This is a genomic window from Actinomadura keratinilytica, from assembly GCF_039539665.1.
GTDB lineage: Bacteria > Actinomycetota > Actinomycetes > Streptosporangiales > Streptosporangiaceae > Spirillospora > Spirillospora keratinilytica.
Genome location: NZ_BAABDO010000009.1, coordinates 57063 through 111703, shown reverse-complemented (window position 1 = coordinate 111703; position 54641 = coordinate 57063). Strand labels below are relative to the sequence as shown.

58 protein-coding genes (2 of these 58 cut by a window edge) are annotated in these 54641 nt (G+C 73.2%); 19 read left to right on the top strand and 39 right to left on the bottom strand.

Going from position 1 to position 54641, the window contains the following annotated elements; genetic code table 11:
• The 7 genes from murI to clpS all read right to left on the bottom strand — a co-directional run.
• Positions 1–581, bottom strand: the 5' portion of a protein-coding gene (gene murI / locus ABD879_RS05460) for a glutamate racemase (protein ID WP_345018020.1). It extends 232 nt beyond the left edge of the window; the window shows 581 of its 813 coding nt (coding positions 1–581); it begins with the start codon at positions 579–581; its stop codon lies off the left edge, out of view.
• Positions 582–729: 148 nt separating this feature from the next.
• Positions 730–1545, bottom strand: coding sequence for a thioesterase family protein (locus ABD879_RS05455; protein ID WP_345018018.1), 816 nt, complete (start codon positions 1543–1545; stop codon positions 730–732).
• A gap of 193 nt (positions 1546–1738) precedes the next feature.
• A complete protein-coding gene (locus tag ABD879_RS05450) occupies positions 1739–2686 on the bottom strand; it encodes a PLP-dependent cysteine synthase family protein (RefSeq protein WP_345018016.1) in 948 nt (315 codons plus the stop codon).
• A gap of 18 nt (positions 2687–2704) precedes the next feature.
• Positions 2705–2977 (bottom strand): MoaD family protein, encoded by a 273-nt coding sequence (locus ABD879_RS05445; RefSeq protein WP_345018014.1) that lies wholly within the window; start codon positions 2975–2977, stop codon positions 2705–2707.
• Between the two features lie 400 nt (positions 2978–3377).
• Positions 3378–3794, bottom strand: coding sequence for a M67 family metallopeptidase (locus ABD879_RS05440; RefSeq protein ID WP_345018012.1), 417 nt, complete (start codon positions 3792–3794; stop codon positions 3378–3380).
• A gap of 108 nt (positions 3795–3902) precedes the next feature.
• Positions 3903–4433, bottom strand: coding sequence for a DUF2017 domain-containing protein (locus tag ABD879_RS05435; RefSeq protein WP_345018010.1), 531 nt, complete (start codon positions 4431–4433; stop codon positions 3903–3905).
• A gap of 12 nt (positions 4434–4445) precedes the next feature.
• A complete protein-coding gene (gene clpS / locus ABD879_RS05430) occupies positions 4446–4742 on the bottom strand; it encodes an ATP-dependent Clp protease adapter ClpS (RefSeq protein WP_345018008.1) in 297 nt (98 codons plus the stop codon).
• Between the two features lie 121 nt (positions 4743–4863).
• Between clpS and ABD879_RS05425 the strand changes: the two genes are divergently transcribed.
• Positions 4864–6222: a nicotinate phosphoribosyltransferase gene (locus ABD879_RS05425; protein WP_345018006.1), complete on the top strand. Its 1359-nt coding sequence runs from the start codon at positions 4864–4866 to the stop codon at positions 6220–6222.
• A 50-nt stretch (positions 6223–6272) separates the two neighbouring features.
• Complete coding sequence (locus ABD879_RS05420; protein ID WP_345018004.1) at positions 6273–6851, top strand: isochorismatase family protein; 579 nt, start codon at positions 6273–6275, stop codon at positions 6849–6851.
• Between the two features lie 81 nt (positions 6852–6932).
• On the opposite strand, the gene ABD879_RS05415 is transcribed toward ABD879_RS05420, so the two are convergent.
• The 6 genes from ABD879_RS05415 to ABD879_RS05390 all read right to left on the bottom strand — a co-directional run bounded on the left by ABD879_RS05415 (position 6933) and on the right by ABD879_RS05390 (position 11386).
• A complete protein-coding gene (locus ABD879_RS05415) occupies positions 6933–8687 on the bottom strand; it encodes a DEAD/DEAH box helicase (RefSeq protein ID WP_345018039.1) in 1755 nt (584 codons plus the stop codon).
• Between the two features lie 36 nt (positions 8688–8723).
• Entirely contained in the window at positions 8724–9524 is an 801-nt protein-coding gene (locus ABD879_RS05410; RefSeq protein ID WP_345018002.1) for a zinc metalloprotease, read from the bottom strand.
• 358 nt (positions 9525–9882) lie between these two features.
• Positions 9883–10131, bottom strand: a complete 249-nt coding sequence (locus tag ABD879_RS05405) for a DUF3039 domain-containing protein (RefSeq protein WP_345018000.1) — start codon at positions 10129–10131, stop codon at positions 9883–9885.
• Positions 10128–10262, bottom strand: coding sequence for a hypothetical protein (locus ABD879_RS05400; RefSeq protein ID WP_345017999.1), 135 nt, complete (start codon positions 10260–10262; stop codon positions 10128–10130). The genes ABD879_RS05405 and ABD879_RS05400 overlap by 4 nt, the downstream gene beginning before the upstream one ends.
• Before the next feature lie 9 nt (positions 10263–10271).
• Complete coding sequence (locus ABD879_RS05395) at positions 10272–10847, bottom strand: YqgE/AlgH family protein (protein ID WP_345017998.1); 576 nt, start codon at positions 10845–10847, stop codon at positions 10272–10274.
• Between the two features lie 104 nt (positions 10848–10951).
• Positions 10952–11386, bottom strand: a complete 435-nt coding sequence (locus tag ABD879_RS05390) for a hypothetical protein (protein WP_345017997.1) — start codon at positions 11384–11386, stop codon at positions 10952–10954.
• Between ABD879_RS05390 and ABD879_RS05385 the strand changes: the two genes are divergently transcribed.
• Positions 11367–11774, top strand: coding sequence for a hypothetical protein (locus ABD879_RS05385; protein WP_345017996.1), 408 nt, complete (start codon positions 11367–11369; stop codon positions 11772–11774). The genes ABD879_RS05390 and ABD879_RS05385 overlap by 20 nt on opposite strands.
• A 69-nt stretch (positions 11775–11843) precedes the next feature.
• Here the strand turns inward: ABD879_RS05385 and ABD879_RS05380 are convergent, their stop codons facing one another.
• Together ABD879_RS05380 and ABD879_RS05375 are read right to left on the bottom strand one after the other, a co-directional pair.
• Complete coding sequence (locus tag ABD879_RS05380) at positions 11844–13247, bottom strand: NAD-dependent malic enzyme (protein ID WP_345017995.1); 1404 nt, start codon at positions 13245–13247, stop codon at positions 11844–11846.
• A gap of 560 nt (positions 13248–13807) precedes the next feature.
• Complete coding sequence (locus ABD879_RS05375; protein ID WP_345017993.1) at positions 13808–14704, bottom strand: tetratricopeptide repeat protein; 897 nt, start codon at positions 14702–14704, stop codon at positions 13808–13810.
• A 636-nt stretch (positions 14705–15340) separates the two neighbouring features.
• Here ABD879_RS05375 and ABD879_RS05370 point away from each other — a divergent pair.
• On the top strand, positions 15341–16210 hold the full coding sequence (locus ABD879_RS05370) for an ATP-binding cassette domain-containing protein (protein ID WP_345017991.1): 870 nt from the start codon (positions 15341–15343) through the stop codon (positions 16208–16210).
• Positions 16203–17639, top strand: coding sequence for a hypothetical protein (locus ABD879_RS05365; protein ID WP_345017989.1), 1437 nt, complete (start codon positions 16203–16205; stop codon positions 17637–17639). Before ABD879_RS05370 ends, ABD879_RS05365 begins: the two co-directional genes overlap by 8 nt.
• Before the next feature lie 8 nt (positions 17640–17647).
• Here ABD879_RS05365 and ABD879_RS05360 read toward each other — a convergent pair whose 3' ends face one another.
• The gene (locus ABD879_RS05360) at positions 17648–17962 is read right to left on the bottom strand and encodes a DUF3817 domain-containing protein (protein WP_345017987.1); all 315 of its coding nucleotides are present in this window, start codon (positions 17960–17962) and stop codon (positions 17648–17650) included.
• Between the two features lie 136 nt (positions 17963–18098).
• Between ABD879_RS05360 and ABD879_RS05355 the strand changes: the two genes are divergently transcribed.
• Entirely contained in the window at positions 18099–18812 is a 714-nt protein-coding gene (locus ABD879_RS05355) for a DUF4230 domain-containing protein (protein ID WP_345017985.1), read from the top strand.
• A 77-nt stretch (positions 18813–18889) separates the two neighbouring features.
• On the opposite strand, the gene ABD879_RS05350 is transcribed toward ABD879_RS05355, so the two are convergent.
• A complete protein-coding gene (locus ABD879_RS05350; RefSeq protein WP_345017983.1) occupies positions 18890–20080 on the bottom strand; it encodes an acetyl-CoA C-acetyltransferase in 1191 nt (396 codons plus the stop codon).
• Between the two features lie 131 nt (positions 20081–20211).
• On the opposite strand from ABD879_RS05350, the gene mce reads away from it, so the two are divergent.
• The 3 genes from mce to ABD879_RS05335 all read left to right on the top strand — a co-directional run bounded on the left by mce (position 20212) and on the right by ABD879_RS05335 (position 24130).
• The gene (gene mce, locus ABD879_RS05345; RefSeq protein WP_345017981.1) at positions 20212–20637 is read left to right on the top strand and encodes a methylmalonyl-CoA epimerase; all 426 of its coding nucleotides are present in this window, start codon (positions 20212–20214) and stop codon (positions 20635–20637) included.
• A 478-nt stretch (positions 20638–21115) separates the two neighbouring features.
• Positions 21116–22441 carry a DivIVA domain-containing protein gene (locus tag ABD879_RS05340; RefSeq protein ID WP_345017979.1) on the top strand — a complete coding sequence of 442 codons (1326 nt, stop codon included), beginning with the start codon at positions 21116–21118 and terminating at the stop codon, positions 22439–22441.
• A gap of 189 nt (positions 22442–22630) precedes the next feature.
• Complete coding sequence (locus ABD879_RS05335) at positions 22631–24130, top strand: AI-2E family transporter (protein ID WP_345017977.1); 1500 nt, start codon at positions 22631–22633, stop codon at positions 24128–24130.
• A gap of 27 nt (positions 24131–24157) precedes the next feature.
• Here ABD879_RS05335 and ABD879_RS05330 read toward each other — a convergent pair whose 3' ends face one another.
• The 3 genes from ABD879_RS05330 to ABD879_RS05320 all read right to left on the bottom strand — a co-directional run bounded on the left by ABD879_RS05330 (position 24158) and on the right by ABD879_RS05320 (position 27123).
• Positions 24158–24949, bottom strand: coding sequence for an alpha/beta fold hydrolase (locus ABD879_RS05330; protein ID WP_345017975.1), 792 nt, complete (start codon positions 24947–24949; stop codon positions 24158–24160).
• Between the two features lie 163 nt (positions 24950–25112).
• Positions 25113–25442, bottom strand: coding sequence for an ATP/GTP-binding protein (locus ABD879_RS05325; RefSeq protein ID WP_345017974.1), 330 nt, complete (start codon positions 25440–25442; stop codon positions 25113–25115).
• 40 nt (positions 25443–25482) lie between these two features.
• Complete coding sequence (locus ABD879_RS05320) at positions 25483–27123, bottom strand: 3-hydroxyacyl-CoA dehydrogenase family protein (protein ID WP_345017973.1); 1641 nt, start codon at positions 27121–27123, stop codon at positions 25483–25485.
• Here ABD879_RS05320 and ABD879_RS05315 point away from each other — a divergent pair.
• Positions 27122–28168 (top strand): LLM class flavin-dependent oxidoreductase, encoded by a 1047-nt coding sequence (locus ABD879_RS05315; protein ID WP_451916736.1) that lies wholly within the window; start codon positions 27122–27124, stop codon positions 28166–28168. The two genes, ABD879_RS05320 and ABD879_RS05315, sit on opposite strands and share 2 nt — an antisense overlap.
• Before the next feature lie 72 nt (positions 28169–28240).
• Here ABD879_RS05315 and ABD879_RS05310 read toward each other — a convergent pair whose 3' ends face one another.
• Together ABD879_RS05310 and ABD879_RS05305 are read right to left on the bottom strand one after the other, a co-directional pair.
• Positions 28241–28627 carry an SCO5389 family protein gene (locus tag ABD879_RS05310; protein WP_345017971.1) on the bottom strand — a complete coding sequence of 129 codons (387 nt, stop codon included), beginning with the start codon at positions 28625–28627 and terminating at the stop codon, positions 28241–28243.
• A 209-nt stretch (positions 28628–28836) separates the two neighbouring features.
• On the bottom strand, positions 28837–29328 hold the full coding sequence (locus ABD879_RS05305) for a GNAT family N-acetyltransferase (protein WP_345017969.1): 492 nt from the start codon (positions 29326–29328) through the stop codon (positions 28837–28839).
• 41 nt (positions 29329–29369) lie between these two features.
• On the opposite strand from ABD879_RS05305, the gene nucS reads away from it, so the two are divergent.
• The 7 genes from nucS to ABD879_RS05270 all read left to right on the top strand — a co-directional run bounded on the left by nucS (position 29370) and on the right by ABD879_RS05270 (position 36447).
• The gene (nucS, locus tag ABD879_RS05300) at positions 29370–30050 is read left to right on the top strand and encodes an endonuclease NucS (RefSeq protein ID WP_345017967.1); all 681 of its coding nucleotides are present in this window, start codon (positions 29370–29372) and stop codon (positions 30048–30050) included.
• Between the two features lie 102 nt (positions 30051–30152).
• Positions 30153–30560: a DUF3224 domain-containing protein gene (locus ABD879_RS05295; RefSeq protein ID WP_345017965.1), complete on the top strand. Its 408-nt coding sequence runs from the start codon at positions 30153–30155 to the stop codon at positions 30558–30560.
• A gap of 79 nt (positions 30561–30639) precedes the next feature.
• Entirely contained in the window at positions 30640–31224 is a 585-nt protein-coding gene (locus ABD879_RS05290) for a TetR/AcrR family transcriptional regulator (protein WP_345017963.1), read from the top strand.
• 74 nt (positions 31225–31298) lie between these two features.
• A complete protein-coding gene (locus ABD879_RS05285) occupies positions 31299–32114 on the top strand; it encodes a site-2 protease family protein (protein WP_345017961.1) in 816 nt (271 codons plus the stop codon).
• Between the two features lie 73 nt (positions 32115–32187).
• On the top strand, positions 32188–33498 hold the full coding sequence (locus ABD879_RS05280) for a sensor histidine kinase (protein WP_345017959.1): 1311 nt from the start codon (positions 32188–32190) through the stop codon (positions 33496–33498).
• A gap of 423 nt (positions 33499–33921) precedes the next feature.
• Positions 33922–35424: an aldehyde dehydrogenase family protein gene (locus ABD879_RS05275; RefSeq protein ID WP_345017957.1), complete on the top strand. Its 1503-nt coding sequence runs from the start codon at positions 33922–33924 to the stop codon at positions 35422–35424.
• A gap of 123 nt (positions 35425–35547) precedes the next feature.
• Entirely contained in the window at positions 35548–36447 is a 900-nt protein-coding gene (locus ABD879_RS05270; RefSeq protein ID WP_345017955.1) for an N-acetylmuramoyl-L-alanine amidase, read from the top strand.
• A gap of 376 nt (positions 36448–36823) precedes the next feature.
• On the opposite strand, the gene ABD879_RS05265 is transcribed toward ABD879_RS05270, so the two are convergent.
• The gene (locus tag ABD879_RS05265) at positions 36824–38410 is read right to left on the bottom strand and encodes a GMC family oxidoreductase (RefSeq protein ID WP_345017953.1); all 1587 of its coding nucleotides are present in this window, start codon (positions 38408–38410) and stop codon (positions 36824–36826) included.
• A 116-nt stretch (positions 38411–38526) separates the two neighbouring features.
• On the opposite strand from ABD879_RS05265, the gene ABD879_RS05260 reads away from it, so the two are divergent.
• Entirely contained in the window at positions 38527–39186 is a 660-nt protein-coding gene (locus ABD879_RS05260; protein WP_345017951.1) for a cob(I)yrinic acid a,c-diamide adenosyltransferase, read from the top strand.
• A 135-nt stretch (positions 39187–39321) separates the two neighbouring features.
• Complete coding sequence (locus ABD879_RS05255) at positions 39322–40260, top strand: DUF4097 family beta strand repeat-containing protein (RefSeq protein ID WP_345017949.1); 939 nt, start codon at positions 39322–39324, stop codon at positions 40258–40260.
• On the opposite strand, the gene ABD879_RS05250 is transcribed toward ABD879_RS05255, so the two are convergent.
• The 16 genes from ABD879_RS05250 to prfA all read right to left on the bottom strand — a co-directional run.
• Positions 40247–40462, bottom strand: coding sequence for a hypothetical protein (locus tag ABD879_RS05250; protein WP_345017947.1), 216 nt, complete (start codon positions 40460–40462; stop codon positions 40247–40249). The genes ABD879_RS05255 and ABD879_RS05250 overlap by 14 nt on opposite strands.
• Positions 40459–40890 (bottom strand): DUF2550 domain-containing protein, encoded by a 432-nt coding sequence (locus tag ABD879_RS05245; RefSeq protein ID WP_345017945.1) that lies wholly within the window; start codon positions 40888–40890, stop codon positions 40459–40461. Before ABD879_RS05245 ends, ABD879_RS05250 begins: the two co-directional genes overlap by 4 nt.
• A gap of 93 nt (positions 40891–40983) precedes the next feature.
• The gene (locus ABD879_RS05240) at positions 40984–41364 is read right to left on the bottom strand and encodes a F0F1 ATP synthase subunit epsilon (protein ID WP_345017943.1); all 381 of its coding nucleotides are present in this window, start codon (positions 41362–41364) and stop codon (positions 40984–40986) included.
• Positions 41365–41406: 42 nt separating this feature from the next.
• The gene (gene atpD, locus ABD879_RS05235; RefSeq protein WP_345017941.1) at positions 41407–42837 is read right to left on the bottom strand and encodes a F0F1 ATP synthase subunit beta; all 1431 of its coding nucleotides are present in this window, start codon (positions 42835–42837) and stop codon (positions 41407–41409) included.
• A 2-nt stretch (positions 42838–42839) separates the two neighbouring features.
• Entirely contained in the window at positions 42840–43739 is a 900-nt protein-coding gene (locus ABD879_RS05230) for a F0F1 ATP synthase subunit gamma (RefSeq protein WP_345017939.1), read from the bottom strand.
• 7 nt (positions 43740–43746) lie between these two features.
• Positions 43747–45393 carry a F0F1 ATP synthase subunit alpha gene (gene atpA, locus ABD879_RS05225; protein ID WP_345017937.1) on the bottom strand — a complete coding sequence of 549 codons (1647 nt, stop codon included), beginning with the start codon at positions 45391–45393 and terminating at the stop codon, positions 43747–43749.
• Between the two features lie 37 nt (positions 45394–45430).
• On the bottom strand, positions 45431–46249 hold the full coding sequence (locus ABD879_RS05220; protein WP_345017935.1) for a F0F1 ATP synthase subunit delta: 819 nt from the start codon (positions 46247–46249) through the stop codon (positions 45431–45433).
• Positions 46246–46818, bottom strand: a complete 573-nt coding sequence (locus ABD879_RS05215; RefSeq protein WP_345017933.1) for a F0F1 ATP synthase subunit B — start codon at positions 46816–46818, stop codon at positions 46246–46248. The genes ABD879_RS05220 and ABD879_RS05215 overlap by 4 nt, the downstream gene beginning before the upstream one ends.
• A gap of 38 nt (positions 46819–46856) precedes the next feature.
• On the bottom strand, positions 46857–47081 hold the full coding sequence (gene atpE / locus ABD879_RS05210; RefSeq protein WP_285495131.1) for an ATP synthase F0 subunit C: 225 nt from the start codon (positions 47079–47081) through the stop codon (positions 46857–46859).
• 115 nt (positions 47082–47196) lie between these two features.
• A complete protein-coding gene (atpB, locus tag ABD879_RS05205; protein ID WP_345017929.1) occupies positions 47197–47997 on the bottom strand; it encodes a F0F1 ATP synthase subunit A in 801 nt (266 codons plus the stop codon).
• Between the two features lie 154 nt (positions 47998–48151).
• A complete protein-coding gene (locus ABD879_RS05200; protein ID WP_345017927.1) occupies positions 48152–48379 on the bottom strand; it encodes an AtpZ/AtpI family protein in 228 nt (75 codons plus the stop codon).
• 81 nt (positions 48380–48460) lie between these two features.
• Positions 48461–48889, bottom strand: a complete 429-nt coding sequence (locus tag ABD879_RS05195) for a Cg1360 family ATP-synthase-associated protein (protein WP_345017926.1) — start codon at positions 48887–48889, stop codon at positions 48461–48463.
• A 320-nt stretch (positions 48890–49209) separates the two neighbouring features.
• Positions 49210–50370 carry a glycosyltransferase family 4 protein gene (locus ABD879_RS05190; protein WP_345017925.1) on the bottom strand — a complete coding sequence of 387 codons (1161 nt, stop codon included), beginning with the start codon at positions 50368–50370 and terminating at the stop codon, positions 49210–49212.
• Between the two features lie 15 nt (positions 50371–50385).
• Positions 50386–51603, bottom strand: a complete 1218-nt coding sequence (locus ABD879_RS05185) for a DUF2207 domain-containing protein (protein WP_345017924.1) — start codon at positions 51601–51603, stop codon at positions 50386–50388.
• Between the two features lie 1713 nt (positions 51604–53316).
• On the bottom strand, positions 53317–54177 hold the full coding sequence (prmC, locus tag ABD879_RS05175; protein WP_345017921.1) for a peptide chain release factor N(5)-glutamine methyltransferase: 861 nt from the start codon (positions 54175–54177) through the stop codon (positions 53317–53319).
• Positions 54174–54641, bottom strand: partial view of a peptide chain release factor 1 gene (gene prfA / locus ABD879_RS05170; protein ID WP_345017920.1) — the end only. It continues 618 nt past the right edge of the window; only the last 468 of its 1086 coding nucleotides appear in the window; its start codon lies beyond the right edge, outside the window; the stop codon is at positions 54174–54176. Before prfA ends, prmC begins: the two co-directional genes overlap by 4 nt.

Genomic DNA, 54641 nt, shown 5'->3' with positions numbered 1-54641 from the left:
GAGATGACGCCGGTAAGCAATGGGTAGTGGGTGCACCCAAGGATGAGGGTGTCGCAGCCGGCGTCGATGATGGGCCGCAGGTATTCGCGCGCCACCTCCAGCAGTTCGTCGCCCATGGTCACCCCGGACTCGACGAACTCCACGAAGCGGGGGCAGGCGGCGGCGGTCAGCTCGATGTGCGGGGCGGCGGCGAAGGCGTCCTCGTAGGAGCGGCTGGTGACCGTCGCGCGGGTGGCGATCAGCCCGACCCGGCCGTTGCGGGTGGCGCGGGCGGCCCGCCGCACCGCGGGGTTGATCACTTCGACGACCGGCACGTCGTAGCGTTCGCGGGCGTCGCGCAGCATCGCCGAGCTGGCGCTGTTGCAGGCGATGACCAGCATCTTCACGCCCTCGTCCACCAGCTGGTCGAGCATCTCCAGGGCGAAGGCGCGCACCTGCGCGATGGGTCGCGGCCCGTACGGCTGGCGCGCCGAGTCGCCGAGGTAGACGATCGATTCGTTCGGCAGCTGGTCCAGGATGGCGCGGGCCACGGTCAGCCCGCCGAATCCGCTGTCGAAGATCCCGATCGGCGCGTCAGACATGAGACTCAAGGCTAGGCGAATGCGCGCCGCCGAGGCGCGTCATGCGTCGGACATCACACGGTCACATGCTCGAAACCGCCGTGTGCGCGCCGCGCGCCCCATCCTTGCGATCTTCGGCGTGTCCCGCGCCGGCGGCGCCGGCCGCCGATCACGCGGTCGCCGCGGCCCGGCGGGACGGGCGGCCGACGCGGGCGAGCTGGCGGCCCTGCGCGACCAGGCGGCCCGCCGAGTCCCAGACCTCGACCTCCTCGTCGAACCAGCCGCCGGCGACCAGGCGGCCGCCGCCGTGCAGCGCCAGCGGGCCGGGGGCCGGGACGGCGCGCATGTGCCAGGTCATCTCGACGGTCGGGGCCCAGCCCTTGGCGCCGGTGTTGAGGACGACGGGCGGCAGCGCGTCCACGGCCAGGGCCAGGACGAACGCGTCGGGTTCATGCGGGTCGCGCAGCCGGAACCAGGCGCGGCACTCGGGCCGTCCGCTGGGCCGCCCGTCCAGCCAGCCGAGCGTGGCGGGGTCGAAGTGCATCTGCACCTGGTCGGCGAAGCCGCGGTCGCGGTCGCCCGCCGCGAAGTGGGTGCACCGCTCGATCGGCGGCAGCGGGGGTGCGGGCGGCTCGCCGAGCCAGTCGGGTTCGCCGTCCGGGTCCAGGTCGGCGGTGGTGATCAGGGCGTCCACGGCGACCTGCCCGTCCTGGACGAGGCTGACGCGGGCGGCGCTGGCGGTGCGGCCGGCCTTGCGCGGCTCCACCAGCACCTCGGCGGGGCCGGGCTTGGCGACCCGCAGGAAGCTCGCGGCGGTGGCGACGGGGTGGCGGTGCGGGGCGGCGTCGACGGCGGCGCGGGCCAGCACCGCCATCAGGTAGCCGCCGTTGAGGGCCTCGGCGAACCCGAAGGCGCCGTCCAGATCGATGCGGTACCTGCCCTCGGCCACCCGGGTGACCGCCGTCGCGTCGCCGAACCTGCTCATCCGCCCTCCCGGCCGCCGCCTGCCCGAGATCCGTGCCGACGCGCGGCCGGAACGGATCTAGAATCACGTTCGAGTACGAACTCTATCCCCCGGGGCAGCCGTCACCGGCCCCGGCAGGGGCGGCCGGAACGGATCGGGCACGCAAGTTGCGGTGCAACGGACGGCGCGCCGGCCCCCGGCGGGCCGGCCGCCGTCAGGCCCAGAGCTGGCCTTCGAGACGCTCCTCGGCCTCCTCCAGCGTGCCGGAGTACGCGCCCGTCGACAGGTACTTCCAGCCGCCGTCGGCGACGATGAACACGATGTCGGCCCGCTCCCCCGCCTTGACCGCCTTGGCGGCCATGCCGAGGGCGGCGTGCAGGGCGCCGCCGGTGGAGATGCCGGCGAAGATGCCCTCCTGCTCCAGCAGCTCGCGGGTGCGGCGCAGCGCGTCGGCCGACCCCACCGAGAACCGGGTGGTCAGCACGCTGTCGTCGTACAGCTCGGGGACGAACCCCTCGTCGATGTTGCGCAGCCCGTACACCAGCTCCCCGTACCGGGGCTCGGCCGCGACGATCTTGACGTCGGGGCGCTGCTCGCGCAGGTACCGGCCGACGCCCATGAGCGTGCCCGTGGTGCCCAGCCCCGCCACGAAGTGGGTGACCGTCGGCAGGTCGGCGAGGATCTCCGGGCCGGTCGTCTCGTAGTGGGCCTGCGCGTTGGCCTCGTTGCCGTACTGGTAGAGCATCACCCAGTCGGGGTGCTCGGCGGCCAGGCCCTTGGCGACGCGGACGGCCTCGTTGGACCCGCCCGCCGCCGGGGAGAGGATGATCCGCGCCCCCCACATCTCCAGCAGCTGGCGCCGCTCGGCGGAGGTGTTCTCCGGCATCACGCAGACCATGTTGTAGCCGCGCAGCCGGGCGACCATGGCCAGGGAGATGCCGGTGTTGCCGGAGGTGGGCTCCAGGATCGTGCAGCCCGGGGTGAGCAGGCCCTCCTTCTCCGCCTTGGCGATCATCCAGAAGGCGGGCCGGTCCTTGACCGAACCGGTGGGGTTGCGGTCCTCCAGCTTGGCCCACAGCCGCACCTCGGGGCTCGGCGACAGCCGGGGCAGGCCGACCAGCGGGGTGCGGCCCACGGAGTCCAGCAGGGAGTCGAAACGCATCGGCACGGCGTCCCGGGGTCAGCCGCCGGCGACGGCCGGCAGGATGGTGACGTTGTCACCGTCGGCGACCTTGGTGTTGAGACCGTCGATGAAGCGCACGTCCTCGTCGTTCAGGTACACGTTGACGAACTTGCGCAGCCCCTTGTCGTCCACCAGCCGCTCGCGCAGGCCCGGGTGGCGGGAGTCCAGGTCGGAGAACAGCTCGTCGAGCGTGCCGCCCTTGCCCTCCACGGCCTTGGCGCCGCCGGTGTAGTTGCGCAGGATCGTCGGGATCCGGACCTCGATCGCCATCGCGATGATCTCCTTCGGGTCGTGTCTGTCTGCGGGGGGCCGGCCCCCGCGCCCCCGAAAGGGCTCTCCGCCCGAGGCTTCACAACCGGGCGGGAGGCGGGGGAATTCCAAGGCGGGATCAGGCGCGTCAGCGACAGTCGTAGACGACCTCGGCGCGCGAGTGCCCGAACAGGAAGCTCTGCACGGGACAGGGGGACGCGGCACCCCGCGGGAACCCGGAGAGCGCGAAGCGGGACGCCCGCGGCGGTGCCGGCGCGCCGACGGCCGACGGGAAACCGGCCGGCGCACGGCGCACGGCGCCCGGCCACGACCGCCCGCTCGTCCACATGACGGCCAGTTTACCGGCCGTGTCCGGGGCGCCGATCAGCCGCCCGGCGCGCCCGCCCGCCCCGCGGCCCGCTCACTCGTAGCTGTCGACGATCTTCACTTCCTCTTCGGTGACCTCGCCGTCCACGATCCGGAAGGAACGGAACTCGATCTCCTCGGGGTCGCGCGTGGACACCAGCACGTAGTGCGCGTTCGGCTCGGAGGCGTAGGACACGTCGGTGCGGGACGGGTACGCCTCGGTGGCGGTGTGCGAGTGGTAGATGACCACCGGCTCCTCGTCCCGGTCGTCCATCTCCCGCCACACCTTCAGCTGCTCGATGGAGTCGAACCGGTAGAACGTGGGGGAGCGCTCGGCGTTGGTCATCGCGATGAACCGGGTCGGCCGGTCCGAGCCGGCCGCACCGGCGATCACACCGCAGGCCTCGTCGGGGTGGTCGGCGCGCGCATGCGCAACGATCTTGTCGACCAGGGCACGCTCGATCGTCAGCATGCCCCGAAGGCTACCCGCCGCCGCGGGCCGCACCGGCCGCCGCCCCGCCCGCGGCCCGCGCCGCCGCCCGGGCAGGCGCCGCACGGCGCGAACACGGTGCGGACGCGGTCACCACACGGCGCGGACGAGGCTCTCCTGCAGCATGGTCAGCCAGTCGTAGGCGGCGTACATGGGCGTGCGCGGGTCGGCCGGGTCCAGTTCGGCGGCCTGCTCCTCCCACTCCTCGGTGATGTCGAGGCGGGTGCCGAGCGCCAGCCGCACGTCGTTGAGGGCCCGCAGCCAGACCTGCGCCTCCTCCTCGTCCAGGACCGGCCGCGGGCCCCGGTCGAGCGTCCGGAGGACCGTGCGGGCGGCCTCGCGCTTGCCCTCGCGCAGGCCCACCTCGGTGTAGCGCCGGAACTCGCCGGCCGCGCGGTCGTCCTCGCGGTAGCCGTCCGGGAACAGCCGCGCCAGCACCGGGTCGTCCGGCGGGGAGGTGCGTTCGGAGATGCCCACCGCGGCCAGCTCGTCGCCCGGGCCCGGCGCGTCCCGGTCCAGCAGCGCCAGCAGCTGCTCCATCAGCGCCCGGACCAGCGCCGCCTCCTCGGGCTCCAGGCGCACGCTGACGCCGCCGCCCTGGACCCTCTCGACCGCACTCATGGATCTCGATTCTCAGTCGTCTCGTTTCACCGTGGCCCACAGGCCGTAGGAGTGCAGGATCTCCACGTCCCGCTCCATCTCCTCGCGGGTGCCGTTGGCCACCACGGCCCGGCCCTTGTGGTGCACGTCCAGCATGAGCTTCTCGGCCTTGGACCGCGGGTAGCCGAACACGGTCTGGAACACGTATGTGACGTACGACATCAGGTTGATCGGGTCGTTCCAGACGATCGCCAGCCAGGGCCGGTCGGCGCTCTGGTCCTCTCCGACGTCCGGCCGTTCGAGCTCGACCGGCGCGGTTGCTGTGCTCATCGGCTCCTCACGTCTCCCTCGTATCCGCGGAGTCGATTCCGCCACCGCTTGCGATGCTATGCGCGATGCCGTCGGCCGTGTCCGCCGTGCGCCGCCGCGGGGCGCGGCGGCCCTCATCTCCATGGTGCACACACCGGGCCTTAAGGTTCCACTTGTGGACCTTGGTGACGGCACGGCCCTGCTGACCGACCATTACGAGCTGACGATGCTGCAGGCGGCGCTGCGCGAGGGCACCGCCGAACGCCGCGCGGTGTTCGAGGTGTTCGCCCGCAGCCTGCCGAACGGGCGGCGCTACGGCGTGGTCGCGGGCACAGGACGGCTGCTGGACGCGATCGAGCGCTTCACCTTCGACGCCGCCCAGCTGGAGTTCCTCACCGCCCACGGCGTGGTGGACCGGCCGACCGCCGAATGGCTGGAGAAGTACCGCTTCACCGGGAACGTCTGGGGCTACCCCGAGGGCGAGTGCTATTTCCCGGACTCGCCGATCCTGACGGTGGAAGGCACGTTCGCCGAGGCCGTCCTGCTGGAGACGCTGGTGCTGTCGATCCTCAACCACGACTGCGCGATCGCCTCGGCCGCGTCCCGGATGGTGCAGGCCGCGGCGGGCCGCCCGCTGATCGAGATGGGCTCGCGCCGCACCCACGAGCGGGCCGCCGTGGCCGCCGCCCGCGCCGCCTACATCGCGGGCTTCGCCACCACCTCCAACCTGGAGGCGGGCCGCCGGTACGGGGTGCCGACCGCCGGGACGGCCGCGCACGCGTTCACCCTGCTGCACGACAGCGAACGGCACGCCTTCAAGGCCCAGCTGGCCTCCCTCGGCGAGGGCACGACGCTGCTGGTGGACACCTACGACGTCGAACGGGCCGTGCGCACCGCCGTGGAGCTGGCCGGGCCGTCCCTGGGCGCGGTGCGCATCGACAGCGGCGACCTGGGGGTGATGGCGCGGCGCGTCCGCGAGCTGCTGGACTCGCTCGGCGCCACCGGCACCCGCATCGTGGTCACCGGCGACCTGGACGAGTACGGCATCGCGGCGCTGGGCACCGCGCCCGTCGACGGCTACGGCGTGGGCACGTCCCTGGTGACCGGGTCGGGCGCGCCCACCGCGTCCCTGGTCTACAAGCTGGTGGCGCGGTCCGACGGGCCGGGGCCGGACGCGCCGATGCGCCCGGTGGCCAAGCGGTCCGCGGGCAAGCCCACGCGCGGCGGCCGCAAGACGGCGATCCGCCGCATCGACGCGCACGGCACCGCGACCTGCGAGCTGATCACCACGGGCGGGCCGGCGCCGGGGCCGCGCGACCGGCTGCTGCACGTCCCGCTGATCGAGAACGGCGAGGTGGTGGGACGCGAGCCGCTGGCCGCCGCCCGCGAGCGGCACGCCCGCTCCCTGCGCGAGCTGCCCACGGCCGCGGTGCGGCTGTCGCGCGGGCAGCCCGCCATCCCGACCGAGTTCGTCGACGGCGACGTCCGCCCCCTGGCGTAACGTTCGCGTTGTCCGGGGACATACCGGGGGAACCTCATCGAGGAGCGCTCATGGGCAAGGCCCTGATCATCGTTGATGTGCAGATCGACTTCTGCGAGGGCGGCTCGCTGCCCGTCGGCGGCGGCGCGGACGTGGCCGCCGCGATCTCCGCGCACGTCGCCGCGCACCGGGACGAGTACGCCCACATCGTCGCCACCCGCGACTTCCATCTCGACCCCGGCGACCACTTCTCCGCCGCCCCCGACTTCGTCGACACCTGGCCGCCGCACTGCGTGATCGGCACGCCCGGCGCCGACTTCCACCCCAACCTGGACCTCGCCCCGATCGAGGTGGTGTTCAGCAAGGGGCGCACCGAGGCCGCCTACAGCGGGTTCGAGGGCGCGACCGACGACGAGGTGCCGCTGGACGAGTGGCTGCTCGGCCGCGGCGTGGACGAGGTCGACATCGTCGGCATCGCCACCGACCACTGCGTGCGGGCCACGGCCGTGGACGCCGCGCGCGCCGGGCTGCGCACCCGGGTGCTGCTCGACCTGACGGCGGGCGTGGCCAAGGACACCGTGGACCGGGCCCTGGAGGAGCTGCGCCGCGAGGGCGTCGAGCTCGTCGGCAGCCCCGTCGTGCGCGCCTGACCGGCCACCGCCGCCGCGGGCGCGGACGCAGGCGCTGACACGGCCGCGGCCGCCGCCGCGGGGGCGGGTGCGGCGGGCGGGTCAGAAGCGGCGCCGGGCCGCCCACTCGCGGATCTTGTCGATGCGGCGGCGGATGTCCTCGGCGCTGGCCTGGGCGATGGCGGGGCCGCCGCAGACCCGGCGCAGCTCGGCGTGGATCACGCCGTGCGGCTGCCCGGTGCGGTGGTTCCACGCGCCGACCAGCCCGTTCAGCTCCTTGCGCAGGGCGTGCAGGTCCTCGGCGGCGGTCCGGTCGGCGGCGCCGTCGGCGCGCGGGTCGCCGGTCTTCTTCTTGCGGCGGGCGCGCATCTGGTCGGCCTGCCGCTTGCGCAGCAGCGCGCTGACCTGCTCGGGCTCCAGCAGGCCGGGGATGCCGAGGAACTCCTCCTCCTCGACCGAGCCGGGCGTGGCCTGCATGCCGAACTCGCCGCCGTCGTACAGCACCCGGTCGAAGGTGGCGGACGCCTCGACGGTCTCGAAGGCGAACTCCTCCCCCACCGCGTCGGGGTTGTCGCGGCGCCGGTTGGCCTCGGCCAGCAGGTCGTCGTCGAGGCCGTCCTCGCGGATCGGCTTGTCGAGCACGTGGTCGCGCTCGGCCTCCATCTCGGCGGCGTGGCTCATCAGCGTCGGCACCGACGGCAGGAACACCGAGGCCGTCTCGCCGCGCTTGCGGGCCCGGACGAAGCGGCCGATGGCCTGGGCGAAGAACAGCGGCGTGCTGGTGGACGTGGCGTACACGCCCACGCACAGCCGCGGGATGTCCACGCCCTCGGACACCATCCGCACCGCCACCATCCACCGGTCGTCGTTCGCGGCGAACTGCTTGATCTTCTTGCTGGCGGTGGGGTCGTCCGACAGCACCACGGTGGCGCCCTGCCCGGTGACCGACCGCAGCATCGCCGCGTACGCCCGGGCCGCCTCGTGGTCGGTGGCGATGACCAGGCCGCCCGCGTCGGGGATGGCGCGGCGCAGCTCGGTGAGCCGCTTGTCGGCGGCGACCAGCACCTGCCGGATCCAGTCGCCCTTGGGGTCGAGCGCGGCCCGCCACGCCTGGGACATCTGGTCCTGGGTGAGGGGCTCGCCGAGGGTGGCGGTCAGCTCCTCGCCCGCGCGGGTGCGCCAGCGCATCTCGCCGGCGTACGCCATGAACAGCACCGGGCGGACGACGCCGTCGGCCAGGGCCGGGCCGTAGCCGTAGGTGTAGTCGGCGCGGCTGCGGCGGATGCCGTCGGGCCCCTCCTCGTACTGCACGAACGGAATCGGGTTGACGTCGGTGCGGAAGGGCGTGCCGGACAGGCACAGCCGCCGGGTGGCGGGCTCGAACGCCTCGCGCACCGCGTCGCCCCACGACAGCCCGTCGCCCGCGTGGTGCACCTCGTCGAAGATCACCAGGGTCTTGCGGGCCTCGGTGCGGTTGCGGTGCAGCGCCGGGCGGGCCGCGACCGTGGCGTAGGTGACGGCGATGCCGTGGAAGTCCTTGCCGACGCGGCCCTGGGCGTTCTGGAACTCGGGGTCGATCTTGATGCCGACGCGGCCGGCGGCCTCGGCCCACTGCCGCTTGAGGTGCTCGGTGGGGCACACCACGGTGACCCCGACCACCACGCGGCGGTCGAGCAGCTCGCGGGCCAGCCGCAGCGCGAAGGTGGTCTTGCCGGCGCCGGGCGTGGCGACGGCGAGGAAGTCGCGCGGTCCGGTGCCCCCGCCCGCGCTGAAGTACGCCTCCAGAGCCTGCTGCTGCCAGGCACGCAGGGACGAGGCGGTCCCCCAGGCGGCCCGCTCGGGGAAGGCGGGGGGCATGCTGGAAGCGGCGAAGGTGCTCACGGTCATCGAAGGCTACCCAGACTCACCGACAGACCGCGCCCCACCGCGCGCGGAAGCCGTCCGGCGCGACTCCCGGTACGCCGCCCACAACGTGCGCAAACGCCGCCCCTGATCAGCGGTGAACTCGCGCATGCAGTCGTCCCAGCCGTAGTTCATGAAATTCCGCACAGGGTCGCTGCCGGGCTCGGGGCAGGTGTCCTTGCTCCGCGGGCAGCCCTGGGCGGGCCACGCCTCGTACGGCGTGTCGTCCACGTCGTCGCCGGGCACCTCGCAGCCGTTCTCGAAGGTGTGGAACAGCCCGATCCAGTGCCCGACCTCGTGGACGACGGTGTAGCCGCGGTCGAAGTGCCGCAGGGAGCCGTTGGTCAGGCTGCGGTGGTCGACGATGACGCCGTCGTTGCCCGGTTCGCCGCGGTACCACTGGGGGAAGGTGGAGAAGCCCAGCACGTCGGTGCCGACGGCGGCGGTGAACAGGTTGAGGGTGCCGGGCCCGCCGCCGCGCAGGCGCTGCTTCATGGCCCGTTCGTGCGCGTGCGGGCGGGCGAACCACCCGGGCTGGACGGTGACGTCGAAGCTCTGGAGCCGGAACCGGATGCCGGTGTCGGCGCCGCCCCACCGGCCGCCGTAGGCGGCGTTGAGGGTGGCGACCTGCTGCTTGGCCCTGGCCCGCGACAGGCGCCCGTTGCGGCCGTCGGTCACCACGTGGAAGCGGACCGGGACGACGACCGTCCGGCGCCGCCACCGGGACTCCAGCAGCCGCTCGTCGTCGGTGCCGAACCGGGCGCGCAGGGTGCGGCGGTAGTCGTCCAGCATCGCCCGGACCTGGGCCGGTTCGAGGTCGGCGCGGTCGCGGACGGGCGGATCACCCGGTTCGCCGGGCTCGCCCGTGCGCCGCAGCGCGCCGCGTCCCGGCAGTGCGCGGCCGGGCGTGTCGTCGCAGCCCGGCCTCGTCGGCGCGGCCCGGCGGACGACCCGGGCATCGCCATACGCAAGAGACAGAATACAGAGAGTAACCACGAGTGGGCAGCAGAAGCCCCTGCCGAGCCGCTTCATCGATCCCCCGAAATCAGAAACTCATGATCTCGCGACCGGTCCGCCCGCCGACCGCGAGATCACGTCGTGCACGCCCGTGCGCCGCGCCGCCCGTCTCCCCCGGGCGGCGCGGCCGCGCTCACTCGTCCCCGTCGCCGCCCTTGGGCAGGGACTCGTAGATCTCCTTGCACTCCGGGCACACCGGATACTTCTGGGGGTCCCGGTTGGGCACCCAGACCTTGCCGCACAGCGCGATCACCGGGGTTCCGGTCACCGCGCTCTCGGTGATCTTGGACTTCTTGACGTAGTGGGCGAACCGCTCGTGGTCGCCGTCGCCGTGCGAGAGGTCCGGCCGGGTGTCGCTCTCGGGAAGGATCTTCGTGCTCACGTGGCCTCCTCGCCCAGCGGCTCCGAAGCCGCGTCCGCAGGGGTGCTGTGCTCATCGCGGCCGACCGGGCCGCTGCGGCCCGCCGACCGGGCTCGGCTGCGCGCCGCCGGGCGGCCCGTCGCCTCGCTCACCCCAACACCTTAATTGAGGGTCGGGTCGTCGGGGAAAGTGGAGACGAAGGCCAGGTCACCGCCCTGGCGGCGGAGCACCTCGCGCCACAGCCGGGAGGGGTCGCCGGCGAACACGTCGCCCGCCTCGGCCGGGACCACGTACCACGCGCCCTCCTCGATCTCCGCGAGCAGCTGCCCGGCCGACCAGCCGGAGTACCCGGCGAACACGCGCAGCTGGAGCAGTTCGGGCGCCAGCAGGCCGGGCGGGGCGTCCAGGTCCACCAGGCCCACCCGCGCCACCTCCGACGCGCCGTCCAAGGCGCGCCACCCCAGCGGCTCGCCCTCGCCGGGCAGCCGCGCCAGCGCCAGCGCGTTGTCCAGCGCCACCGGCCCGCCCTGGAACACCACCGACGGCCCGGTCACCAGTTCCGCCCACGGCGGCAGCACCCGGTCGACGGGGACCTCGGTCGGCCGGTTGAGGACGACGCCCAGCGTGCCGCCCTCGGCGTCGTGCTCGACCACCAGGACGACGCTGCGCCGGAAGTTGGGATCGTCCAGCTGCGGGGTGGCCACGAGCAGCTGCCCCACCCTTATGCCGTCTTCCATGGCAACCATCATGCGTTGCCCGGAGCCCCGGCGGCACGCCCCTCGCACCGTTAGCCTGTTACGCATCCCTATCGCCCGGGGTATCGGCAGAACGCGGGGCCGGGTTAAGAATGATCTACTCGGGATCGCCGAGCGCCGGGAACCAGCCGACGGGCCGGGAGGAACGCGATGCAGTTGCCGAGGGTCCTCATCGCCGCCGTATTCTTCGTCATCGGGTTGCTGCTCGCGCTGCCCTGGCTGACCGACATCACCGGGATCACCCGGACGTCGGCGCCCGCGGCGTCCACGACGTCTCCCAGCCCCGACGACTCGGGGAGCCCCGACCCGGGCGACTCGGGTTCGGGCAGCCCGTCGCCGTCGGGCACCCGGAGCGGGGGCGGCGGCGACGGCTCGGCCAGTCCCAGCCCGAGCCGGACGACGTCGTCGCCGAGCCCCAGCGCCTCGCCCAGCCCTAGCGCCTCGCCGAGCCCGACGCGCACCACGCGCACCCCCGCGCCGCTGAGCGTCACGTTCAGCACGTTGGACTGCCCCGACCGCACCGTCGAGGTGACCGTCCGCAACACCGGCCAGGGCACCGAGGACTACGCCATCGAGCGCAACGACGGGTCGGCCGCCGTGGCCGGCCGGCTCGGCCCCGGCGCGTCCCGCACCACCGAGCTCACCCTGCGCGAGGACCGCCGCACCCGCATCGAGGTCACCTGGCGCAACCGGCCGGTGCGGGAGCGGACCATCACCGCCGACTGCCGCCGCGGCACCCCCGCGCCGAGCCCGACCGACGAGCTGCCGTACACCGGCGCCGACTCCACGGTGCTGTGGGCGCGCGCCGCCACCGGCACCGCCGCCATGGTCACCGGCGCGATCATCTTCTGGTACGGCGGCATCTGGCCGCGGCGCCGCGAGCAGATCTTCGCCAAGAAGGGCGAGTGACGCGTCCCCGTCGCGGGCACCGTCCGGCGCTTCGCCCGGAAGCCCGCCCGGGCTTCCGGGCGGCGCCCGTCACGCCTCGGTGCGGGGGCGGCCGCCGGCGGCCTCCCGGACGGCGCCCGCGACGCGGTGGCTGACCTCCGGGTGGAACACGCTCGGCACGATGTAGTTGGGGCCGAGCTCCTCGTCGGTGACGACCTCGGCCAGCGCCTTGGCGGCCGCCAGCAGCATGTCCTGGGTGACGCCGCTGGCCTGGGCGTCCAGCAGGCCGCGGAACACGCCCGGGAAGGCCAGCACATTGTTGATCTGGTTGGGGTAGTCGCTGCGCCCGGTGGCGACCACCGCGGCGTGCTCGCGCGCCTCGTCCGGGGACACCTCCGGCTCGGGGTTGGCCAGCGCGAACACGATCGCGTCGTCGTTCATCGCGGCGATGTCGGCACCGGTCAGGATGCCCGGCGCGGACACCCCGATGAACACGTCGGCGCCCTTGACCGCGCCGCGCAGGTCGCCGGCGTAGCCCTCGGCGTTGGTGTGCTCGGCGATCCAGCGCAGCGACTCGTCCAGGTCGTCGCGGCCGGTGTGCACCGCGCCGCGGTAGTCGCACACCACCACGTTCTTGGCGCCCGCGTTCAGCAGCAGCCGCAGGATCGCGGTGCCCGCCGCGCCCGCGCCCGCCATCGCGATGCGCACCGCGCCCAGCTCCTTGCCGACCACGCGCAGCGCGTTGGTCAGCGCGGCCAGCACGCAGATCGCGGTGCCGTGCTGGTCGTCGTGGAAGACGGGGATGTCCAGCAGCTCGCGCAGCCGGGCCTCCACCTCGAAGCAGCGCGGCGCGGAGATGTCCTCCAGGTTGATGCCGCCGAACGCGGGGGCCAGGATCTGCACGGTCCGGACGATCTCGTCGGTGTCCTGGGTGTCCAGGCAGATCGGCCAGGCGTCGATGCCGGCGAACCGCTTGAACAGCGCGGCCTTGCCCTCCATGACCGGCAGCGCCGCCTCCGGGCCGATGTTGCCCAGGCCCAGCACCGCCGACCCGTCGGTCACCACGGCCACGCTGTTGCGTTTGACGGTCAGCCGGCGCACGTCCTCGGGGTTGCGGGCGATGGCCAGCGACACCCGCGCCACGCCCGGCGTGTAGGCCATGGACAGCTCGTCGCGGGTGCGCAGCGGCACCTTGGACTGCATCTCGATCTTGCCGCCCAGGTGCATGAGGAAGGTGCGGTCGCTGACCTTGTGGATGGAGATGTCGTCGAGCTGCTCCAGGGCGCCGACGATCTCCTCGGCGTGCTCGGTGTCGCGGGTGGCGATGGTGACGTCGATGCGCAGCGTCTCGTGCCCGGCGGTGTTGACGTCGAGGGCGGTGACGATGCCGCCGGCGTTCTCGACCACGTGCGTGATCTGGCTGACGGCCTTGCCACCGGCCGGCACCTCCAGCCGGACGGTGATGGAGTACGACACGCTGGGCACGCTGGCCACGACTGCTCCCTATAGCTGTGGGGTCCCTCTATTGCCGCCCCATCGTCCCATGTCAGGACGGTATGGGCGGTTCCGTCGCCCGGCCTGGCGGCGCCCCGCGGACCCGCCGCCTCGAAAACGCCAGGGCCGCGGCCGTGACGGGCCCGGCAACGGTGGGCTCGGGGACGCGGGTGCTGTCGGTCAGGAGGTGGTAGGGCCGCGGACCGGCGGGGTCGACCCCGTAGAAGTGCCACGCAGGCCGCCCGGGCGCGGTCATAGCCTCAGAGGATACGCTCAACATCGCGTCCGGAGGGCACAGACGTCGTGCTCTGCTATGCACGCCTTGGGCACTCCGGGGCCCGGCTCCCCGCCGCGTCCGCGCGGGCGCGCGCCGCTCCGCCGCCGGACCGGTGGCGCGTGCGGACCGCCCGGCGGGCGCCGGAGACGGCCGGGCGACGCCGGTCCGGCGCGCTCGCGACCGGGGTACTCGCGACCGGGGCGCTCGGAGCAGCCGCCCGGGGCGGCCGCCCGGAACGGAATGCCCGGACAGACCGCTCGGACAGACCGCTCGGACAGGCCGCTCAGAACAGGGCGGCCTGCAGGCTGCGGCGGGCCTTGCCGACCCTGGGGTCGTCCGGCGGCAGCAGCTCGAACAGCTCCACCAGGTGCTTGCGGACGGCGTCGCGGTCGTCGCCGGCGGTGCGCCGGACCGCGCCCAGCAGCCGGTCGAAGGCGGCGTCGATCCGGCCCGAGACGGCCTCCACGTCGGCGGCCAGCAGCTGCGCCTGGACGTCGTCGGGCTTGGCCTCGGCGTCCCGCAGCGCGCCCTGGGCGTCGACCCCGCGCACCCGCCGGCTCACCTCGACCAGCACCAGGCCGCGCTTGGCGCCCTCGTCGCGCGGGTTGCGGTCGAGGACCCGCTGGAACGCCGCCTTGGCGCCGTCCAGGTCGCCTCTCTGCAGGGCCTCCTCCGCCTCGCCGTACACCTGCCCGGCGGCGGACTCGCCCGTCGCGGCCGCACCGCCCGCGGGGGCCTCCGGCAGGATGCCCTCCTTGCGCAGGGCGTCGAACAGCTGGTCGAGGGCCTGGCGCACCTGCGGCTCGGGCGCGGCGCCGTTGAGGAACGGCAGCAGCTGCCCCCCGACCACCACGGCCACGAACGGGATGCCGCGCACGCCCATCTGCTGCATGTACGCGGCCAGCTGCGGGTTGGCGTCGATGTCGACCTTGGCCAGCACCCACTGGCCGGCCGCCTCGTTCGCCAGCTTCTCCAGGATGGGGCCGAGCTGCTTGCACGGTCCGCACCACTCGGCCCAGAAGTCGACCAGCACCGGAACGGTGCGCGACCGGTCGACCACTTCGGCGTTGAAGGTCTGGTCGGTGACGTCCACGACGTACGGGCCGCCGGCGGCGCCGTTCGCGGCGGCGCCGCCTCCCGCGGCCTCCGCGGCCGCCTGACGCTCCTGCTGCCGCTTCACGGCCGCCTGACGGGCACCCAGATCGATGGCCCCGTGCAACGAAAAGTCCCGAGAAGGCATGGGTCCATCCTGCCCCATCGCGGCCCCGCTCCGTGCGCCCGTCCGCTCCCAGCGGACCGCCCGGCGCGGCGCCCGCCGCCCGCGGCGGGTCCCGGCCGGTCCGCCCGCCGCCGGGAATCGGCGCCATTTCGATCAAAGGGGCGGCCGGGCGGACGATCGGCCCGGCGTTTTATCCGACATTTCGGCGGCCGTACGGGCGGTTCGCGCCGCGCCCGGCCCGGACAGAGCGGAACATTTTCCGAAGTCTCCTCTTGGTGCGCAGAGCAAAGAATCCAGGCCGTTCCGCACGGCAGCAAAAAGACGGCTGACAGCTATCGCCAAGCGTGGTTATAGTCACGATGTCGATGCATGGCGCGACGGCAAAGAGGCGCGCCGCCCGCCCCCGGGAGGGGTTCGGCGCGGGCGCGGCCGCGGCAGCGGAGGAGACGCCGACGGGCGTCGCGCCGCGGGGGCGGGGTCCCCGCGTTTTTCCGGCCGCACCGTCCGCCCGCGGGGACCGCCCCGCAGGAACGGCACGACGCGACAACGGGGGGTAGGAGTTTGATCGCGGAGCATTCCGCGATCGTGGCCCGAGGGATGGGAGTCCGCCGCGGGGGGCGGTGGCTCCTGCGCCCGGCGGCCTTCGGCATCGCCGGGGGCGTGACCGGGCTGGCCGGACCGCCGGGTACCGGTAAATCCACTCTGCTGGCCACGTTCGCGACACTGCGCAGACCGCAGGCCGGGGCGCTGCGGATTCTCGGCCGCGACACCGCCAATTGCGCGGATCTGCGTGCGGCCCGGGCGCGGATCGGTTATCTTCCCGGCCGATTCCACTGGGCGGACAATCTGACCGCCGCGGAGTTCGTCGCCTATGCCGCGTACTACAAAGGAATGCGCGGCACGGCCGTGCGGCCGGCGCTGCGGCGTTTCGACATCGCCGACACCGCGGCCACCGAACTGGCGCTGCTGCCGCCCGATGTGCGGCTGCGCGCGGGGCTGGCGGCGACCTGCGTGCACGAGCCGGAGCTGGTGCTGCTGGACGACCCGCTGGGCGTGGCGTCCGCGCGCCGCGGCGCGCCGGCCCGGGGATCGTCCTCCCGGCGGGGCGGCGGGGCGCACGCCCGCGCGGATGCCCGTGCGGATGCCCGCGCCCCCTACGGCGACCCGGCCGACCCGGCCGACCCGGATCTGGCGGACCTGGCGGAGCTCATGCCGCTGCTGCACTCGCTGGCGCCCACGGTCGTCATCACCGCACCCGCCCCGCAGCTCCTCACCGGGTGGTGCGACCGGCTGCTCGCCCTGTCGCGGGGGCGCATCACGGACCTGCCGACGCGGTCGCACCGTCCCGTCCCCGGCTCCGGCGTGGGCGCGCCGCCCGCACCGGCCGGCGCCTCCCGGGCGTCCCGGACGGAGGCGCCACGCGACCGCGTTCCACGGCAGCCCTTGAGGACGGGCGCCGGTGTCTGAGCTCGGCCGCGTGTCCGAGCTGGGACGGGTGCTGCGTCTGGACGCCCGCCGCACCGCGCTGCTGCTGGCCGTACCGGCGCTCACCGCCATCGGCACGGTCACCGCGTGGCTGAGCCTCGGCCCCAACGTCGGCTACTGGGACAACTCCGTGGTGGCCCTGGTCAACACGGTCCGCGTCCTGGGCCCGGCGGCGGCGGCGCTGGCGGCGTGGGCGGCCCTGCGGGAGCGCAGGCTCGACTTCCTGCGCGACCTCACCACCCGGTCCCCGGCCACCGGCGCGTTGCACGACCTGGCGCTGCTGGCGGCGGCGGCGCTGGCGGCGTACGGGACGGTGACCGTCGTCATCGCGGCGGAGACGCTGATGCGCGGCGAGGCGGGCCGTCTCCACCCCCTCGGGGCGGTGGCGGGGGCGGCGGCGCTCGTCCTGCACGTGGTGCTGGGCTACCTGGCCGGACGCCTGTTCCCCCGTCCCCCGACAGCCGTGGCCGCGGCCGCGGTGACGTGCCTGTGGGCGGTGTCGCGTCCCCCCGGCTCGTCGTGGTGGAGCCTCCTGCCGCCCGCGGCGCTCCCCCAGGTGCCCTTGTTCACCGGTCTGCGCACGCGTGTGCTGGCCGACCAGACGCTGTGGTCGCTGGGGCTGATCGCGGCACTGGTGCTGGCGTACGTGGGGTGGGCCACCCGGCGCGCCGCGGTCGCGGTGCCGGTGGCCGCCGCCCTGGCGCTGACCGCGGTGGGCACCGCCGGGCTGCGTTCCTCCCACGGGCAGGCGGCGGCTCCCGCGCCCGTCGCGCTCGCCTGCCGGGAATGGCCCCTGACCGTCTGCGTCCACCCGGCGTTGCGCGACGCCCTGCCCGCCCTGTCCAACGCGGCGACCCCGCTGGCGGCCCGGCTGGCGGGCACCCCGTCCGCGTTCAACCGCGTCGAGCAGCGGCCCGAACGGGAGCCCGCGCGCGTCGCGGGCGGCGTGGCCGTCGTCCACCTGAGGGACCTGTCCCCGGGCTTCGAGGCGCGCGCGGTACGGCAGATCCAGGACGCCCTGGTGGACGGGCGGGCGTGCGCGGCGTCCCTCGACCCCGCGGCCGCCGAGTACCGCGCGCTGGTGGACGCCTGGCTGCTGGGGCGCGAAGCGCCGGCCATCTCCGACCGGGCGGCCGCGCGGCGCTTCCGCGCCTGGCGCGAGGAGACGCGCCGCGCCTGGCTGCGCCGCCACTACACCGACTACCGGCACTGCGCGCTCGGCCCCGGGCACTTCCGGCCGTCCTCGGCGCGCCCCGGCCTCACCCGCCGCGGCCTCACCCGCCGCGGCCTCACGCGCCGCGACTTCGCACGCCCCTATCAGACGCGGCCGTCGCGCCGGGCCGTCGTCCATCCCACGCGGACCATGGCGCGTCCCGGTGTCGCGCCCCGCACCTACGGCGGCACGCGCTAGCCGGAGGCTCAGGCGGCCTCCTTGGCCGGCGCGCCCTTGCCGACGGGCCGGATCCAGAACCGCTCGACCAGGAACGGGGCGACCGGCAGGACCGCGGCGGCCAGCGCGAGGACCGTGCGCCCGAGGTTCCAGCCGAGCTGCTCGCGGGCCATGACGGCCAGGCCGATGTAGGCCATGAACAGCACGCCGTGGATGGGGCCGACCACGGACACGCCCTGGGGCATGTCGCCCATGTGCTTGAGCGGCATGGCGATCAGCAGCAGCACCAGGAACGAGATCGCCTCGGCGATCGAGACGATGCGAAGAGCACGCACGATGTCCACGTCCGGCCAACGTTCCGACCCGGCCGCCGGGTTTCGGCCGCGGCTATGGTCCCGATCACAGCCGTCCGGGCGGCCCGTGAGGCGATACCGGGCCGTAGCGGGGTGATCTTGGGGGCGCGCCGGGAATGTCCTGTGCATGGCACGCTCGGAGCCCCCCTCGGACATCAAGGACGTCCCCGCGTCACGGCCGGCCGCCGCCCCCGGGAGCGCGTCCCGGCGCGGCATCGGCACGTCCGTGCTGCTCATAGTGGCGACCGTTGCGGTGGTGCTGGTCGCCCAGCAGGCGCTGCGCCTGCTGCCCGGGTCTCTCAACCCCTTCGAGGAGGAGACCAAGGACCGCAGCGGCCCGGTGCTGCTGCAGTCCATCCGCGACCTGTCCCGCTACGAGGCCGCCAGCGGGAACTTCCAGGTCATCGTGGACCTGGAGAAGGACGCCAAGTTCCTGCCCAGCGCCGTGCGCGGGTCCCGCACGCTGTTCGTCGGGCAGGGCTCGGTGAGCGCCTACGTCGACTTCTCCCGGCTCGGCTCGGGCGCCATCACCGTCAACGCCGACCGGACGGCCGCCACCGTCCGGCTGCCGCGCGCCCAGCTCGCCGGTGCCGCCCTCGATCCCGAGCACAGCCACGTGTTCGCCACCGAACGCGGGCTGATCGACCGGCTGGGCGACTTCTTCAGCGGCAGCCCCAACGACCAGCGGCAGCTGTACGTGCTGGCCGCGCAGAAGATCCAGGAGGCCGCGGCGCAGAGCGGGCTGCGCGAGCGCGCCGACCAGAACGCCAGGCTCATGCTGGAGAACATGCTGCGCGCACTGGGCTTCCGGACCGTGAGCGTCCAGACCGCCGCGCAGTGACATGCTCCGGCCCATGCCGCCGGCAGTGGCGGCATGGGCCGTTCCCGCTCTTCAGGCCGGCGCTCTTCAGGCCGGCGTCAGGAGGCGGGGACGCGCACGATGAGCGCGTCGCCCTGCCCGCCGCCGCCGCACAGCCCCGCGGCGCCGACGCCCCCGCCGCGCCGCTTCAGCTCGTGGGCCAGGTGCAGCACGATGCGGGCGCCCGACATGCCGACGGGGTGGCCCAGCGCGATGGCGCCGCCGTTGACGTTGACCTTCTCGGGGCCGACGCCCAGGTCGCGCATGGACTGCACGGCGACCGCCGCGAACGCCTCGTTGATCTCGATGAGGTCCAGGTCGGCGACGTCCAGCCCCTCCCTGCCGAGCGCGTGCTTGATCGCGTTGGCGGGCTGGGACTGCAGCGAGTTGTCCGGCCCGGCGACATTGCCGTGCGCGCCGATCTCGGCCAGCCACGGCAGGCCCAGCTCCTCGGCCTTGGCCTTGGACATCACCACGACCGCGCAGGCGCCGTCGGAGATCTGCGACGACGACCCGGCGGTGATGGTGCCGTCGGCGGCGAACGCCGGGCGCAGCCGGGCCAGGGTCTCGACGGTGGTGTCGCCGCGCACGCCCTCGTCGGCGGTGAACAGCACCGGGTCGCCCTTGCGCTGCGGGATCTCCACGGGGACGATCTCGGCGTCGAACAGCCCGTTCTTGATCGCGTCGGCGGCGCGCTGGTGCGAGCGGGCGGCGAACTCGTCCTGCTCTTCGCGGGTGATGCCGAGCCGGGCGTTGTAGCGGTCGGTCGACTCGCCCATCGAGACGTGGTCGAAGGCGTCGGTGAGCGCGTCGAAGGCCATGTGGTCCAGGACCTCGATCGACCCGTACTTGTAGCCGCCGCGCGACTTCGGCAGCAGGTGCGGCGCCCGGGTCATCGACTCCATGCCGCCGGCCACCACGATGTCGAACTCGCCGGCCCGGATCAGCTGGTCGGCCAGCGCGATCGCGTCCAGCCCGGACAGGCACACCTTGTTGATGGTGATCGACGGGACGTTCATCGGGATGCCCGCCTTGACCGCGGCCTGCCGGGACGGGATCTGCCCGGCGCCGGCCTGCAGCACCTGGCCCATGATCACGTACTGCACCCGGTCACCGGTGATCCCGGAGCGCTCCAGCGCCGCCCTGATGGCCAGGGCGCCGAGGTCGGCTGCGGTGAAGTCCTTCAGCGATCCCATCAGGCGGCCGATGGGGGTGCGCGCTCCCGCGACGATCACGGATGAAACGGTCATGACAGGGGCCTCCACAGACGTCGGCGGCGACGTTTGTCACCATACCCAGCGGAACCCTTTCGACCTGGGGGCGGCCCCAGGCGACCGTCCGCCGGACGGACAGCCCGGACGGAGAGCGGAGGAGAGCGCGCATGCTGACGCGTATAGACCACATCGGCATCGCCTGCCACGACCTGGACGCGACGGTGGAGTTCTACCGGTCCACCTACGGGTTCACCGACGTGCACTTCGAGGTGAACGAGGAGCAGGGCGTCCGGGAGGCCATGCTGAAGATCAACGACACCGGGGACGGCGCGGCCAGCTACCTGCAGCTCATCGAGCCGATCCGGGACGACTCCCCGGTCGCCAAGTGGCTGGCCAAGAACGGCGAGGGCGTGCACCATATCGCCTTCGGCACCGACGGCGACGTCCAGGACGAGGCGGACGGCATCGCGGGCAAGGGCGTCCGCGTGCTGTACGAGGCGCCGCGGCGCGGCTCCATGGGCTCGCGCATCAACTTCCTGCACCCCAAGGACTGCCACGGGGTGCTCACCGAGCTGGTCCAGAAGAAGTCCTGAGGGCGCCGGGCCGCCTGCGTCCGCGCGCACGCGCGGGCACGGACGCGGGCATGGGACGCGGGCATGGACTGCGTGTGTACGCGGCGCGGACGCGGGCGGAGCGGCGAGGGGTCGCGGGGGTGCGCACGGGCGGTGCCGCGTTTGGGACGCGGCGGACGGGAGTGATGTTCGACCGAACCCGCAGATCGTGATGTGTTCGATATCACCCGGCCGGAACGGGGGCCGCTGCGCTCGATTCTGTGACGATTCGACCACGTTTGGTGTATTTGGAGGGTAGACGCCCACGTATCCGGGGCAGCACGGGACGCAGCGACAAATACGACAAACTACGCAGCGCGTTAAGATGAGCCCCCAACACGGCAGTGGCGGGAGTACGCTTCTTCCGCCGGAAGAGGTCTGGGGCCCGCGCGCCCGTTCAGCCAGGCGATCAACCGGTTCCGGAACCCCACGTAGCCCCGTCACATCAGGATTGAGCCCTATGCAGTCCGACATCGACGCCCAGCTCAGCAACTTTTTCGAAGACACGCCCCCGCGCGAGTTCGACGTGGTGCTTCGCGGCTACGACCGGCACCAGGTCGACGAGCACATCAAGGCGCTCGACAACGAGGTCCGCCAGGCCCGCGAACAGACCCAGGCCCTCCAGCGGGAGCTGTCGGACGCGCATCGCCAGCTGCAGGAGCAGGAGCGGCCGACCTACTCCGGCCTCGGCGCCCGGATCGAGCAGCTGCTGCGGCTCGCCGAGGAGCAGGCCACCGAGCTGGTGCAGGCCGCCCGGTCCGAGGCCAACGAGATCAAGGCCGCGGCCAAGGTGGACGCCGCCGAGCTGCGCGCCACCGCCGAGAACGACGCGGCCGAGCTGCGCGCCACCGCGCAGCGCGAGTGCGACGACATGCGCAGCGCCGCCGAGCGCGAGGCCGAGGAGACCCGCACCGCGGCCCGCCGCGAGGCCGACGAGCTGACCTCCACCACCGAGCGCGAGGTCGCCAAGCTGCGCGCCACCGCCGACCACGAGGTGGCCGAGAAGCGCGCCGCCGCCGAGCGCGAGATCGCCAAGCTGCGCACCACCACCGAGCGCGAGGTGGCCCAGCTGCGGGCCTCCACCAAGCGCGAGCGCGACGAGATCCTCACCACCGCCAAGCGGCAGGCCGACGAGATGCGCGCCCAGGCCCAGCGGATCCTGGAGGAGAGCGAGGCCCAGCGCGCCCAGGCCGAGGCCGAGTTCGAGATCCAGCTCGCCGCCCGGCGCGAGGAGGCCGACCGGCAGGACGCCGAGCGGCACGCCGCCGCCCAGGCCGCCACCCAGAAGCTGGTCGCCGAGGCCGAGCAGCGCGCCGCCTCCGCCGAGCAGCGCGCCGCCAAGGCCACCCAGCAGGCCGAGCAGACCCGGCGCGAGGCCGACCAGCACGCCAAGCAGCTCATGGCCAACGCGCGCAAGAACTCCGACCAGGTCATCGCCGAGGCCAAGGCGCAGGCCGAGCAGCTGCTCGCCGAGACCAAGGCCGAGGCCGACCGCATCCGCACCGCGGCCCAGCGCCAGGTGGACGAGCTGACCCGCCAGCGCGACAGCATCACCAGCCACCTCAACCAGCTGCGCCAGCTCATCGGCGGCGTCGCCCCGGCGATGGGCGCCCCGGAGGAGATCGCCGCCCCGGCGCCCAAGCCGGAGCTGTCGGCCTCCGAGCCGGCCAAGCCCGCCAAGGCCGCCTCGTCCCAGGGCCAGCAGGCCGCGCAGGCCAAGCAGCAGCCCGCCAAGAGCCAGGCCAAGAAGTCCGACGAGGAGGACGAGGACTGGTGGCAGGAGTGACCGTCCGGTCCTGACCCTGCGACCGGGCCCGAGCCCGCGACCCGCGAAAAGCCTGGAGGCGCCGCGCTGCCTCTAGGCTTTTCGTCGTGTGAGCGGGTGTTCGCGCAAGGCCCGTCGCCCCGCGCGGGCGCCGACGTCCCGCGGGTATCGGCCCGACTGAGCAGCCCGACCGAGCAGAAGGAGAGCGGCGTGCCCGACCAGACGCCACACGACGACCGGCCGGCGCCTTCCGCGGACCAGGGCGGCGACCGGAGCGAGCAACCGCCGCTCCCCTCGCCCCGCCCGGCCCCGCCCGGCCGTGCCTCCTCCTCCGGCGCGCAGGCCGGAGCGGAGTCCGAGGCATCGAACGGCGGCACCGCGACCAAGACGGCCTCCGCCGGCGACACGAAGACCGGCGACACGAAGACCGGCGACACGAAGACCGGCGACACGGAGACCGGCCGCACGGAGACCGGCGGCGACGCCGAACCCGACAGCGGCTCGGAGTCCGGCGACGAGGCGGAGTCCGCGCCGGCGGCGCCCGCTCCCGCACAGGCCGCCCGACCCGGCGCGGACGGCGCCGACGGGAGCGCGGCGCTGCCGGATCCGGTCACGGACGTCGCCGTGCGCCGGCGGGAGGCCGGGGCGGACGAGAAGGCGCCGTTCGGGCGGCCCGGGCGGCCGCTGCGGCAGGCGCATCCGTTCGTGTTCGGCTTCACCGGGGCGCTCGGGGTGCTGACGGCGTGGCTGCTGGTCCAGGCCGTCATCAACGTGCGCCAGGTGCTGGTGCTGATCGTCGTGTCGATGTTCCTGGCGGTCGGGCTGAACCCGGCCGTGGAGGCGCTGCAGCGGGGCCGGCTGCCCCGCGGTGCGGCGGTCGGCCTGGTGTTCCTCGGCGTGGTGCTGGTGTTCGTCGGGGTCGGGTTCGCGGTCGTCCCGCCGGTCACCAACGAGGTCAGCAAGTTCGTCGACCACGTGCCCACCTACATCAGCCAGCTGCAGAGCAACCGGCAGATCCAGGAGTGGGACCGCCGCTACCAGCTGCTGGAGAAGGTGCAGGAGGCGGTGACCAACCCCAGCTTCGGGCAGGGCGCGGCGGGCGGCCTGGTCGGCGCCGGGCGGGTGGTGGTCAGCGGGGCGTTCAGCACGCTGACGGTGCTGATCCTCACCCTGTACTTCCTGGGCTCGCTGCCGACGATCAAGTCGTTCTTCTACCGGCTGGCGCCGCGCTCGCGCCGGGCCCGGGTGGCGCTGCTGGGCGACGAGATCCTGGCCCGGATCGGCGGCTATGTGGCGGGCACCGTCATGGTGGCGCTGATCGCGGGCACCGCCGCGTACATCTTCCTGAGCATCGTCGGGGTGCCGTTCGCGCTGCCGCTGGCCATCACGGTGGCGTTCACCGCGCTGATCCCGCTGGTGGGGGCGACGATCGGCGCGGTGCTGGTGAGCGTGGTGGCGTTCTTCGACGGCCTGGGCACCGGCATCGCCTGCGTGGTGTTCTTCGTGGTCTACCAGCAGGTCGAGAACTACCTGATCCATCCGCGGATCATGAAGCGGGCGGTGGACGTGCCGCCCGCGGTGACCATCATCGCCGCGCTGATCGGCGGCACGCTGCTGGGGTTCGTCGGCGCCCTGCTCGCCATCCCGACGGCCGCGGCGGTCGCGCTGATCCTCCGCGAGGTCATCCTCCCGCGCCAGGAGAGCCTGTGACGGGCCCCGGCGGGCCCCGGCGGCGGCTCAGCGGGCGGTGCGGGCCAGGGCGTCGGTGAACTCGGCGACGGCCTCGTTGAACAGCTCGGGCCGCTCGACGGCGCACAGGTGCCCGGCCTGCGGGACGACCATCAGCTCGGCGTCGGGCAGGGCGTCCGCCATGGCGCGCGCCTCGTCCTCGGTGGTCAGCGTGTCCTCGGCGCCGACCATGACCAGCGCCGGGACGGTCAGCTCCCGCAGCGTGGCGAAGGCGGGCCCGCGGGCGGCCATGGCGCGCTGGGCCCAGGCGGCGGCGGACGGCGGCGCCGACTGCACCAGGCCGCGCACCCGCCCGTAGACCAGCGGCCGCTGCCGCAGGGTGGTGGGGCCGACCAGGTGCGGCAGCACCTCGTCCAGCAGGACCTGGACGGTGCCGTCGCGGTCGATCCGCTCGGCCTGCCGCAGCCGCCGCTCGCGGACGGCGCCGGAGTCGGCGGAGGCGCGGGTGCCCGCCAACACCAGCCCCCGCACCATGTCGGGACGGCGGCGGCACAGCGCCATCGCCACGTACCCGCCCATGGACGCCCCGCCGATGACGGCCCGCGTGACGCCGAGGCCGCGCAGCGTGGCCGCCACGTCGTCGGCCATGGCGTCGATGGACGGCGCTTCGGCGCCGAGCAGGGAGCCGCCGAATCCGCGCAGGTCGGGGGTGATCACCCGGCACCGGGCGGCCAGCCCCGCGCGCTGCTCCAGCCACATCGCCGAGGACAGCGGGAACGCGTGCAGCAGCACCAGCGGTGTGCCGATGCCGACGTCCCGGGCGTAGAGCTGCACGGACATGGCGACGCCCCTCCCGTCCTCGACTCCGCGGCCGCGCGGCCTCAACACGGCGGTCAGGCAATCGTCGCCCCACGACGGCGGGCGTGGGGCGAAAATGGCCGCCACCGGCCGCCGGTGTGTGAACAATTGCCGCTTCGGCAGGTGCGGCAGCGCCGGCACGGCGTCAGTAGCGGGGGGCGCCCCGGCCGCGGTGCAGGCGGGGGCGGCGCCGCTCCCGGGCCTGCCAGCACGGCCGGTGCCAGTGCCGCCGGTCGTCGGCGCCGCCGCGTCCGTCGGCGGGCCAGGCGACCACGTGCGGCACGCCGGGCCGGATGAGCTGGTCGCAGCCGGGGCAGCGGTACGCCTTGACGGCGTTGGCCCCGGCGATGGCCTGCACGATCCACTCGCCGTCGCCGGACTCCTCGACGCGGCGGCCGAGCCCGAAGGAGGGAGCGCCGCCTCCGCCCCGACGGGGGCGTCCGGGGGTGGCGCGGCGGTTCTTCCGGGGGCTCATGGCGTCCAGGATAGGCGCGGGTCCGGCCGCTGCGGGGGCGTCACCGCAGGGTCCGCCGTCCCGCCCTGACGTGCTCCTCCAGCAGCGGGGACGGCGCGAGCGCGGCCTCGCGGGCCTCGGCGTACAGGGCGCGCAGCACCGTCACGGCGCGGTCGAGGCCGAGCCGGTCCAGGTCGGCGACGGGGCCCGCGGGGTAGCCGCAGCCGAGCGTCATCGCCGCGTCGATGGAGTCGGCGTCGGCGTAGCCCGCCGCGAGCATGGCGGCGGCGTCGTTGAGGTAGGGGAAGCGCAGGGCGTCCACGATGAACCCGGCCCGGTCGCGGCACCGCACCGCGGTCAGGCCGAGCGCGGCGACCAGGGCGGCGGCGCGGTCGGCCGTGCCGGGGCCGGTCAGCACGGTCGTGGCGATCTCCACCAGCGTGCCGCCGGGCTCGGGCAGGTGCAGGCCGACCGCGGCGCCGGGGCGTCCGGTGGCGGCGGCGTGCTCGACGACGGGGCCGGTGCCGGACGCGACGGCCAGCACGGCGTCCGGTCCGGCGGCCTCGCCGAGGGCGGCGAGCGGCGCGGAGGCGTCGGCGACGATCAGGTCGCAGTCGGCGAACGACGCCGGGTCGCCGGTCTCGATCCGGGCGAGGGCCGCCGAGTCGTCCAGCAGCGCGCGCAGGCCGCTCTCGGCGTCGGCGGTCGCGCGCACCCGGCCGCCGGCCCGGGCGCAGGCGGCGGCGACGGCGAGGGCGGACGGGTCGGTGCCCGCGACGCCCACCGTCGGCGGCGCCGCCTCGGACGGCCGCTCGGACGGCTGCCCGGCGGGCGCGGGGGCGGCGCCGTGGTCGTAGAAGCCGCGGCCGGTCTTGCGGCCCAGCAGCCCGGCGGTGACCAGCTCGCGCAGCAGCGGGGAGGGGGCGTGCCGCCGGTCGCGGGACTCGGCGTGGACGGCCTCCAGCACCTCCAGGCAGGTGTCGAGGCCGATGAGGTCCATGAGGGTGAACGGGCCCATCGGCAGCCCGGCGCCCACGGTCATCGCGGTGTCGATGTCGTCGCGGGTGGCGTGCCCGTTCTCCAGCATGGCCGTGGCCTGGTTGAGGTAGCCGAACAGCAAACGATTCGCGACGAACCCGGCGCGGTCGCCGACCGTCACCGGGGTCTTGCCGAGCCCGGTGACCAGCTCGGCCACGCGCGCCACCGCGCCGGCGTCGGTGAGCACGGTGCGGATGACCTCGACCAGCTTCATCACCGGCGCCGGGTTGAAGAAGTGCACCCCGACGACCTGCGCGGGCCGCGCGGTGGCCGCCGCGATCTCGGTGACCGGCAGCGAGGAGGTGTTGGTGGCCAGCACCGCGTCGTCCCGGCACACCCGGTCCAGCTCGGCGAACACGCGGCGCTTGAGGTCCAGCCGCTCCGGGACGGCCTCGATGACCAGGTCGCAGTCGCCGAGGTCGGCGAACTCGGTGGACAGCGTGACGCGGCCGAGGATCTCGCGCCGCGCCTCCTCGGTGAGGCGGCCGCGCTTGACGGCGCGCCCGGTGGAGGACTCAAGATGGCCGCGTCCCCGTTCCAGGGCCTCCGGGCCCACCTCGATCCCGACGACCGCCAGACCGCCGCGGGCCAGGACCTCGGCGATGCCCGCGCCCATGGTGCCCAGCCCCACGACCCCGACCTTGCTGAACGAACCTCCAGTCATGGCCCGCAGTCTCCCAGAGCCGTCCGGCCGGCCCGCGCCCGGGTGCGGCCCGCGCGTGCGCTTCGGCGTGTTCCTGCTCGCCGCCCGCTATCCCGGCCAGGACGACGCGGCGGCCCTGGCCCGCACGGTGGAGGCCGCCGTCGCCGCCGAGCGCGCCGGGTTCGACGACGTGTGGCTGGCCGAGCACCACTTCATGTCCTACGGCGTCGTGCCGTCGGCGGTGACGCTGGCGGGGAATCTGCTGGGGCTGACGTCGCGCGTGCACGTGGGGACGGCCGTGAGCGTGCTGTCCACCCAGCATCCGGTGGCGTTGGCCGAGCAGGCGGCGCTGCTGGCGCTGGTGTCGGGAGGGCGGTTCCGCCTGGGCGTGGGGCGCGGCGGCCCCTGGCGCGACCTGGAGGTGTTCGGGACGGGCCTGGCGCGTTACGAGGAGGGGTTCGCCGAGGCGCTCGACTTGCTGCTGGCCTGGCTGCGTTCCGAGCGTGTGGGGTGGGAGGGCGCGCACTTCCGGTTCCGCGAGGTGCCGGTGGTGCCGCGCGCGTCCGAGCCGCCCCCGGTGGCGGTGGCGTGCACGTCGCGGGCCACCGAGTCCCTGGCCTCTGCCCGGGGGCTGCCCATGCTGCTGGGCATGCACGTCGGTGACGCGGAGAAGGCCGCCGCCGTGGCCCGCCATGGCGACGCCGGCGCGCCGCACGTCTCCACTCATCTGGCCCAGGTGGCCGATACGCGTGCCGAGGCGGTGGACACGCTGCTGCGGGAGATGCCGCGTTGGCTCGGCCCCGGGCTGGAGGGGTACGTGCCCGTGGACGACCGGCCCCGCCCCAGGCAGGACGCGTTCGCCTACACGCGTCACCTGTGCGACCTGCATCCGGTCGGCTCCCCCGACGACTGCGTGGAGGCGCTCGTCACGACGGTGGAACGCACCGGCATCCGGCATCTCATCCTGATGGCGGAGGGGGCCGGTTCCCGGGAGGCCACCCTGGCGAACATCGCGCGGCTGGGCGCCGAGGTCCTCCCCAAGGCCCGTGCCGCGCTGTCGGCGTGAGCCTTCGGCGCCCGCCTGCGCGGCAAGGGCCCGGCCGGTGCACGGCACAGGCCGGGCCCTCACGCGCGCCGGTCAGCAGTCGCGCAGTTCCGGGGACTGGTTGAGGATCTGCTCGCGGGCCGTGATGAAACGGCGGTAGGCGACCGAGTCATCGGTGGGGAAGACGGCGACCCGGTGGCAGTTCTGGAAGGCCAGCTTGACCCCGAAGTGCCGTTCCAGCGCCCCGCGCATGGCGTCGCTGGCCAGCACGCGCAGCAGCTGGCCGCGGGCCTGCTCGTCGGGCGGCGGGGTCTGGTTGTCGGCGAAGTCCCCGCCGTCGATCTGCAGCCGGGCCACCAGCCCGCTGATCATCTCCCAGGCGTAGGGAAGGGACGTGCGCACGCAGTCGACGAACGCCTTGTCGTCGACCTCGCCGCGCCGCGCGGCCTCGAGAAGCTCGGGGGACACGTCAAGAGACATGGACGGGGTTCCTTTCACCGCGTGTGATGAGCACCCGACTCCCGCGACGCTAAACAGCCCTGTCTGAGAATTCCAGGCTTGACAGAACGCCCACTTCGGTCAAGACCCCCGGTAATCCCGCCTTCCACCTGCGGTTTCCGGCCGCCGCGCCTCGGGGGTGGGACGCGTCACCGTCCCGCCGCCGCGGCCCGGCGTGCGCGTGCACCGCCTCAGGGCAGCGAGCGGCCCATGAGGACGTCGTCGACGTAGCGGCCGTCCAGGAAGAACTCGCCCGGCAGCACGCCTTCGACGGTGAACCCCGCCGACTCGTACAGCCGCCGCGCCGCGGTGTTGCCTCCCAGCACGCGCAGCGTGACGCGCCTCGCGCCCTCCCGCGCCGCCCGGGCGCAGGCGGCGTCGACCAGCGCCCGGGCCACGCCGCGGCGCCGTTCGTCCGGGGCCACGGCCAGACCTCGGATCTGCCGCACGTGTTCGGCGCAGGCCAGATCCCCGTAGGCGCGGGCCAGGCGGACGTAGCCGACGATCCGGCCGCCGCGTTCGGCGACCAGCACCTCGTCCACGGGATGGGCCGCGTCGAAGAACGGCGTGCCGGGGGCGGGTTCGGGCATCACCGCGTGCACCGGGGACCAGGTGCGGCGGTCCAGTTCGGCCAGGGCCCGGTCGTCGGACGCCACGGCCCCGCGTATCTCGATATCGCTCATGGGACGCGATCCTGTCAGCGGAGTCACTAAGGTTAGGCCGCGTGCGTCTGGTCATCGCTCGCTGCAGTGTCGATTACGTCGGCAAGCTCACCGCCCATCTGCCGATGGCACCCCGGCTGGTGCTCATCAAGGCCGACGGCAGCGTGAGCATCCATGCCGACGATCGCGCCTACAAGCCCCTCAACTGGATGAACCCGCCCTGCACCCTGCGCGAGGAGCCGTACGAGGAGAACGGCGCGATCGCCCGGTGGACCGTCACCCACGGCAAGTCGGGCGAGCGGCTCATCCTCACCATCGAGGAGATCCTGCACGACTCCAGCCACGAGCTGGGGCTGGACCCGGGGCTGCAGAAGGACGGCGTGGAGGCCCACCTGCAGGAGCTGCTGGCCGAGCACATCACCACGCTCGGCGAGGGGTGGACGCTGATCCGCCGCGAGTACCCGACCGCGATCGGGCCGGTGGACATCCTGTGCCGGGACGGCGACGGCGCCACCGTGGCCGTGGAGATCAAGCGGCGCGGCGAGATCGACGGGGTGGAGCAGCTCACCCGCTACCTGGAGCTGCTCAACCGCGACCCGCACCTGGCCCCGGTGCGGGGCGTCTTCGCGGCGCAGGAGATCAGGCCGCAGGCTCGGGTGCTGGCCACCGACCGCGGCATCGACTGCGTGACGCTCGACTACGACGCGCTGCGCGGCATCAAGCACGAGGGCACCCTGTTCTGACCCGCACCGTTCTGACCCGCACCGTTCTGACCCGCACCGTTCTGACCCGCACCGCGTCGCCGCCGCGCGCCCGCGCGGCCGTCCGCGGGCATGATGACCTGCATGACCTCACATGCCAGCGGCACCTTCGACATCGACGCCTGGGAGGCCGCCGAGCCGTACGCCGAGCACGACGGCGCCGCGCTGACGCGGGTGCGGGTGCGCAAGACCTTCCACGGCGACCTGGTCGGCACCAGCACCGCCGAGCTGATCACCGTGGAGACCGCCGCGGGTCCGGCCGCGTACGTGGGGATCGAGACGGTCGCCGGCATCCTGCACGGCCGGGAGGGCGCGTTCGTCCTGCAGCACAGCGCGGGCAGCGAGGACGGCACGCCCGCCACGCAGTGGCTGCGCTGGCTGATCGTGCCGACCTCGGGCACCGGCGAGCTGGCCGGGATCCGCGGCCGCGGGCAGATCACCGTCGAGGCCGACGGCGGCCACCGCTGGTCGCTGGAGTACTCCCTGGACTGACGCCGCCGCGCGCCAGGCCGCGGTCGGCGCCCCGCGCGCAGCGGCGGACGGGGCGCCGACGCCCGGTACCCTTCAGGGCATGCCCCCTGCGACCGCCGACGCCACGCGCGAGCGCATCATCGACGCGGCCGAGGAGTGCTTCGCCCGCCTCGGGGTCGCCAAGACGACGGTGGAGCACATCGCGATCGCGGCGGGGCTGTCCAGGGCGACGGTGTACCGCAGCATCACCGGCGGGCGGGACGAGCTGATCCTGGCCGTGCTGCTGCGCAACCTGCGGCGCTACCTGGACGGGCTGGCCGAGCGGCTGCGGCGGCAGCGGTCGGTGCCCGAGGCGATCGTGGCGGGCACCATGGACGCGGTGGAGTTCGTGCGCGCCGAGCCGACGATCGGCCGGTTCCTGGCCCCGGAGGCGGCCGGGCACATGCAGGCCGCGGTGGCCGGGGCCGTCGAGCAGGTGCTGGCGCTGTGCTGCGACTACGTGCGCCCCTACTTCGAGCGTGCGCAGCGCGCCGGCATGCTGCGGGCCGACATCGAGGTGGAGGGCACGGTGGAGTTCCTCTTCCGCGTCATCACCTCGCTGATCGTCATGGACCGCGACCGCGGCGACGAGGACACCCGCCGGTTCCTGCGCACGTACGTGGTACCGGTGATCGTCGGGCCCTGAGGACGGGCCGGGCGCAGTCGACAGGCAGGATCGGGGCGCGGGGGCGCCCGCCGACACGGGGAGGGACCCGGAGGATGGGGACGGTGTACCAGCGCGGACGCTCGGCGGTCCAGCCGAGTCCGGTGTTCCTCGTGATCGTCGCGCTGGCCGTGGCGTGCGGCCTGATCGCCTGGCGGTACGGCACGTCCATGGAGACGGCCGCGCGGTTCGCGGTGTTCGGGTTCGTGCTGGCGGGCTGGGTGGTGTCGCTGTGCCTGCACGAGTTCGGGCACGCCTACCTGGCGCACCGGTCCGGCGACCACGGCGTGGCGACCCGCGGCTACCTGTCCCTCAACCCGTTCAAGTACGCCGACGTGACGCTGAGCTTCGCGATCCCGCTGCTGTTCATCCTGCTCGGCGGGATCGGCCTGCCCGGCGGCGCGGTGTGGATCGACCGCGGCGCGATCCGGGGGCGGCTGCGGCACAGCCTGATCTCGGCGGCCGGCCCGCTGGCCAACGTGCTGTTCGCGGCGCTGCTCGCGGTGGCGTTCGTCACACTGGCCGACCGGGAGCACGCGGTGTTCTGGTCGGCGCTGGCGTTCCTGGCGTTCCTGCAGGTGACGGCGGCGCTGCTCAACCTGCTGCCGATCCCGGGACTGGACGGCTTCGGGATCGTCGAGCCGTACCTGCCGCGGGCGTGGGTGAAGCGCGTCGGCGCGTACGGCGGGTACGTGTTCCTGGCGTTGATCGCGCTGCTCTGGATCCCGGCGGTCAACCAGGAGTTCTTCGGCCTGATCTACCACCTCACCGACGTGCTGGGGCTGGGCGAGTTCCCGTTCGAGGTGGCGATCCCGGTGGACAACTTCCCGATCAAGCTGGGCCACGACCTGTTCCAGTTCTGGCGCGGCTGAGCCCCGCGGGCGGCCGGGCCGCGGCGGACGCCCCCGCGGTGCTGGCGTCAGTGCCCGCCGACATACTGGAATCATGAGCGACGGCGCCCAGGCGGCGATGCCCCCCGTCACGCCCTCCGCCGCAGACGCCGCCGTGAACGAACGCGCGGACGCCGGCGCGGACGCCGCCGGGAACGCCGACAGGTCGCACGCCTGCCAGCGGCTTCCGGTGTGGGACGCCTACACGCTGATCGTGCTGGCGGGCACGATCGCCCTGACGTTCGCGATGCCGGCGGCGTCCGACCACCCGGTCGCCGCGTCGGTGCTGCTGGCGGGGATCCTGCCGCTCTACCTGGCGGTCGGGCACCGCGCCGCCCGCACCGGCGCCGACGACACCCCGCTCGCCTACGGCTACCTGGCGGGCGCGCTGGCGCTGTTCGCCGCGGCGTCGCTGGTGACCGGGACGGCCTGGTACGCGGGGTTCGCGCTCGTCCCGCACTGCTTCCAGCTGCTGTCGCTGCGGCGGGCGTGCACGGCCGCGATGGTGGTGAACATGGTGCCGCTGGCCGCGCTGCTGCGGTACCGGCACGAGTCGTCGGTCATCATGATCATGGCGGCGATCGGGGTGCTCGGCACGGTCTGCGCGGTGTTCCTCGGCTCCTGGATCGACCGGGTCATCACGCAGAGCCGCGAGCGGGCCCGGCTGATCGAGCGGCTGCGCTCCAGCCAGGCCGAGGTGGCGCGGCTGTCGCACGCCGCCGGGGCCGCGGCCGAGCGCGAGCGGCTGACCACCGAGATCCACGACACGCTCGCGCAGGGCTTCCTGACCATCCTGACGCTGCTGCAGGCGGCCGAGCGGCGGATGCCGCCGGACGATCCGCTGCGCGCCGCCGTCGAGCCGGCGATCCGCACCGCGCGCGACAATCTGGCCGAGGCGCGGGCGCTGATCGCGGCGCGTCCGCCGGTGGCGCTGGACGCCGCCCCGGTGGCCGAGGCGCTGCGCCGCCTGACCGCCACGTTCGGCGAGGAGACCGGCGTCGAGGCGACGTACGGGATCGACGGGGAGCCGCGGCCGCTGTCGCCCGCGGCCGACGTGGTGCTGCTGCGCGCCGCGCAGGAGGCCCTGGCCAACGTCCGCAGGCACGCCCGCGCCCGCACGGTGGCGGTGCGGCTGGCGTTCGACGAGACCGCGGCCCGCCTCACGGTGGCCGACGACGGGGTGGGCTTCGACCCCGGCAACGCCGCCCGGCCCGACCTGGGCACCGGCGAGCACTTCGGCCTGCTCGGCCTGCACCGCCGCGCCGGGACTCTGGGGGGCACGGTGACCGTCCGCAGCGCCCCCGGCGAGGGCACGACGCTGACGGTGGAGCTGCCCGACGAGCCCGCGGCCGGGACGGGCGGCTGAGCGGCGAGGGCCGGGCGCCGCCCCGCGGCCACGGAAGCGGACATGGAAAAGGCCCCGCGGGTGGTTGTCCCGCGGGGCCTTGCCCACGTTGAAACCGGTGTGCGGGTCGCCTCTCGGCGAAAGGCACAACGCGGCTCCAAGCGATCCGCGCCGCCCCGCCGGAGCGGGGAACGCCGACCCGGTATTCCGCGAAGGCGATAGGTGAGGCCCGGGGACACCAGGCACACCGGCCACGAAGAGTGTAACCGGCGGCCGCCCGGGATTGTTCCCGCCGCACCACGGGGCCGGGCGGCGGCGGATCGCCGGGCGGAGGCGTTTCGCGCCATATGCGGTCCCGGCGGAGCCGTATCGTCGGTCCAGTGGTTGACTATTCGGGACGAAAGTGACCGCTTACTATCGCGGCCGAGCCCCCGGGAGGTTCCGATGACCGTGGACACGCAGAGCAGCGCGACGTTCGCCTCGCTGAACCCGGCGACCGGTGAGGTGGTCGCCGAGCATCCCGTCCACGACCGCGACGCGGTCGAGGAGGCGGTGCGCCGGGCCCGGGAGGCGGCCGAGTGGTGGGCGGCGCTGGACCGCCGCGAGCGCCGGGTGCGGCTGCTGAACGTCAAGGGCTCGCTCACCCGCAACCTGAACCGGATGGCCGAGCTGATCCACAACGAGACCGGCAAGCCGCTGCAGGACGCCCAGCTCGAGACGGTCATGGCGATCACGCATCTGGACTGGGCCGCCCGCAACGCCGACAAGGTGCTCGGGCCGCGCACCGTGTTCCCCGGCATGATCGCGATCAACCAGAAGTGCGTCCTGGAGTACCAGCCGCTGGGCGTGGTCGGCGTGATCGGCCCGTGGAACTACCCGATCTTCACCCCGATGGGCTCGATCGCCTACGCCCTGGCCGCCGGCAACGCCGTGGTGTTCAAGCCGTCGGAGTTCACCCCGGGCGTGGGCGTGCTGCTGGCCGAGCTGGTCGCCGCGGTGATCCCCGAGCAGCCGGTGCTGCAGGTCGTCACCGGGCTGGGCGAGACGGGCGCCGCGCTGGCCTCCTCCCCCGGCGTCGACAAGATCGCCTTCACCGGGTCCGCCCGCACCGCCAAGAAGGTGATGGCGGCCTGCGCGCGGAACCTCACCCCCATCGTGGCCGAGTGCGGCGGCAAGGACGCCTGCATCGTCGACGCCGACGCCGACCTGGACGCCGCCGCCGACGCCGCGCTGTGGGGCGCGATGTCCAACGCGGGCCAGACCTGCATCGGCGTCGAGCGCATCTACGTCGTGGACGCCGCCTACGACGCGTTCCTGGCCAAGCTCACCGAGAAGGCCCGCGACCTGCGCCCCGGGTTCGACCGCGAGGCCGCCTACGGCCCGATCACCATGCCCGCCCAGCTCGACGTCATCGAACGCCACATCAAGGACGCCCTCGACAAGGGCGGCCGGGCCGTCGTCGGCGGGCCCGAGTCGGTGCGCAAGCCGTACGTGGAGCCGGTCGTCCTCACCGACGTGCCGGACGACTCGGCCGCCGTCTGCGAGGAGACGTTCGGCCCGACGATCACCGTGCACCGGGTCAAGGACCTGGAGGAGGCGCTGGAGAAGGCCAACCGCACCGGCTACGGCCTGGCCGGGACGATCTTCTCCCGCGACCGCGGACGCGCCATGGAGCTGGCCCGCCGCATGCGCTCGGGCATGACCTCGATCAACGCCTTCGCCGCCTTCGCCACCGTGGCGGCGCTGCCGTTCGGCGGCGTCGGCGAGTCCGGGTTCGGGCGCATCCACGGCGCGGACGGGTTGCGCGAGTTCGCCCGCCCCAAGGCCATCACCCGCCAGCGCTTCGCCCTGCCGACGAATCTGACGTCCTTCACCCGCACCGAGAAGGACATGGCGCGCGTCCTGCAGCTGGTCACGTTCTTCCATGGGCGCCACTACAAGCGGTGATATGCCAACGTTCCCGACAGGTGTGGCATAGGGCGTATATCCCCGGACGGCCCTCCGGGTGGTGAGCGGGCCGCTAACGTCGCTAACGGCGCCGCTGGTACCCGCTCACCACAGGGAGGCTCCGTGGACATCATCAGCCGCGCGGAATGGGGCGCCCGCGCCCCGCGCTCCCGTACCACCACCACGTGGTCGCGGCGGACCGAGTTCATCGTGCACTACTCCGAAGGCCCCACCACCCAGACCCCCCGCCAGATCCAGAACCACCACATGGACTCCAACGGGTGGGCGGACATCGGCTACAACTTCCTGGTCGACGTCAAGGGCCGGATCTACGAGGGCCGCGGCTGGCTGGTCGTCGGCGCGCACGCACCCGACCACAACACCTCGGGCATCGGCGTGTGCATGATCGGCCGGGACGGAGACGCCACCGCCGCCGCCAAGAACGCGATCCGGTGGCTGTACGACGAGGCGTGCCGCCGCAAGGGCGGAACGCTGGCCAAACGGGGGCACCGCGACGTCACCGCGACCTCGTGCCCGGGTGACCAGCTGTACGCGTGGGTGCGGGCCGGGATGCCCGCCGGATCCAACCAGGAGGACGACATGCCCGAGTACGTCTCCGTCGGCGTCACCGACGCCCAGTCCCTGCCGCCCGACACCTGGACGACGGTCGACTGGCCCAAGGAGTACGCCGACTCCGCGCACCACCACTGGAACCGGGGCGGCCCGTCGCTCGTGCACGGCCCGGCCCGCTACTCCCTGACCGCCAACGTCCGCATCAAGGGCCTGCCCGCCGGCACGGAGCTGCAGGCCCGCGCCATCGAGCGGCGCGAGTCGGACGGCAAGATCGAGGCCGGTCCCATCGCCGAGTACGTCGCCAGCGAGGGCGACACGTTCGTGCACTACGCGCTGCCCGCCGACACGGTCAAGGACGGGTCCAGGGTGCGGTTCCAGGTCATCCACTACGGCACGCAGACCGCCCAGATCACCGGCGGGTCCGCCAAGGTGCTCATCTGGGAGCAGTAGGCCCCCGGCCGCCGCATAAGCCGCCGCGGGACGCGTAAGACGTCCTGGGCGCGGCTAAGGCGGCCGCGGGCCGCACGGATAAGGCGTCGTCCCGATGCGGCGCCCGCGGCCTTAGCGCGAACCTCGAACATGCCGGGCCGGGAAGGCCGGCCCGCGGAACCGAGGAGAGCGTGAATGCTGCACCACGACGTGGCCAGGGCCATCGCCGCCGAGCGTGTACGGCACCTGCAGGCCGAGGCCAAGGCCGCCCGCCGGGCCGCCAAGGCGCGCAAGCGGTGAGCCGTGGGCAGGCGCGGCCGACCCCCCGGGACGGCTGCCGCTCCGGCCGACGCCCCCGCCCGGTCCTTCGAGGACCCGGCGGGGGCGTTCTCGCGTCTCAGGGCGTGACGGGCTCCAGGGGGGCGCGGCCCCGGATGAGGTCGGCGGCGCGTTCGGCGATGGCGATGGTGGGGGCGTTGGTGTTGCCGCGCGGCACCGCCGGCATGACGGAGGCGTCCACCACGCGCAGGCCCTCCACGCCCCGCACCCGCAGTTCGGGGTCGCAGACGGTGCCGTCGCCGCCCATGGCGCAGGTGCCGGTGGGATGGAACAGCGTGGCGACCTGGCGCCGCACGAAGTCGGCCAGCGCCTCGTCGCCCGACACCTGCTCGCCCGGGGCGAACTCGCCGCCCACCAGCGCGGCCAGCGGCCCGGTCGCGGCGATCTCCCGGGCCTGGCGGATCCCCGCCACCAGCACGTCCAGGTCGGCCTTGTCGGCCAGGTAGGCCGGGTCGATGAGCGGCTTGGCGTAGGGGCTGGCCGACCGCAGCCGCAGCGAACCCCTGCTGCCCACCGCGATCGCGGTGACCAGCACCGACATCACCCGCTGCCGGGCCTCCGTCAGCCCCTGGTCCACCAGGGGCGTGGGCAGCACGTGGTACTGCAGGTCGGGGGCGGGCAGCCCCTCGACCGTGCGGACGAAACCGCCCGCCTCGGCGACGTTGGAGGCGTACGGGCCGCGCCCCAGGGCCTGCCACAGCGCGAGGCTGCCGGCACCCGCCATCTCCCACAGCGCCTTCTTGCGGGGCGCGGCGAACATGACGTTCACGTACGGGTGGTCCTGGAGGCCCTGCCCCACCGGGGAGTCGGCCACCACGTCGATGCCGTGGGCGCGCAGATGGTCGGCCGGGCCCACGCCGGACAGCATCAGCAGCTGCGGGCTGTTGACCGAGCCTCCCGACAGCACGACCTCCGCCTCGGCCCGGACGTCGACGAGCTCCCCGCGCCGTTCGTACCGCACCCCTACGGCGCGTCCGTTCTCGATGAGGATCCGGTGCGCCAGCGCGTCCGTCACCACGGTGAGGTTGGGGCGCGCCATGGCCGGGCGCAGGTACGCGTCGGCGGTGGACCAGCGCCGCCCCCGCTTGTGGGTGACCTGGTAGAAGCCGACGCCGTCCTGCTCGGGCCCGTTGAAGTCGCCGTTGGCGGCCAGCCCGTACGCCTTGGCCGACTGCACCCACGCCGTGGTGAGCGGATGTTTGTACCGCAGGTCCTCCACGCGCAGCGGCCCGCCCACCCCGTGGTAGGGGGACTGCCCGCGCTGCTGATCCTCGGCCCTCAGGAAGTACGGCAGCAGGTCGGCGTACCCCCAGCCCGTGCAGCCGTAGGAGTCGCGCCAGGTGTCGTAGTCGTACCGGTGGCCGCGAATGTAGATCATCGCGTTGGTGGACGAGCTGCCGCCCAGGGTGCGTCCGCGCGGCCAGTACACGCTTCGTCCGGCCGCGTGCTCCTGGGGGACGGTCCCGTAGTCCCAGTCGTAGGGCCCCCGGGCCAGCGTGGCCACCGCCGCCGGGATGCGGATCTCCGGGGCATCGTCGGGCGGCCCCGCCTCCAGCAGCAGCACCCGGGTGCCGGGGTCCTCGCTGAGCCGGGCGGCCAGCACGCATCCCGCGCTGCCCGCGCCCACGATGATGTAGTCGTACACCACTGGCGCCTCCGGTACGGGGGGTCTCGGCGGGGGGACGTCCCTATGAGACACCTCGCACCCTACCGAGCGCTCGTCCACGGCCTTCCGCGAGGGCCACGGCTTAGTGTGAGGGCATGGCGAAGAACAGGGAGACCCCCGTCGTACTGTCCCGCATCTACACCCGGACCGGGGACGACGGCACCACCGCACTCGGCGACGGGTCGCGCACCCGCAAGACCGACCCGCGACTGGCGGCCTACGCCGACGTCGAGGAGGCCAACGCGGCCATCGGCGTGGCGCTGGCGATGGGCGGCCTGCCCGAACCGATCAAAGCGCTGCTGACCCGGGTGCAGAACGACCTGTTCGACGTCGGCGCCGACCTGTGCGCCCCTGTGACGCCGAATCCGCCGTACCCGCCGCTGAGGGTGGACTCCACCTACATCGACCGCCTGGAGGCCGCCTGCGACGAGCACAACGCCGAACTGCCGGCGCTGCGCAGCTTCGTCCTCCCCGGAGGGACGCCCGGCGCGGCGCTGCTGCACGTCGCCCGCACGGTGACGCGGCGCGCCGAGCGCTCGGCGTGGGCGGCGATCGAGGCGCACGGGGCCGCCCCCGCCAGCGTCCCCGCCGACGCCTCCGGCGAGGACGACGACGCCTCCGGCGCGGTGGAGGGCGGCGTCAACCCGCTGACGGCGCGCTACCTCAACCGCCTGTCGGACCTGCTGTTCATCCTCTGCCGGGTCGCCAACGCCGAGCACGGCGACGTCCTGTGGAAGCCCGGCGGCGAACGCTGACCTCCCGCCGGGCACACCGGGGGTGGGGTTAGCCCCACCATGAGGACGGCGGGCCGCCTCCTGGTGGCGGCCCCGTCCCCCGGGCGATGCTGAAGCCCGACGGGGATTCGACCACCGACGGGCGGGAGACGACGAGTGAACAGCTTCACGACCGTGGCGTTGGCAACCGGGGCCGCCGCGGCCGCCGCGCTCGCGCTGACGGGCTGCTCAGTGGACTTCGGCACCCACGGGGAGACCCGGTCCTACGACGTCCGCGACGCCGTCACCGCGGTCAGGCTGACCTCCGGCAACGGCCGCGTCGAGATCGTCGGCTCCGACTCCCGCGGCGTCCACGTGCAGGAGCGGCTGCGCTGGTCGAACTCGCGGAACAAGCCGAACCCCCGGCACTCGGTCGCCGGCGGCACGCTGACGCTCGACGCCTCCTGCGGCCGCACGGTGCTGGGCCCCGGCGCCTGCGGGATCACCTACCGGCTGCGGGTGCCGCGCGGCCTCGCCGTGCAGGTGACCACCGACGAGGGCGCCATCGAGGCGACCGGCCTCAGCGGACGCCTGACCCTGCGCTCCGACAACGGTTCGATCACCGCACGCGACCTGCGCACCTCCGCCCTGTCGGCGCACACCGCCGACGGACCCATCCGGATCGGCGGCCGGGCCGACACCGCCGACCTGAGCACCGACACCGGCCGGATCAGCGCCACCGGGCTGCGCGCCGTACGCCTCACCGCGCGCACCGCCAACGGCCCCATCGCGCTCACCGGCCGCGCCGACACCGCCGACCTGAGCACCGACACCGGCGAGATCGACGCCACCGAGCTGAGCTCGCGGCGGCTGAACGCGCGCACCAACGACGGCGGCGTGCGGATCGCCCTGGCCGCGCCGCCCGACAGCGTGCGGGCCCGCACCGACACCGGCCAGATCAGGCTGACCCTGCCCGCCGGGCAGTCCTACGCGATCACGATGGACAACGAGAGCGGCGAGCGGCGGATCGAGTCCGGCGTGCACAACGACAGCCGCTCGCCCCGCCGGGTGAACCTGCGGACCGGCAACGGCCCCATCGTCGTCAACGCCGCCTAGGAGCCGGGACGCCCGGCCCGCCGACGCGGAACGGCCGCCGACGCGGGACGGGCGTCAGCACGTCCACCCACGCCGCCGTCCGGCCCCACGTCTTGACGCCGGCGACCTGCCCGCAGGCCATGCGCCGCGTGGCCTTCTCCACCGGCAGCACCCCGGCCGCCGACCGCACCCGATCGCGCCCGAACGCCCGCCCCCGGGTCATTCGGACTGGTGGATGTCCACCGGGAACCCCGGCGGCGCGGCCTCAAGCCAGGCCAGGAACCCCGTCATCGCCGAAGCGCTCATCGCCAGCTCCACGGTGAGGTCCCCGTCGCGCACCTCGATGACGCTGGCGTCCGGCGGCAGCCCCGCGGCCTCCCCCGCCTCGGGCCGGCGCCGGTTGGACACGACAAGGCCCCGGCGGTGAATCACCTGCCGGGGCCTTGTCCTGAAGCCGAAGACGCGGTGCCAGTGCAGCACGTCACCGCGGTAACGGCCGATGCCCAGCCGCCACGGTCCGGGAGCTCCCTCCTCCGGTATCACCCGCAGGCTGCACTCCACCGTGCCGCCGCCGCGCACGAACAGCCAGCGGCGCACGGACACCACGGCGAACAGCAGCACGACCAGCAGCACGACCGCGGCGAGCGCCACGCCCGCATCCACTGCCAGCTGCCCGCCCAACTACCCCCGCCGTTTCCGTGTCCGTCCAGTCGTCCGTGCGCCGCCCGGCTCTTCTTCCGTTCGCTAGGCGTTCTGCCCCGCGGCGCGCAGCCGCGCCCGGGCCCGCCGCTCGGCCGTGGCGTCCCCGCCTTCCTCGGCCTCCTTCAGGGCCTGCTGGGCGGCCGCCACGTTCACCTCGGCGCCCAGCTCGGCCTGCTCGGCCAGGATGGACACCTCGTCGTTCGCGATGGAGAAGAAGCCGCTGCCCACCATGGCGGTGACCCACTCGCCGCCGTCGGCGGGCTCGACCTTCACCACGCTGCCGTCGAGCAGCACACCGAGCACCGGGGCGTGCCCGGGCAGGATGCCGAGCTGGCCCTCGATGGTCTGCGCGACCACCATTTTGGCCTCGCCGGACCACACCTCGCGCTCCGGCGAGACGAGCCCGACCTTCAAAGTCGCCACCTGTTCATCCTCCGCGTCGAGCGGCCCCGCGCTGGGGACCGGCTACTTGGCCAGCTCCTTGGCCTTGCGCTCGGCGTCCTCGATGCCGCCGCACATGAAGAACGCCTGCTCGGGCAGGTGGTCGTACTTGCCCTCGGCGATCCCCTTGAACGACTCGATGGTCTCCGACAGCGGCACCGTCACGCCGGGCTGGCCGGTGAACTGCTCGGCCACGTACATCGGGTGCGACAGGAAGCGCTCGATGCGCCGCGCCCGCTGGACGGTGACCTTGTCCTCCTCCGACAGCTCGTCGATACCGAGGATGGCGATGATGTCCTGCAGCTCCTTGTACTTCTGCAGGATCCGCTTGACCTCCTGGGCCACCTCGTAGTGCTGCTGCCCGAGGATCTGCGGGTCCATGATCCGCGAGGTGGAGTCGAGCGGGTCCACCGCCGGGTAGATGCCCTTCTCGGTGATGGCCCGCGACAGCACCGTGGTGGCGTCCAGGTGCGCGAACGTGGTGTGCGGCGCCGGGTCGGTGATGTCGTCGGCGGGCACGTAGATCGCCTGCATCGAGGTGATCGAGTGACCCCGGGTCGAGGTGATCCGCTCCTGCAGCACGCCCATCTCGTCGGCCAGCGTCGGCTGGTAGCCCACCGCCGACGGCATGCGGCCGAGCAGGGTGGACACCTCCGAACCGGCCTGGGTGAACCGGAAGATGTTGTCGATGAACAGCAGCACGTCCTGCTTCTGCACGTCGCGGAAGTACTCGGCCATGGTCAGGCCGGACAGCGCGACGCGCAGCCGGGTGCCCGGCGGCTCGTCCATCTGGCCGAACACCAGCGCGGTGTCCTTCAGGACGCCCGCCTCGTCCATCTCGACCCACAGGTCGTTGCCCTCGCGGGTGCGCTCGCCCACGCCCGCGAACACCGAGGTACCGCCGAAGTTCCGCGCCACCCGGGTGATCATCTCCTGGATCAGCACGGTCTTGCCCACGCCCGCGCCGCCGAACAGGCCGATCTTGCCGCCGCGCACGTACGGGGTGAGCAGGTCGATGACCTTGATGCCGGTCTCCAGCATCTCGGTCTTGGACTCCAGCTGGTCGAAGGCCGGGGCCTTGCGGTGGATCCCCCACCGCTCGGTGACCTTCAGCGACGCGGTCGGCACGTCCAGGGACTCGCCGAGCGCGTTCCACACGTGGCCCTTGGTGACGTCGCCCACCGGCACCGCGATCGAGTCGCCGGTGTCGACCACCGCGGCCCCGCGCACCAGGCCGTCGGTCGGCTGCATGGAGATCGCGCGGACCATGTTGTCGCCCAGGTGCTGGGCGACCTCCAGGGTCAGCGTCTTGGTCTCCTCGCCGAGGGCGACCTCGACGTGCAGCGCGTTGTAGATCTCCGGGAGGGCGTCGGCGGGAAACTCCACGTCGACGACCGGACCGATGACGCGGGCGACGCGCCCGGTCGCGGTCGCCGTCTCTACCTGTGCAGTCATTCTCACTCCCCGCCAGAATCGGCCAGCGCGTCAGCGCCACCGACGATCTCGCTGATTTCCTGGGTGATCGCGGCCTGCCGCGCCTGGTTCATCTGGCGCGTGTAGACCCCGAGCAGTTCGTTGGCGTTGTCGGTGGCCGACTTCATCGCCCGGCGCACCGACGCGTGGTAGGACGCCGCCGACTGGAGCAGCATGTGGTAGATGCGGCTCTCGATGTAGTTCGGCAGCAGCAGGTCCAGCGCGGCCTCGGGGGACGGCTCGAAGTCGTAGGCCGGCGGCACCGTGTCGGACTCGGCGGTCTCCACGACCTCCACCGGCAGCAGCCGGCGCACCTGGGCCCGCTGGGTCAGCATCGAGACGAACTCGGTGTAGACCACGTGGATCTCCCCGACCCCGCCCTCGGCGTCGGTCTTGAGGAAGTCCTCGGTCAGCCGCCGCCCGACCTGCTCGGCGCTGGCGAAGTCGGGCCGGTCGCTGATGCCCCGCCACTCGGCCGCCATCTGCCGGCCGCGGAACCGGTACCAGGTGATGCCCTTGTTGCCGATCACGTAGGGCACGGGCTCGCGGCCCTGCTCGCGCAGGGCCGTGATCAGCGACTCCGCCTCGCGGATGGCGTTGGCGTTGTAGCCGCCGGCGAATCCGCGGTCACTGGTGATCACCAGCACCGCCGAGCGCTTGTCCTCCGGCTGCTCGGTGAGCAGCGGGTGCTTGATCCCCACATGGTGGCTGATCAGCGCGGACAGCGCCCGGGTGATCTGGTCGGCGTACGGCTTGGACGCCTCCACCGCCTGCTGGGCCTTGACGATCCGCGAGGTCGCGATCATCTCCTGGGCACGCGTGATCTTGGCGGTCGACTTGACCGACCTGATCCGTTGCCGCAGTTGGCGAAGCTGTGCAGCCATCGGTGCGTCAGTCCTTCTTCGGGTTGCTGACGCGCTTGATGGTCTCCTGCTCCACGTCCTCCTGGTCGATCGCCTCCACCGGGGCCTCCTCGCCCAGCAGGCCGCCCTCGCTGGTCTCGAAGCCCTTCTTGAACTCGGTGATGGCGTCCTTGAGGGTGGTGAGGCCGTCGTCGGACAGCTCACCGGTCTCGCGGATGGAGGTCAGCAGACCGCCGTGCTCGCGCTCGATGTACTCCAGGAACTCGGCCTCGAAGCGGCGGATGTCGGCCACCGGGACGTCGTCCAGCTCGCCGGAGGTGCCGGCCCACACCGACACGACCTGCTTCTCGGCCGGGAACGGGTTGCCCTGCGGCTGCTTGAGCAGCTCGACCAGGCGGGCGCCGCGCTCGAGCTGGGCGCGCGAGGCCGCGTCCAGGTCGGAGGCGAACGCGGCGAACGCCTCCAGGTCGCGGTACTGCGACAGCGCCAGCCGCAGCGTACCGGCGACCTTGCGCATGGCCTTGATCTGCGCCGAACCGCCGACCCGGGACACCGAGATACCGACGTTCATGGCCGGGCGCACGCCCTGGTTGAACAGGTCGGTCTCCAGGAAGCACTGGCCGTCGGTGATGGAGATGACGTTGGTCGGGATGTAGGCCGACACGTCGTTGCCCTTGGTCTCGATGATCGGCAGGCCGGTCAGCGAGCCGCCACCGAGGTCGTCGGAGAGCTTGGCGCACCGCTCCAGCAGCCGCGAGTGCAGGTAGAACACGTCGCCCGGGTAGGCCTCGCGGCCCGGCGGGCGGCGCAGCAGCAGGGAGATGGCGCGGTAGGCCTCGGCCTGCTTGGACAGGTCGTCGAAGATGATCAGGACGTGCTTGCCCTGGTACATCCAGTGCTGTCCGATCGCCGACCCGGTGTAGGGGGCGATGTACTTGAAGCCGGACGGCTCGGACGCCGGGGCCGCCACGATCGTGGTGTACTCCATGGCGCCGGCCTCCTCGAGGGTGCGGCGCACGTTGGCGATCGTGGAGCCCTTCTGGCCGACCGCGACGTAGATGCAGCGCACCTGCTTCTTCTCGTCGCCGGACAGCCAGTTGTCCTTCTGGTTGAGGATCGTGTCGATGCCGATCGTGGTCTTGCCGGTCTGCCGGTCACCGATGATCAGCTGCCGCTGGCCCCGGCCGATCGGCGTCATCGAGTCGATCGCCTTGATGCCGGTCTGCAGCGGCTCCTTCACCGACTGCCGCTGCACGACCGTGGGGGCCTGCAGCTCCAGGGCGCGGCGCTCGGACGCCTCGATCGGGCCCTTGCCGTCGATCGGGTTGCCCAGCGCGTCCACGACGCGGCCCAGGAACGCGTCGCCCACCGGCACCGACAGCACCTCGCCGGTGCGGCGTACCTTCTGGCCCTCCTCGATCTTGGAGAAGTCGCCCAGGACGACCGCGCCGATCTCGCGCACGTCCAGGTTCAGCGCCAGCCCGCGCGTCCCGTCCTCGAACTCCAGGAGCTCGTTCGCCATGGTCGAAGGCAGCCCCTCGACGTGGGCGATACCGTCGCCGGAATCGACCACGGTGCCGACCTCTTCGCGCGCGGCTGCCTCGGGCTCGTACGACTGGACGAAGCGCTCCAGCGCGTCCCGGATCTCGTCCGGACGGATCGTCAGCTCCGCCATGATTCCTCTCTTGCTCCCTGTGGTGGGGTGGTCGTGCTCAGCTCGCGAGCCGCCGGCGCACGTCGTCCAGGCGCCCGGCGATCGTGCCGTCGATGATCTCGTCCCCGATCTGGATCGACAGGCCGCCGATCGTCCCGGGATCGATCTCGATGTTCAGATGTACCTCGTGCCCGTAGGCCGCGGCGAGCACCGCGGCCAGCCGGGTCCGCTGTTCCTCCGACAGCTCCACCGGGGTGCGCACCAGCGCCACCAGGCGCTGCCGCCGCTGGGCGACGAGCCGGCCGTATTCGGCCAGCCCGCCTTCCAGGCTACGGCCCCGCGGGCGCAGCACCAGCTCGGTGACCAGCGCCAGCGTGGCCGCGGTCACCTTGCCTTCCAGCAGCGAGGCGACCAGCCCCTGCTTGCGGTCGTCGGGCAGCGCGGGACCGGAGAGCGCGGCGCGCAGCTGCGGCTCGCCCTCGATGACCCGGGAGAACCGGAACAGCTCGTCCTCCAGGTCGTCCAGGTTCCCCTCGGCCTCGGCGCGCGCGGCCTGGGCGGTGACCGCCAGGACCTCGATGGCGTCCGACAGCTCCGAGGGGCTGGACCAGCGCAGCCGCACGGTGTCGGCCACCAGGTCCAGCGCGGCCGGCGAGATCTTGCCCTCCAGCAGCACGTGCATCAGCCGAGCCTTGTCGGCCCCGTCGCGCGCCGGGTCCGACAGCGCCCGGCGCAGCCCGTGCTCGCGGTCGATCAGCTGCAGCACGGCGAACAGGTCGCCGCCCAGCGCCGTGAGGTCCGCCGAGGGCAGGACCGCCTCCAGCCGCTCGCGCACCTCGGCCAGCGAGGCCCTGCTCACCGCTCCCGTGATGGTCATGACGAGATCCGCTCCTGGGTGCGGGTGCGCTCCTCCAGCTCGGCCAGGAACCGGTCGACCACGCGGCTCTGCCGGGCGCTGTCCTCAAGGGACTCGCCCACCACGCGGCCGGCCAGCTCCACCGACAGCGCCCCGATCTCGGCCCGCAGCTGCTGGAGCGCCTGCTGCCGGTCGGCCTCGATCTGGGCGTGCGCGGCCTCGACGATGCGGCGCGCCTCGGCCTGGGCCTCCTCGCGCATCTCGGCGATGATCCGCGCGCCCTGCTCCTTGGCCTCCTCGCGGAGCCGGGCGGCGTCGTGCCGCGCCTCGGCGAGCTGGCGCTTGTAGGCCTCCAGCGTCTCCTTGGCCTCCTGCTGCACCTCCTCGGCGCGCTTGAGGCCGCCCTCGATCGCGTCGGTGCGCTCCTCGAGGGTCTTCTGGATCTGCGGGACCAGCTTCCAGCCGACGAGGATCAGCACGATCGCGAAGGAGATCGTGCCGAACACCAGCTCGGAGGCGTGCGGCAGCAGCGGGTTGCCGTGCCCGCCCTCCTCGGCCGCCACGGCGGCGGCCGCCAGCAGGTTGCTCATGAGGGTTCCGCCTTCCTGTCAGTACGGGTCAGGAGGCTTCAGCTGTGCACGAACGGCACGACGAAACCGATGAGGGCGAGCGCCTCGGTGAGGGCGAAGCCCAGCAGCATGTTCTGGCGGATGGTGTTGTACAGCTCCGGCTGGCGGGCGATGGCCTGCACACCCTGGCCGAAGATGATGCCCACGCCGATACCCGGGCCGATGGCGGCCAGACCGTACGCGATAGAGCCAACGTTGCCGGTCACTTCGGCGAGAACGCCCATTCTCTTTCCCTTTTCAGTCGGCCGGTGGGGCTCCCCACCGGAGCTCTTGCCGGTTGCGGTTGCGAAGTCTGTGCGGTGTCGCGGGGGTCGTCGGTACCTGCCGCGGCGGGCCGCGTCAGTGGTCGGGGTGCAGCGCGCCGCCGATGTAGGAGGCGGCCAGCAGGGTGAAGATGAACGCCTGCAGCGCCTGCACGAAGATCTCGAAGCCGGTCATGACGACGGTCATCAGGAAGCCGAGCACGCCGAGGCCGGACCCCAGCGGGGTCAGCTTCTCGATCAGGAACCAGTAGCCGACCGAGGCGAAGAACGCGATCAGCAGGTGGCCGGCGAACATGTTGGCGAAGAGCCGGACCGCGTGCGTGAACGGCCGCAGGATCACGGTCGACAGCAGCTCGATCGGCGACAGGATGACGTACAGCCACGCGGGCAGGCCGGGCGGGAACATCATGTTCTTGAACCAGCCGCCCAGACCCTGGTGCTTGATGCTCAGGAAGACCATCAGCACGTACACCACCGCGGCCGGCACGATCGCGAACGCGATGTGCGACGGGGCGGGCAGCTGCATCACCGGGATGACGCCCATCAGGTTCATCACGAGGATGAAGAAGAACGTCGACAGCAGGAACGGCATCCACTTGTCGCCGTCCTTGCCGATCATCGGCCGGGCGACCTGGTCGCGCACGAACAGGTAGCCGACCTCGCCGATGTTCTGCACGCCGCGGGGGACGAGCTTGGGCTTGCTGAAGGCCGCCCAGAAGAAGCCACAGACAATGATCACGGACAGGGCGACGATCAGCGTCGGCTTGGTCAGCCACGACGGGGCGCCGTCCCAGAGGGGACCCCAGTCGAAGATCTCGGTGCCCGGGGCCTGGAATTCGTTTCCGCCCTCGGCGGCGAGGAGTTGTCGCGCTATCACGCGGCAGTCCCTTCGTCAGTGACTCGCAGGTCGGTCAGTACTACACGTGCGTGCCCGAGGACGGTGCCATGCCCGTGGTGGACGTGGCCGCGGTCGGCCGGTCCACGGTCGGCAGGTCCACAGTCGGCGGCGGTCGACTCCGCCGTGGGCGCCGTCAGCGACCGTAGCGGTGGTAGACCAGGTAGAGCGCTAGAGCAAGGCCCACCAGGACGCCGATGGGGAGCAGCGCCGAGGTGCCCAGCCAGCGATCCAGCAGCCATCCCAGGCCGCCGTAGACCGCCATCCCGCTCAGCAGGTAGCTGGGGATGGACCAGGCGGCGTTGGTGAAGGCTCGATGGTCCGAGTCGGACTCCGGACCGGGCCGTCGCCCCTCCTTGCTCATCGCAGCACGGACCATAGCAGGCGACCCCCCGGGTGGTCATATTGGAGTAGTCCCGTACCGCCAAGATCGCCCGCACGTGCATCATGGGCTCCGGTCACGGGCGACACCGGCGGCCCCGGCGGGATCCAGGGACAGCGTCTTGTTCTTCAGGGCGGCGCGCGCCTCGGCGACGACCCACACGAGGGTCAGTGCGATCACCGACCAGGCGAACGCCTTGGTGTTCCACAGCGTGACGCCGTCCAGCACGGCCACCAGGACCAGCATCGCCAGCACCTTGCCCAGGTAGCTGAAGATGGCGGCGGCGAACATCATCTGCGGCGAGATGCGGGCGGCGTACCCCACCGCGACCACGCTGATGGTGAAGAAGGCGAGCACGACGACGGTACCGAGCGCGGCGCCCAGCGCACCCTTGGCCCCGGCCAGCGGCACGGCCGCCGCGATGACGGCGAGGCCGGCGAGGCCGGACGGGATCGCGGCGCCGCGGAGTATCCGGGCGTCGGAAGACTGCATGAGGGCTCCGGCTGGTCACGTAATGTGTTCGTCCCTTGTTCGTGAAAGGTATCACAAGCGTCCGGAACGTCCACAATTACCCTGTACGTAGCGACGCGACGTCGCGTGCGGTCACACACCGAGGTCGCGGCGCACCACGGACTGTAGCCCACGTCTCGCACTGGAACGTCCAGATGCGGCTGCGCGCCCCCTGGTGTTCACCCGTGCCGACAGAGTCCGACCTTGCGCGATGCGCGCCGTGCGGCCGGTCCGGGCCAGTTGTTGGGACCGCTCCAGGTCGGCGATGGCGCGGCCGGGACGCCGGCCCGGACGGACGCGGGTCAGGCGGGCTGGCGGGGACGGGCCGCGGCGGCCTCGCCGGACGCGAGCCGCGCCTGCTTGCGCTGCACCATCCGCGGCACCCCGATCATCACCACCACGCCGGCGACCGCCACGACCCCGGTCACCGACACCACCAGCGGCACCGAGTTGGTGAACGACAGCGTCACCAGGCTGGAGGCCAGCAGCCCCACCCAGAAGTACATGATCAGCACCGCGCGGCGGTGCGAGTGGCCCAGCTCCAGCAGCCGGTGGTGCAGGTGCTGCTTGTCCGGGGCGAAGGGCGACTTGCCCTGGTTGGTACGCCGCCACACCGCCAGCAGCATGTCGATGAACGGCACCGCCGCCACCGCCGGGATCAGCAGGATCGGCACGTAGAAGGGGAACAGCCGGTAGGTGCCGATGACCGCCGGGTCGAAGTTTCCGGTCAGCATGATCGTGGACGCGCTGAGCAGCAGCCCGATCAGCATCGACCCGGTGTCGCCCATGAAGATCCGGGCCGGGTTGAAGTTGTGCGGCAGGAAGCCCGCGCACATGCCCACCAGCACCGCCGCGGTCAGCGTGGCCGCGCTCAGCGTGATCAGCTTGAAGTCGATCGCCACCAGGTAGGCGTAGGAAAACAGCGCCAGCGCGGCGATCCCCACCACCCCGGCGGCCAGGCCGTCCAGCCCGTCGATGAAGTTCACCGCGTTGATCGTCGCGACGACCAGGAACACCGTCAGCGGCACCCCGTAGGCCGGGGGCAGCGACAGCGACGTGCCGGTGGGCAGCGGGATCACGTACAGCTGGATGCCCTGCATGATGAAGATCCCGGCGGCCGCGACCTGCCCGGCGAACTTGGTCAGCGCGTCCACGCCCCACCGGTCGTCGAAGATGCCGACCAGCACGATCAGCCCGCCCGACAGCAGCAGCGCCCGGTGCACGTTGACGTCGCCGTCCTCCAGCACCCGGCGCATCGCGGGCAGCCCCCCGGCCGCGGCCAGCGCGGCCACCATCCCGCCGAACATCGCCAGGCCGCCCAGCCGGGGCGTCGGGATGACGTGCACGTCGCGGTCCCTGGGGGCCGCCTGCGCCCCGAACCACACCGCGAACCGGCGGACGACGGGGGTGAGCAGGTAGGTCACGAGTGCGGCGATCAGGATCGTCAGCAGGTATTCCCGCACGCCGCACGCCTCCCCTCATCGGCCTCCTGGCCGCCGCTGCGCGGCACGTCGCGCCCGCCGCCCGGGTTCGGAGCCTCGCGTGACGTCGGCGGCGGCGATGCGGCCGGACCTGACCAACAAAACAGACGGCCGCCGGAGGCGATCGGTTCGCACCGGCGGTTCATCGCCAACTCTATTCCTCTCGCCCGGCCCCCGGTGCGTGATCCGCACCCGGAACCGGTGAAGGGAGACGATAGCGGTTCCGACCACGGCCAACGTGACACCGCCCAGGCTCGCGTCGCCCGCCGAGAGCGCCCACACGCCGTGCCGGGCGATCTCGTGCGACACGTCGGCGGCCACCAGCAGGCCGCCGAACGCCAGCAGCACGCGGCCGCCGTCCACCGGCACCGTGCGCCCGGCCCGGCCGATTTCCGCGACCGCCGCGATGCCGGCGAGGGCCAGCAGGAGCATCCCCGAGCCGGCCCAGGTGACCGCCCAGTGCGGCCGGGCGCGGAGGGGCGGCGGCACCGTGATCGCGCCCTTGGGCAGCAGCACCGTGACGCGCATGCTCTCGCGCGGGCGCAGGCCGCTCTGGGTGAACTCGATGGCGTACGGACCGTCGCGGTCCCGCAGGCAGCCGGTGACGGCCTCGCCCGTCCCGGACCGGCACCGCGCCTTGCGCAGCACCACCGGCGCCTCCACGCGCACGGCGGCCTCCCGGATCGGCACCTCCCAGGACGTGCCGAGGACGTCCCAGTTCAGCTCATCGTGAACGGCCCCCGGCGTGAACGCCCCCGACACCGTGTACTCGATCACGTACGCCTGCCGCCCCCGGACGGTGCGGTCGTCGTCCCCGACGGTGATCAGCAGGTCGTGCCACAGCCTGCGGGTCCGCGCCCGCGCCGGGGCCCCGGTGGACGAGCTGGTCCGCACGTCGCGGATCTCGAACAGCCGGTCGCCCCGCCGGTACGGCAGCCGCCGGACGATTCCGTGCTCGCCGCCCCGGGCGAAGTCGTAGGTGATGGTCTCCCGCACGTGCAGATCGCCGTTGCTGGCGATCGTCAGGACGACGTCGTAGGCCGGGATGCTCTCGAACCGCTCGGGCCCCGCGTCCCAGGTCGCGCCGCCCTCCTCGGCCGCCCGCCCGGCCGCCGGGGCGGCGGGCGCCAGCGCGAGCAGCACGAGGACGACGATCGCCGGAAGGGCACCGAGGGCGACCGTCCGCGCCCGGACCCGGCCACGCACGTCTGGCATCATTTCACCGCTCGGCCGACACGATCGCAGTAACGAGGCTATTACTCCCCGAAGTCTCCAGTTCCGTCCCGTTCAGGTTACGTGTCCTGTGCACGGCCGTGACCATGTCGGCGGCGGTACGGTCGCCTGTCCGGCGGGCGTCCTGTGACGAACCAGACGGTTTCAACGCGCCAATTCAGGGAATGGCGGGCCGTCATTTCCGGCACCCGCCCATGGCGTGCGCAGGGGTCGAATTCCGTCGCCGAGCGAAGAGCCGCCGCGCCCCCGTCCGGGCCGCGTCGCGCCGCAGTGGTCGTCGTCCGCGCCAGGCTGCCGTCCTGCCGCCTCTGGTCCGTCGTGGGGGCGCGGGCCCCCTGGCCGGTAGCTGGAACGCTAGGAGGGCGGCTTACGTGAGCGTGGAGGCCGACGGGACGCGCAGCAGAGGCGCAGCACGCATCACGGCAGCACGCATCACGATGGACGGCCCGGCCGCCGCGCCGCGGTCGCGCACCGCCGAGAGCGGTCGGCGGCGCACCGGCGCCGGGCACCTCCTCCGCGCCGGCGGCAGGCCGCTGACCTGCCTTTTCGCATGCAGAACGGTCGGATCCGCGGCGCCGGCGTCACCGGTCGCCTAGACGCGCGAGCATGCGGCCGCGCACCCGACCGCGTGCCGGCCGCGACGTGCGCAAGCCGTCAGAAGGTCTGCCGATCGGACGTTCCAGCGGACCTTTTCCCGAGCCTTCTCCGGGCGTTCCCCGGGCCTTCTCCGAGGCGTCGGCGACTACTTGGCCCCGTCTTTTCTGAGGGACGGTCCGGCCGAATCGCCCGCCTCTTCCGCGGGCTTGTCCGCACCGGATTTCGCATCCGATTCCGCGCCGGTTTCCGCGACTTCCCCGGAAGCGGTTCCGGCGGGCTTCTCCCCGGAGACCGCCGGCTTTTCCAACGAGACGGAAGGCTCCCGCGCGTCGTCCTTCCGCTCGTCGTGGTCCTCGTCTTCGCGCTCGTCCTCGCGCTCGTTGTCGTCGGTCAGCAGGACGCCGACCACCGCGCGGATCTTGTCCTCGGAGATCGCCCCGGCGCGCAGCAGCCGCGGGATCGGCCCGGTGAGGTCGATGATCGTGGACGCCTCGCCCAGGCCCGCCGGACCGCCGTCCAGGTACACCGACACCGCGTCGCCGAGCATCTTCTCGGCCTCGTCGGCCGAGCGGGCCGCCGGACGGCCGCTGAGGTTGGCGCTGCTGACCGCCAGCGGACCGGTCTCCTTGAGCAGCTCCACCGCCAGGTCGTGCATCGGCATCCGCACCGCCACGGTGCCCTTGGTGTCGCCCAGGTCCCACACCAGGTTCCGGTTGGCGCGGCACACGATCGTCAGGGCGCCCGGCCAGAACTCGTCGATGAGGTCCTGCCCGTAGAAGTCGGATCGTAGCCATGTCGTTCTGTGAGCCAAGGAGTTGGTGAGTGATGTTGTCTTCCTAAGACCGCTGGCCTCCGACTCCTTGGCGTCCAGCAGAGCGGTCACGGCGGCCGGGGTGAAGGCATCGGCACCGACGCCGTACACGGTGTCGGTGGGCAGCACGATCAGCTCTCCGCGCCGGACCGCCGAGACCGCCTCGGCGATCCCCCGGGTGCGCTCCATGGGGTCGGCGGCGCAGTCATAACGTCGGCTCACGGTGCCCATCCTTCCATGCCCGCGCCGCGCACCGGCCCCGCCCCGGGCGGGCGCCGCAAGCCGCCTCAGTCCGTTCCCAGGCGCGCGGTCACGAAGCGGTCGCGGTCGGTCAGGTCGCGGCGGTTGCGCACGTCCCGCCAGCCGTTCTCCTCGGCGAAGACCCAGTAGACCTCGTTGCCCTGCCGGTCGCTGTGCTCGACCGCCACGTACCCGCCGGGCCGCAGCAGCCGCCGCGCCGTGCGCTCCACCACGCGGATCGCGTCCAGGCCGTCGTCGCCGCCGCCCCACAGCGCCGCCGCCGGGTCGTGGTCGCGCACGTCCCTGGGCACGTACTCCCACTCGCTCATCGGGATGTACGGCGGGTTGCTGATCACCAGATCGACGGTGCCGTTCAGCTCGGCCAGCGCGGTGGCGAAGTCGTCCAGGTGCAGCCGCACCCGGCCCCGCTCGTCCAGCTCCTCCACGTTGCGGGTGGCGTGCACGAACGCGGTGGGGTCCTTCTCCACGGCGTGCACGCGGGCCCGCGGCGCCTCCTGGGCGATGGACAGCGCGATCGCGCCCGAGCCGGTGCCCAGATCGACCACCAGGGGGTCCCGCACGTCCATGTCGCGCAGCGTCTCCAGCGCCCAGCCGACCATCACCTCGGTCTCCGGACGCGGGATGAACACCCCCGGCCCGACCTTCAGCTCCAGGTAGCGGAAGAACGCGCGGCCGGTGATGTGCTGCAGCGGCTCGCCCGCCTCGCGCCGCGCCACGTACTCCCAGAAGCGGGCGTCGAACGCGGAGTCGGGCACGGTGTGCAGCTCGCCGCGCGGCACCCCGTGCACGGCGGCGGCCAGCTCCTCGGCGTCGGCGCGGGGCGATGCGGCCCCGGCGTCGGCCAGCCGCACGGTCGCCCGTGCGACCTCGTCGAGCAGCAGATTCATGACGTGGGTTGCGCCTCTTGCGCCTGTCCGGCCTCGGCCAGTCTGCGTGCCATGTCGGCGTCCACCAGCGCCTGGGTGACGTTGTGCAGGTCGCCGTCCAGCACCTGGTCCAGGTTGTACGCCTTGTAGCCGACCCGGTGGTCGGAGATCCGGTTCTCCGGATAGTTGTAGGTGCGCACCCGTTCGGAGCGGTCGACGGTGCGGACCTGGCTCTTGCGCTCGGCCGCCGCGGCCGCGTCCGCCTCCTCCTGCGCCATCGCCAGCAGCCGCGAGCGCAGGATGCGCATCGCCTGCTCCTTGTTCTGCAGCTGGCTCTTCTCGTTCTGGCAGGAGACCACCACGCCGGTCGGCAGGTGGGTGATGCGCACGGCCGAGTCGGTGGTGTTGACGCTCTGCCCGCCCGGACCGGACGAGCGGTACACGTCGATCCGCAGGTCGTTGGGGTCGATCTCGACCTCGACCTC

Excerpts from the sequence above, each read along its gene's own strand:
- ABD879_RS05370 (WP_345017991.1), top strand. The coding sequence starts at position 15,341 with ATGGGAGTCCGCCGCGGGGGGCGGTGGCTCCTGCGCCCGGCGGCCTTC.
- ABD879_RS05440 (WP_345018012.1), bottom strand. The coding sequence starts at position 3,794 with ATGCTGACGATCGAGCGTGCCCTGGTCGACAAGATCGTTGCGCATGCG.
- ABD879_RS05290 (WP_345017963.1), top strand. The coding sequence starts at position 30,640 with ATGCCCCCTGCGACCGCCGACGCCACGCGCGAGCGCATCATCGACGCG.
- atpA (WP_345017937.1), bottom strand. The coding sequence starts at position 45,393 with ATGGCGGAGCTGACGATCCGTCCGGACGAGATCCGGGACGCGCTGGAG.
- ABD879_RS05410 (WP_345018002.1), bottom strand. The coding sequence starts at position 9,524 with ATGCTGGACGACTACCGCCGCACCCTGCGCGCCCGGTTCGGCACCGAC.
- ABD879_RS05455 (WP_345018018.1), bottom strand. The coding sequence starts at position 1,545 with ATGAGCAGGTTCGGCGACGCGACGGCGGTCACCCGGGTGGCCGAGGGC.
- ABD879_RS05200 (WP_345017927.1), bottom strand. The coding sequence starts at position 48,379 with ATGAGCAAGGAGGGGCGACGGCCCGGTCCGGAGTCCGACTCGGACCAT.
- ABD879_RS05275 (WP_345017957.1), top strand. The coding sequence starts at position 33,922 with ATGACCGTGGACACGCAGAGCAGCGCGACGTTCGCCTCGCTGAACCCG.
- ABD879_RS05330 (WP_345017975.1), bottom strand. The coding sequence starts at position 24,949 with ATGTCCGTGCAGCTCTACGCCCGGGACGTCGGCATCGGCACACCGCTG.
- atpD (WP_345017941.1), bottom strand. The coding sequence starts at position 42,837 with ATGACTGCACAGGTAGAGACGGCGACCGCGACCGGGCGCGTCGCCCGC.
- clpS (WP_345018008.1), bottom strand. The coding sequence starts at position 4,742 with ATGAGCACAGCAACCGCGCCGGTCGAGCTCGAACGGCCGGACGTCGGA.
- ABD879_RS05445 (WP_345018014.1), bottom strand. The coding sequence starts at position 2,977 with ATGGCGATCGAGGTCCGGATCCCGACGATCCTGCGCAACTACACCGGC.
- prmC (WP_345017921.1), bottom strand. The coding sequence starts at position 54,177 with ATGAATCTGCTGCTCGACGAGGTCGCACGGGCGACCGTGCGGCTGGCC.
- ABD879_RS05250 (WP_345017947.1), bottom strand. The coding sequence starts at position 40,462 with ATGACCCGGGGGCGGGCGTTCGGGCGCGATCGGGTGCGGTCGGCGGCC.
- ABD879_RS05435 (WP_345018010.1), bottom strand. The coding sequence starts at position 4,433 with ATGAGTGCGGTCGAGAGGGTCCAGGGCGGCGGCGTCAGCGTGCGCCTG.
- ABD879_RS05395 (WP_345017998.1), bottom strand. The coding sequence starts at position 10,847 with ATGGAAGACGGCATAAGGGTGGGGCAGCTGCTCGTGGCCACCCCGCAG.
- mce (WP_345017981.1), top strand. The coding sequence starts at position 20,212 with ATGCTGACGCGTATAGACCACATCGGCATCGCCTGCCACGACCTGGAC.
- ABD879_RS05305 (WP_345017969.1), bottom strand. The coding sequence starts at position 29,328 with ATGAGCGATATCGAGATACGCGGGGCCGTGGCGTCCGACGACCGGGCC.
- ABD879_RS05415 (WP_345018039.1), bottom strand. The coding sequence starts at position 8,687 with ATGCCCCCCGCCTTCCCCGAGCGGGCCGCCTGGGGGACCGCCTCGTCC.
- ABD879_RS05420 (WP_345018004.1), top strand. The coding sequence starts at position 6,273 with ATGGGCAAGGCCCTGATCATCGTTGATGTGCAGATCGACTTCTGCGAG.
- ABD879_RS05450 (WP_345018016.1), bottom strand. The coding sequence starts at position 2,686 with ATGCGTTTCGACTCCCTGCTGGACTCCGTGGGCCGCACCCCGCTGGTC.
- ABD879_RS05425 (WP_345018006.1), top strand. The coding sequence starts at position 4,864 with ATGGTGCACACACCGGGCCTTAAGGTTCCACTTGTGGACCTTGGTGAC.
- ABD879_RS05195 (WP_345017926.1), bottom strand. The coding sequence starts at position 48,889 with ATGCAGTCTTCCGACGCCCGGATACTCCGCGGCGCCGCGATCCCGTCC.
- ABD879_RS05320 (WP_345017973.1), bottom strand. The coding sequence starts at position 27,123 with ATGACTGGAGGTTCGTTCAGCAAGGTCGGGGTCGTGGGGCTGGGCACC.
- ABD879_RS05230 (WP_345017939.1), bottom strand. The coding sequence starts at position 43,739 with ATGGCTGCACAGCTTCGCCAACTGCGGCAACGGATCAGGTCGGTCAAG.
- ABD879_RS05310 (WP_345017971.1), bottom strand. The coding sequence starts at position 28,627 with ATGTCTCTTGACGTGTCCCCCGAGCTTCTCGAGGCCGCGCGGCGCGGC.
- ABD879_RS05350 (WP_345017983.1), bottom strand. The coding sequence starts at position 20,080 with ATGACCGTTTCATCCGTGATCGTCGCGGGAGCGCGCACCCCCATCGGC.
- ABD879_RS05285 (WP_345017961.1), top strand. The coding sequence starts at position 31,299 with ATGGGGACGGTGTACCAGCGCGGACGCTCGGCGGTCCAGCCGAGTCCG.
- ABD879_RS05315 (WP_451916736.1), top strand. The coding sequence starts at position 27,122 with ATGGCCCGCAGTCTCCCAGAGCCGTCCGGCCGGCCCGCGCCCGGGTGC.
- ABD879_RS05340 (WP_345017979.1), top strand. The coding sequence starts at position 21,116 with ATGCAGTCCGACATCGACGCCCAGCTCAGCAACTTTTTCGAAGACACG.
- ABD879_RS05215 (WP_345017933.1), bottom strand. The coding sequence starts at position 46,818 with ATGAGCAACCTGCTGGCGGCCGCCGCCGTGGCGGCCGAGGAGGGCGGG.
- ABD879_RS05295 (WP_345017965.1), top strand. The coding sequence starts at position 30,153 with ATGACCTCACATGCCAGCGGCACCTTCGACATCGACGCCTGGGAGGCC.
- ABD879_RS05185 (WP_345017924.1), bottom strand. The coding sequence starts at position 51,603 with ATGCCAGACGTGCGTGGCCGGGTCCGGGCGCGGACGGTCGCCCTCGGT.
- ABD879_RS05325 (WP_345017974.1), bottom strand. The coding sequence starts at position 25,442 with ATGAGCCCCCGGAAGAACCGCCGCGCCACCCCCGGACGCCCCCGTCGG.
- ABD879_RS05220 (WP_345017935.1), bottom strand. The coding sequence starts at position 46,249 with ATGACCATCACGGGAGCGGTGAGCAGGGCCTCGCTGGCCGAGGTGCGC.
- ABD879_RS05260 (WP_345017951.1), top strand. The coding sequence starts at position 38,527 with ATGGCGAAGAACAGGGAGACCCCCGTCGTACTGTCCCGCATCTACACC.
- ABD879_RS05355 (WP_345017985.1), top strand. The coding sequence starts at position 18,099 with ATGGCACGCTCGGAGCCCCCCTCGGACATCAAGGACGTCCCCGCGTCA.
- atpE (WP_285495131.1), bottom strand. The coding sequence starts at position 47,081 with ATGGGCGTTCTCGCCGAAGTGACCGGCAACGTTGGCTCTATCGCGTAC.
- ABD879_RS05280 (WP_345017959.1), top strand. The coding sequence starts at position 32,188 with ATGAGCGACGGCGCCCAGGCGGCGATGCCCCCCGTCACGCCCTCCGCC.